Source organism: Acidovorax sp., from assembly GCF_046339755.1.
Taxonomy (GTDB): domain Bacteria; phylum Pseudomonadota; class Gammaproteobacteria; order Burkholderiales; family Burkholderiaceae_C; genus Acidovorax.
Window position 1 is genome coordinate 1 of record NZ_JBKDTZ010000264.1, and the last position, 43,944, is coordinate 43,944.

Annotated in this window: 39 protein-coding genes; 11 read left to right on the top strand and 28 right to left on the bottom strand. The window is 68.7% G+C overall.

The features are described 5' to 3' along the window. From ACK59X_RS22975 to ACK59X_RS23000, 6 genes are all read right to left on the bottom strand, one after another. Positions 1-1,078: trypsin-like peptidase domain-containing protein (locus ACK59X_RS22975; protein ID WP_409960697.1), on the bottom strand; the 1,078-nt coding region annotated here is incomplete at its 3' end. Positions 1,079-1,234: 156 nt separating this feature from the next. Further along, positions 1,235-1,708, bottom strand: a complete 474-nt coding sequence (locus ACK59X_RS22980; protein WP_409960698.1) for an SRPBCC family protein — start codon at positions 1,706-1,708, stop codon at positions 1,235-1,237. A gap of 66 nt (positions 1,709-1,774) precedes the next feature. Beyond that, on the bottom strand, positions 1,775-2,257 hold the full coding sequence (locus ACK59X_RS22985) for a GreA/GreB family elongation factor (RefSeq protein WP_409960699.1): 483 nt from the start codon (positions 2,255-2,257) through the stop codon (positions 1,775-1,777). A 145-nt stretch (positions 2,258-2,402) separates the two neighbouring features. Beyond that, on the bottom strand, positions 2,403-3,512 hold the full coding sequence (locus ACK59X_RS22990) for an aldose epimerase family protein (RefSeq protein WP_409960700.1): 1,110 nt from the start codon (positions 3,510-3,512) through the stop codon (positions 2,403-2,405). A 56-nt stretch (positions 3,513-3,568) separates the two neighbouring features. Continuing rightward, positions 3,569-3,829, bottom strand: a complete 261-nt coding sequence (locus ACK59X_RS22995) for a hypothetical protein (protein ID WP_409960701.1) — start codon at positions 3,827-3,829, stop codon at positions 3,569-3,571. Positions 3,830-3,910: 81 nt separating this feature from the next. Beyond that, positions 3,911-8,137, bottom strand: coding sequence for a DUF4347 domain-containing protein (locus ACK59X_RS23000; protein ID WP_409960702.1), 4,227 nt, complete (start codon positions 8,135-8,137; stop codon positions 3,911-3,913). A gap of 331 nt (positions 8,138-8,468) precedes the next feature. Here ACK59X_RS23000 and ACK59X_RS23005 point away from each other — a divergent pair, with 331 nt between their 5' ends. Beyond that, positions 8,469-9,305, top strand: coding sequence for a hypothetical protein (locus ACK59X_RS23005; protein WP_409960703.1), 837 nt, complete (start codon positions 8,469-8,471; stop codon positions 9,303-9,305). Positions 9,306-9,339: 34 nt separating this feature from the next. Here the strand turns inward: ACK59X_RS23005 and ACK59X_RS23010 are convergent, their stop codons facing one another. From ACK59X_RS23010 to ACK59X_RS23035, 6 genes are all read right to left on the bottom strand, one after another. Next, positions 9,340-10,275, bottom strand: coding sequence for a DMT family transporter (locus ACK59X_RS23010; protein WP_409960704.1), 936 nt, complete (start codon positions 10,273-10,275; stop codon positions 9,340-9,342). Between the two features lie 99 nt (positions 10,276-10,374). Then, the gene (locus ACK59X_RS23015; protein ID WP_007853071.1) at positions 10,375-11,667 is read right to left on the bottom strand and encodes a TRAP transporter large permease; all 1,293 of its coding nucleotides are present in this window, start codon (positions 11,665-11,667) and stop codon (positions 10,375-10,377) included. A gap of 58 nt (positions 11,668-11,725) precedes the next feature. Beyond that, positions 11,726-12,214, bottom strand: a complete 489-nt coding sequence (locus ACK59X_RS23020; protein WP_409960705.1) for a TRAP transporter small permease — start codon at positions 12,212-12,214, stop codon at positions 11,726-11,728. Between the two features lie 85 nt (positions 12,215-12,299). Continuing rightward, positions 12,300-13,277, bottom strand: a complete 978-nt coding sequence (locus tag ACK59X_RS23025; protein ID WP_409960706.1) for a TRAP transporter substrate-binding protein — start codon at positions 13,275-13,277, stop codon at positions 12,300-12,302. Between the two features lie 33 nt (positions 13,278-13,310). Next, positions 13,311-14,216 (bottom strand): SMP-30/gluconolactonase/LRE family protein, encoded by a 906-nt coding sequence (locus tag ACK59X_RS23030; protein ID WP_409960707.1) that lies wholly within the window; start codon positions 14,214-14,216, stop codon positions 13,311-13,313. Continuing rightward, positions 14,213-15,031, bottom strand: coding sequence for an NAD-dependent epimerase/dehydratase family protein (locus ACK59X_RS23035; protein WP_409960708.1), 819 nt, complete (start codon positions 15,029-15,031; stop codon positions 14,213-14,215). The genes ACK59X_RS23030 and ACK59X_RS23035 overlap by 4 nt, the downstream gene beginning before the upstream one ends. A 123-nt stretch (positions 15,032-15,154) precedes the next feature. Here ACK59X_RS23035 and ACK59X_RS23040 point away from each other — a divergent pair, with 123 nt between their 5' ends. The 6 genes from ACK59X_RS23040 (at position 15,155) to ACK59X_RS23065 (ending at position 22,394) form a co-directional block, all read left to right on the top strand. Continuing rightward, positions 15,155-15,880: a FadR/GntR family transcriptional regulator gene (locus tag ACK59X_RS23040; protein WP_409960709.1), complete on the top strand. Its 726-nt coding sequence runs from the start codon at positions 15,155-15,157 to the stop codon at positions 15,878-15,880. Between the two features lie 312 nt (positions 15,881-16,192). Next, positions 16,193-17,632 carry an aldehyde dehydrogenase family protein gene (locus tag ACK59X_RS23045; RefSeq protein WP_409960710.1) on the top strand — a complete coding sequence of 480 codons (1,440 nt, stop codon included), beginning with the start codon at positions 16,193-16,195 and terminating at the stop codon, positions 17,630-17,632. An 82-nt stretch (positions 17,633-17,714) separates the two neighbouring features. After that, on the top strand, positions 17,715-18,074 hold the full coding sequence (locus ACK59X_RS23050; RefSeq protein WP_409960711.1) for a DUF2946 family protein: 360 nt from the start codon (positions 17,715-17,717) through the stop codon (positions 18,072-18,074). A gap of 118 nt (positions 18,075-18,192) precedes the next feature. Further along, positions 18,193-20,397, top strand: a complete 2,205-nt coding sequence (locus ACK59X_RS23055; RefSeq protein ID WP_409960712.1) for a TonB-dependent receptor — start codon at positions 18,193-18,195, stop codon at positions 20,395-20,397. A gap of 16 nt (positions 20,398-20,413) precedes the next feature. Further along, complete coding sequence (locus ACK59X_RS23060; RefSeq protein WP_409960713.1) at positions 20,414-21,946, top strand: PepSY domain-containing protein; 1,533 nt, start codon at positions 20,414-20,416, stop codon at positions 21,944-21,946. Positions 21,947-22,073: 127 nt separating this feature from the next. Further along, the gene (locus tag ACK59X_RS23065) at positions 22,074-22,394 is read left to right on the top strand and encodes a hypothetical protein (protein WP_409960714.1); all 321 of its coding nucleotides are present in this window, start codon (positions 22,074-22,076) and stop codon (positions 22,392-22,394) included. A gap of 68 nt (positions 22,395-22,462) precedes the next feature. On the opposite strand, the gene ACK59X_RS23070 is transcribed toward ACK59X_RS23065, so the two are convergent. The 4 genes from ACK59X_RS23070 to ACK59X_RS23085 all read right to left on the bottom strand — a co-directional run bounded on the left by ACK59X_RS23070 (position 22,463) and on the right by ACK59X_RS23085 (position 28,072). Further along, complete coding sequence (locus ACK59X_RS23070; protein ID WP_409960715.1) at positions 22,463-23,773, bottom strand: uracil-xanthine permease family protein; 1,311 nt, start codon at positions 23,771-23,773, stop codon at positions 22,463-22,465. 183 nt (positions 23,774-23,956) lie between these two features. Next, positions 23,957-25,366, bottom strand: a complete 1,410-nt coding sequence (locus ACK59X_RS23075) for an 8-oxoguanine deaminase (protein ID WP_409960716.1) — start codon at positions 25,364-25,366, stop codon at positions 23,957-23,959. A 119-nt stretch (positions 25,367-25,485) separates the two neighbouring features. Next, a complete protein-coding gene (locus tag ACK59X_RS23080; RefSeq protein ID WP_409960717.1) occupies positions 25,486-26,394 on the bottom strand; it encodes a LysR family transcriptional regulator in 909 nt (302 codons plus the stop codon). Between the two features lie 49 nt (positions 26,395-26,443). Beyond that, positions 26,444-28,072: an ABC transporter permease gene (locus ACK59X_RS23085; RefSeq protein WP_409960718.1), complete on the bottom strand. Its 1,629-nt coding sequence runs from the start codon at positions 28,070-28,072 to the stop codon at positions 26,444-26,446. 119 nt (positions 28,073-28,191) lie between these two features. On the opposite strand from ACK59X_RS23085, the gene ACK59X_RS23090 reads away from it, so the two are divergent. Further along, positions 28,192-29,268, top strand: a complete 1,077-nt coding sequence (locus ACK59X_RS23090) for an ABC transporter ATP-binding protein (protein ID WP_409960719.1) — start codon at positions 28,192-28,194, stop codon at positions 29,266-29,268. Between the two features lie 179 nt (positions 29,269-29,447). Continuing rightward, a complete protein-coding gene (locus tag ACK59X_RS23095) occupies positions 29,448-30,071 on the top strand; it encodes a DUF6272 family protein (RefSeq protein ID WP_409960720.1) in 624 nt (207 codons plus the stop codon). 27 nt (positions 30,072-30,098) lie between these two features. On the opposite strand, the gene ACK59X_RS23100 is transcribed toward ACK59X_RS23095, so the two are convergent. The 4 genes from ACK59X_RS23100 to ACK59X_RS23115 form a co-directional block, all read right to left on the bottom strand. Next, entirely contained in the window at positions 30,099-30,491 is a 393-nt protein-coding gene (locus ACK59X_RS23100) for a thiol-disulfide oxidoreductase DCC family protein (protein ID WP_409960721.1), read from the bottom strand. Then, positions 30,488-31,054 carry a DUF4166 domain-containing protein gene (locus ACK59X_RS23105; RefSeq protein ID WP_409960722.1) on the bottom strand — a complete coding sequence of 189 codons (567 nt, stop codon included), beginning with the start codon at positions 31,052-31,054 and terminating at the stop codon, positions 30,488-30,490. The genes ACK59X_RS23100 and ACK59X_RS23105 overlap by 4 nt, the downstream gene beginning before the upstream one ends. A gap of 109 nt (positions 31,055-31,163) precedes the next feature. After that, complete coding sequence (locus tag ACK59X_RS23110; protein WP_409960723.1) at positions 31,164-32,399, bottom strand: Yip1 family protein; 1,236 nt, start codon at positions 32,397-32,399, stop codon at positions 31,164-31,166. Between the two features lie 246 nt (positions 32,400-32,645). Next, complete coding sequence (locus ACK59X_RS23115; RefSeq protein ID WP_409960724.1) at positions 32,646-32,936, bottom strand: hypothetical protein; 291 nt, start codon at positions 32,934-32,936, stop codon at positions 32,646-32,648. A gap of 412 nt (positions 32,937-33,348) precedes the next feature. Between ACK59X_RS23115 and ACK59X_RS23120 the strand changes: the two genes are divergently transcribed. Further along, positions 33,349-34,740, top strand: coding sequence for a chloride channel protein (locus tag ACK59X_RS23120; protein ID WP_409960725.1), 1,392 nt, complete (start codon positions 33,349-33,351; stop codon positions 34,738-34,740). A gap of 100 nt (positions 34,741-34,840) precedes the next feature. On the opposite strand, the gene ACK59X_RS23125 is transcribed toward ACK59X_RS23120, so the two are convergent. The 6 genes from ACK59X_RS23125 to ACK59X_RS23150 are packed head-to-tail and all read right to left on the bottom strand — an operon-like array spanning position 34,841 to position 39,422. Beyond that, on the bottom strand, positions 34,841-35,578 hold the full coding sequence (locus ACK59X_RS23125; protein WP_409960726.1) for a lysophospholipid acyltransferase family protein: 738 nt from the start codon (positions 35,576-35,578) through the stop codon (positions 34,841-34,843). A gap of 29 nt (positions 35,579-35,607) precedes the next feature. After that, positions 35,608-36,906, bottom strand: a complete 1,299-nt coding sequence (locus ACK59X_RS23130) for a dihydroorotase (RefSeq protein WP_409960727.1) — start codon at positions 36,904-36,906, stop codon at positions 35,608-35,610. After that, entirely contained in the window at positions 36,903-37,865 is a 963-nt protein-coding gene (locus ACK59X_RS23135) for an aspartate carbamoyltransferase catalytic subunit (RefSeq protein ID WP_409960728.1), read from the bottom strand. Before ACK59X_RS23135 ends, ACK59X_RS23130 begins: the two co-directional genes overlap by 4 nt. A gap of 2 nt (positions 37,866-37,867) precedes the next feature. After that, positions 37,868-38,404 (bottom strand): bifunctional pyr operon transcriptional regulator/uracil phosphoribosyltransferase PyrR, encoded by a 537-nt coding sequence (gene pyrR, locus ACK59X_RS23140; protein ID WP_409960729.1) that lies wholly within the window; start codon positions 38,402-38,404, stop codon positions 37,868-37,870. Further along, a complete protein-coding gene (ruvX, locus tag ACK59X_RS23145) occupies positions 38,401-38,826 on the bottom strand; it encodes a Holliday junction resolvase RuvX (protein ID WP_409960730.1) in 426 nt (141 codons plus the stop codon). Before ruvX ends, pyrR begins: the two co-directional genes overlap by 4 nt. Next, on the bottom strand, positions 38,823-39,422 hold the full coding sequence (locus ACK59X_RS23150) for a YqgE/AlgH family protein (protein WP_409960731.1): 600 nt from the start codon (positions 39,420-39,422) through the stop codon (positions 38,823-38,825). Before ACK59X_RS23150 ends, ruvX begins: the two co-directional genes overlap by 4 nt. A 23-nt stretch (positions 39,423-39,445) precedes the next feature. Between ACK59X_RS23150 and ACK59X_RS23155 the strand changes: the two genes are divergently transcribed. Continuing rightward, the gene (locus ACK59X_RS23155) at positions 39,446-40,918 is read left to right on the top strand and encodes a cryptochrome/photolyase family protein (protein WP_409960732.1); all 1,473 of its coding nucleotides are present in this window, start codon (positions 39,446-39,448) and stop codon (positions 40,916-40,918) included. Between the two features lie 24 nt (positions 40,919-40,942). Here ACK59X_RS23155 and ACK59X_RS23160 read toward each other — a convergent pair whose 3' ends face one another. Then, positions 40,943-42,100 (bottom strand): PilT/PilU family type 4a pilus ATPase, encoded by a 1,158-nt coding sequence (locus tag ACK59X_RS23160; RefSeq protein ID WP_409960733.1) that lies wholly within the window; start codon positions 42,098-42,100, stop codon positions 40,943-40,945. Between the two features lie 100 nt (positions 42,101-42,200). Next, positions 42,201-43,944: response regulator (locus tag ACK59X_RS23165; protein ID WP_409960734.1), on the bottom strand; the 1,744-nt coding region annotated here is incomplete at its 5' end.

Genomic DNA, 43,944 nt, shown 5'->3' on the forward strand with positions numbered 1-43,944 from the left:
TGATGATGTCGCCCGCCTCGACGCCCGCCTTGTCCGCCGGCCCGCCAGACTCCACGCTCTGCACCAGCGCGCCGGCCGGCTTGCCCAGGCCGATGGACTCGGCCACTTCCTTGGTGACCGGCGCGATCTGCACGCCGATGCGCCCGCGGATCACGCGGCCATTGCTGCGCAGCTGGTCCGACACCCGCATCGCCTCGTCGATGGGGATGGCGAAGCTGATGCCCATGAAGCCGCCCGAGCGGCTGTAGATCTGCGAGTTGATGCCCACCACCTCGCCGCGCCCGTTGAACAGCGGGCCGCCCGAGTTGCCGGGGTTCACCGCCACGTCGGTCTGGATGAAGGGCACCAGGCTGTCGTCGGGCAGCGAGCGGCCCTTGGCGCTGACCACGCCGGCCGTCACGCTGTTCTCGAAGCCGAAGGGCGAGCCGATGGCCAGCACCCATTCGCCCACCTGCAGGTCCCGCGTGCTGCCCAGGCGCACCGTGGGCAGGTTCTTGGCGTCGATCTTGAGCACGGCCACGTCGGTCTTGGGGTCGGTCCCCAGCACCTTGGCGCGGAACTCGCGCCGGTCGGTCAGCTTGACCATCACCTCGCTCGCGCCCTTGACCACGTGGGCATTGGTCAGCACCAGCCCGTCGGGGCTGACGATGAAGCCCGAGCCCTGGCCGTGCGTGGGCACGCTGGGCTGCACGCCACCACCGGCACCGGGCACGCCGAAGCGGCGGAAGAATTCGTAGAACGGATCATCGGGGTCCAGGCCCGGCGCCTGGCGCTTTTGCTGCTGGCGCGCGGTCGACTGCTCGTCATCGTCGTCCCCGTCCATGGAGGCGCGGGAGCTGCCCGTCACGCTGATGTTGACCACGGCCGGGCCGTTCTGCGCGGTGATCTGCGCAAAGCTGGGCAGCGCCGCGCCGGCGGGCAAGGCGGCCTGCGCCACCACGGGCGCCGGCACGGGTGCCGATGCCCGCGCCGTGTGCCCGCTGATGAGCCCGACGCTCGCGGCGCCCAGGGCCCCTGCGGCCACCAGGGCGGCGATCAGGCGGCGGGGGGTGGATGCGACAAAGCTGGAGGTGTCCATGGTGAGTCTGCCTTTCGTAGCAAGGGATTTGCTGTGATGGAAGGCAGTTTCCGAGCGGACACTTAGGCGAAACTTAGGCGGGCCGGGCCCAACTGGCGCAGCGGTTCTGGCCAGACTTTCGCAATCGGCCAGGATGAAAGCCACAGCCGCAACGGTTCAGGCGGCACCTGCTTGCTCAAGCGTCAGCTGGATGGACTGGAGGCCCGCCTGCACCATGGCTTCGATGCTGGGAGCTATGGAATCGGGCAGCACGTCCACGGACCAAATGAACCGGCAAGACCCCGGACCTTCCGGCACAACCTGGGCAGAGGCGTTGTGGTGTGCAAGGCGCTCGCTGATCGTCGACCAGGAGACGCGCCGGATGGCGACGATTCGTTCGGTGGCGCTGACCCCATTGGCGAATTTGAGGATGCGCTCACTGCCGTCGAACTCGTACTCGACCACAAAGCCCCGCACCAGCCGGGTGTGCAGGTTGCCTACGTCACGAAGTGCATCCCAGGCCTGGTCAGCCCCGACATTGAGCAAAATGGTGTGAGAGAAGTACGCCACGGCTGCCTCCGCTTGGTTGAATGCGCAGGCGAAGAGTCCGCGAAGCCGGCGGTTTGACTGGCCGAATTCGGGCACCTTCATCCACCCTCCGAGGCAGCGCGTGTGCTGCCCATCGCTTGCGCCTGCACGTCTGCAGACCTCGGCGACCTAGTGAACCCACAAGACCTCGAACTGCTGTCGGGTCGGGCCGACCTGCAGCAACACCTCGTCCCCCTCGCATTTGCCCAGCATGGCCCGGGCCAAAGGGGCTTCGCTGCTGATGACCTGCACCGGCTGGCCGCCACTGGCCAACTGCATGCTGCCCCCATCCGGACCCCAAAAGAACAGTTGCTGCCTGTCGTCGGCATCGGCCAGGCAGACCAGCGCGCCGAGCTGTATGCCTTTGCCAGCGTCGTAGGGATGTGGGTGGAACTGACGCCAATGGGCCATTGCCTGGCGGATGGCTTCGGCGCGCCGGGCTTGGCCGGTGGCCAGGTAGGCGGCTTCGAGCCCCAATGTGTCGTACTTGTTTTCGGCGATGTTCTCTTCGTGGGTCGCCGTTTCATGGGCCACGCGCACCGCCTCTTCGGCCTGCAGCAGGTCTTGGGCAAGCCGTTGCAGCACCTGCTGCTGCAGCAAGAATTTGTCCATGGTGGTGAAAGCTAAGGGCAGGTGTTGGTGGGGAAGGGCTGCACGCGCCTGCCCTGTGCGCTTCGGTTGGCCGCCGTTGAACTGCAGCCATGGGCAAAGTCCTGATACTGCCGCAAGCGATGCGGCCGGACGCGATGCCGGTGGATCACAAGAACCGGTACACGATGGCCCCATGCTCCACCTCGCCCGGCGCCAGCCAGTGCATAGGGAAGGCTGGATGGTTGGGCGCGTCGGGGTACTCCATGGGCTCCAGGCAGATGCCATCGCCAGGCTGCCAGAGCCAGCCGCCTGCGCCAGTGCCCCTGCCCAGGTCGCGCGCCGGGTCGGCCTTGAGGCCGTGGCCCGCGTACACCTGCACGCCGGGGGCCGTGCTCCACACCTGCATGCTGCGGCCGCTCACCGGCTCGCGCAGGCGCGCGGCCAGGCGCAGGCCAGGGCTGCTGGCGGGCAATGCAAACGGTGCGCGGGCCGATACCGAACTATCGAGCACCAGGTAATGGTCCAGCCCGCCGGCCAGCGCCAGCTGGTCACTGTGCTGGGCAATGGCCTCGCCCACCGTGCGCAGCTCGCGGAAGTCGAAGGCCGTGCCCTGCACCGTGTCGACCTGGCCCAGCGGGCATACGTCCAGCGCCAGCGGCACATAGCGGCTGGCGGGCACCTGCAGCTGGTGGCGGTGCGTGCTGCCATGGCCCGCGAGGTTGAAGAAGGCATGGCCCGTGATGTTGACGATGGTGGGCGCATCCGCCGCCTCGGCCGTCCAGGCCATCTGCAGCGCGTTGTCGGGCGTGACGGCAATGCGCACCGTGAGCCGCACTGTGCCGGGCACGCCATCGGCCTCGGTGCGGAACACATGGCTCAGCGCGATGGCATCGGCCTGCACCTCGTCCACCGCAAACACCTGGAAACGGCTGCCGCGCGGCCCGCCATGGTGGTGGTGCGGGCCGCTGTTGGTGGGCAGGTGCATCGTCAAGGTACCGCCGGGTAGTGCCAGCAGCCCCTGGCGCAATCGCCCGGCCCAGCGGCCGATGAGTGCGCCCATGGAGAGCTGCCCATCGAGGTAGCCCTGCAGGCTGTCGTAGCCCAGCGCCACATCCACCAGCCCGCCCTGCCCGTCGGGCACTGCTATCTGCACCAGCCGCGCGCCGTAGTTGCTCACGGCCACCTGCATGCCGCTCCCACCCCGCAGGGTGTAGAGGTCGGTGCGCTGGCCGTGCAGGGTGTGCTGGAATGCGTCGCGGTGGAGGGTGTGGGGCATGCGCCGAGTTTATGCGCGGCGACGGGTTGGCGCAGGCAGGATGCAGGTGGCACCTCTCAAGCCCTGCACGCCTGGATGAAGCTGTTCAATTCCGCATCCCGATCATGCTCATGCGGCCCCGCATAGCGCGGCTCGAGGTACACCGCCAGGTTCACCACCACCAGCTGCTCTGCGCGGTGGATATATATGCGCTGGCCCGAGTGCCCCATGACCAGCATGGCGTCGTCGTCGTTGAGCCACCAGCCGTCGCCCGTGATGCCGAGCAAGCGGCGCGTGGGGTGAAAGTCTTTGGGAATGTCAAAGGTGCGAGTGACCATGGCGTCCACCCAGCCGGGGCCGCTGGGGCGGCTGACGCAGCCCTTGCGCGGGGGATCGGCAGGGGCCGGGCGGCCCTGCCCTCACACAAACTCGATGCCCTTGCTGGCCAGCCCCACCAGATCAATGCGCGTGGCATTGAGTTCCAGGTTGGCCGCCATCACGGCCACCTCGTTGTACGAAACGCCGCTGACCATCAGGTCCACCAGGGGCTTGAGCTCGGCCTGCGAGCCCGCGCGGCCGACGATGTTGGTCCACAGCAGTTGTGCCACCTGCGACGGCGTCTGCACGCCCAGCAGTTGCAGGGCAATGCCTGCAACGGTCTGGCTGGAGGCCCCGGCGTCGAGCAGGCGCATCACCTCGCCCACCGCGCCCTTGTTGGTCAGAAAGGCCGGGCCGCCCAGCGCACCGAGCAGCTTGGCCGCCTGGCCGGCGTTGCCGTTCAGGTCCAGGGCCAGCTTGGTGTCGCTGAAGCTGATGCGCTCCACCCGCGTTAAATCGAGCATGGCCCCATCGGTCATGCGCTGCACGGTATAGCTGCCGTTGCCGTTGTGCTGCACGTGGGTCTGCGCGAGCGTGGCCGGCACCACGACCGTATCGGCACCCGCCCCGCCGTCCACATACCGGGCCAGGCCCAGCGTGGGACTGATGGTGTTGTTGCCGGCGTCGCCGGCCACATCTCGGATGGCATCCACGCGCACGGCAACTGCACTGGCCATGCCTTCCAGCAGCTGCGCTGGCGTCCTGCCTGCGCTTTGCTGCGGGAAGAACTGGGCAAACAGGGCGGCCACTTCCAGCGCGGTGGCGCTGGTGAAGGGTTGGATGATGGCGCCCTCGCCGGGCGTGAGCTCGCGCCCCAGCCATTTCTGGAACAGGTAGGCCGCCGCTTCCTCGGCCGCGCTGTGGGCCACGGTGAGGCTGGGGCCGCTGTCGAAGCGCACCCGCTCCACATCGACCAGCCAGTCGGAGACACCGGATGCGGTATGCGTGAGCTTGATGCCATTGGCCTCCAGCACCACCGTGTAGTCCGCGCGCGAGCCCTCCTGCAGCGCCACATCGAAGCCCGTGCCGCCATTGAGCTTGTCGCTGCCCGTGCCGCCCGAGAGCAGGTCGTTGCCGGCACCGCCGAAGACGATGTCGTCGCCTGCATCGCCGTAGACCCCGTCGTCCCCGGACTCGCTGCCCACGGTGTCGTTGCCGTCGCCACCGTGGAGAGTGTCGTTGCCCGGGCCGAGCACGATCCACTGGGCGGCACCATCGCCAACGGCCATGTTCTGGCCGGCACCGCCGATGGTGCGCACGGCGCCTACGATGGCCACGAACTCGACGTTGTCCACCTGGATCACGCTGCCTGCGGGCAGGGCGCGCGCGTCCACCACGATGGCCTGCTTGCCGTCCCCCGCCGCGGCGCTGCCGTTGATCACCAGCGGCACATTGGGGTTGAAGCCGGTGCCGGTGATGGGCTTGATGGTCTGCACCACCAGCGATTCGCTGGCGCCCAAGGTGGCCAGGAAGTCCTGCGCCTGGGGGGCCAGCTCCGAATTGCTGCCCGCAGCGGAGTCGATGCGCCGCAGGAGTTCGGCCTGAGCGGCCGAGCCCGTGGTGCTGGAAGACTGCCCCACGGAAGTGAGGCCCACGCCAGCAGGTACGCTGACGGACACGAGGGCATGGCCATCGGCGGCCTTGACGATGGGGATATCGGCTAGCGGGGTGGCCGAGCCGGGCGTATCGGGCCGGTTGCTGGCAACCACGGGTACCGTGGTGGTGGTGGTGCCATCGGGCGCCGTGGTAACGGTGACGGGCGTGCCATCCACGTTGTTCGAGGGCGGCGGCGTGCCCCCGACCGTGACCGCGTTGCCTGTGCGATCGGCGATCACCACGGCCGCATCGGCACCAGCGTTCCAATCCTCGGCAAAGGCGATGTTGTAGGTGGTTCTGTCGGTAGCGCTGGTGCCGGTCTTGTCCAGCAGCAGGTTCACGGCTGCCTTGTCGCTGGCGCTCAGCGTCAGGGTGAAGCTGGTGGCGCTGGTGATGTCCACGTTGGCGGTGTCGGTCAGCGCATGGGTGCCGCCAGCCTTGCCTGTAAAGGTGAGCTTGTTGGCGACGATGTCGTTGGCAGTGCCGGCCTTGCCCAGCCGGTTGGTGCCGGTAACTACCAGCACCCCGGTGCCCACATCGTAGGTGGCACTGGTGGCGGTGGGTACCGCGACATTGCTCACGGTGATGGCATTGCCCGTGAGGTCGGCCACCACCGAGGCCGCATCGGCGCCAGCGGCCCAGTCCTCGGCAGCAGCCAGGTTGTAGCTCGTGCCGCTGGTGGAACTGGTGCCGTTCTTGTTGACCAACTGGTTCACGGCCGCACGGTCGGCCGCGCTGAGCGTCAGCGTGAAGGCAGTGGCGCTGGTGATCTCCACATTGGCGGTGCCATCCAAGGTGAACTCCGCGTCACCCTCGCCGGTGAAGGTGAACTTGCTGGCGACGATGTCGTTGGCCGCCCCCGTCAGGGCGCTGAAGCCGGTGCCGGTGACCACCAGGGCGCCGCTGGTAGCGTTGTAGGTGGCGCTGGTGATGGTGGGAGCCGGCCCCGGGATGGAGACCGTGATGGCATTGCCCGTGAGGTCGGCGATGTTGCCGCCCGTGACCACGCTGTTCCAGTCATCGGCTGCGGCCAGGTTGTAGGTGGTGCCACCCGTGGAACTGGTTCCCCCCTTGTTGAGCAGCGCCGCCACCGCGGCGATATCGGCGCCCGAGAGGGTCACCTCAAAGCTGGTGGCCGAAGTGACCTCCACGTTGGCCGAGGTGGACAGCACGCGGGTTGCGCCGCCTTCGCCGGTGAGGGTCAGCTTGTTGACCGAGACATCGTTGGTGGCCCCGTCGGTCTTGACCAGGTTGGTGCCCGTGACGGTGAGGACATGGGTGCCGGTGTCGTAGGTGGCGCTGGTGATGGCAGGGGCGGCCACGCCGGAGACGAGCATGGCGTTGCCGGTGGTGTCGGCGGAGGCCCCCGACTGCCAGCCGGCCGCTGCCGCCAGGTTGAAGACGGTGGCGTCCACCGCCGCGAGGCCATTGGTGTTGAGCAGGCCGTTGACGTTGAGCTGGTCCACCGCGTTGAGGGTGACCGAGAAGGCGGTGGCGCTGCTGGCGTTGACGTTGCTGCTGGTCAGCACGTAGCTGGTGCCGCCCTGGCCGGTGAGAGCGAGCTTGCCCACATCGACATTGGCGCCGCTGGCGAGGTTGGTGCCGGTGACGGACAGCACCCCGGTCGATGCGTTGTAGGTGGCGCCGGTGATCGCGGCGATGGATACGACGCCCGGCTCGAAATCCAGGTCATCCAGGGCCAGGGAGAGGTTCGCACCCGCGAAGGTGAAACTGGTGATGTTCTGAAAGTGGGTATTGGCCGTGGTGTTGACGTTCTGCTGCAGGATGGTCGTGCCACTGCTGGCGTAGGTCAGGGCCGAGCCCCCATCGGGGGTGACGGTGATGGTGCCATCGGCCGCTGCACCGAAACTCAGGCCATTGAGCCGGAATGCGCTGCCATCGGCCGCCTCGACCTTGATGCTGGAAATGCCCGAGACATTGGTCCGGTCGAAGCGCAGAAAGTAGTCACCGGCGTCGTTGCCCAGCGCCGACAGGGTGCTGTCGTTGGAGACCCTGTGGGAGTAGGTGCCCGTGCCGGTGACCGTGTACTTGATGCCGTCCAGCGTGAAGGTGGCCGTGGCGAAGTTGGTGATGCCATTGGAGTCGTAGTTTTCGTCGGCGGGCGCAGCCAGCACCGCAGCATAGTCGGCCGGGCCCACCAGCGCCGGGGTGTGGACGCTGCCGTGCTGCCGCCCGAGCACCCAGTCGCCGCCCAGCTGCGGCGAGCCGGTGGCGTTGGTGGACGCCGCCACGTTGGCCCCGAACAGGTCGGACAGCGTGCGCAGCAAGGCGACGCCCTCCCTGCCCGCGCCCGAGTGGCAGCCGTAGAGCAGCACGTCGCCATCGTCGGCGAGCACGCTGCCGATGGCGCGCAGCAGGTCGGCATGCCCGGGGGCGTTGTCGGCATCCAGCACGGTGCTGCCCCAGTGCAGGCGGCCCGGGCTGCCGTGGGAGAGCACATGCAGGGCGCCAATGCCGCTGCGCCCCTGCAGGTGCGCGGCCATCTGCGCCAGGCCGTCGCGCATGCCATCGAGCAGCACAAGCTCGGCCCCCTCGGGGACCGCGGTGGCCAGCGCCGCTGGGTCGTGCAGGTCGCTGAAGAGGAAGACCACCTGCACGGGGCTGCTGTGCGCGTTGGCGGGGTGGGCGAGGTCCAGGGGGTGGTAGGCCATGCTGATTGCATCCTCGTGCTGGCGGCCAGGAAACCAGGTGCCTGTGGCCGCAGATCTCTCGGGGGGACCGGATGCCCACGCGGGCGTTCGGCTCGGAGCGCGGCACCACGGCCTGGGCTGGCTGAGCGCAAGACGGGGTGACAGCGCTTTCTACCAGAAAGCAGCGGCAAGACGAAGTGTTTCTTGCCGGGGCCGCCTATGGGACGACAACCACCCTGCGCCGATCGCCGTAAGATGGACGGCCGTCGCGCTGCGGTCCGAGCGCCCGCCCCCGCGCGCTGTCCCGTCGTCACCACCATCAACAACCTGCAGGTACAGAACCTTGAACACCATGCGCCGTCTCGTTGCAGCAGGCATCGCCGCTACCGTGGGCTGGAGGGGGGCCTGGGGCCAGAAGCCCGAAGGACGCCCGTCCACACCCCCAGTGCCTGAACCACCGTCGGTGCAGCCGCGCCATGTACTGTGCTTCCTCGGAAAAAGCAGCAACCTGGCTCCATTGAAGGCCGCCGTGTCGGCAGCGGTGCGTGATTTCGCGACCGGGTTCAGTGCGGACGAGGACTACTCCCTTTCCGAGCCTGACAAGCGCATGCCACGCTCGTTCGAGGTGAACCGCGACCGGGTGCTCCCCAATGCCTGGACCGCAGCGGACGAACAGGCGGTCGCCAGCCACCGCTCCGTCCTCTACGTGCTGGGGCCGCCCATGGATCGGCAGGACACGGTCAAGGTCTCGATGGCGGCACTGCAGTTGGTCGGGCGGCTGATCGATGCCGGGGCGGTTGCCGCCAAGGGCGAAAGTGCAGGCGTCGCGCACGGGCTTGATCGTTGGCGGGAGCTGGTCCGCCAGGGCGCCCAGGCCCTGCAATCCGGCGACCTGCTGGCACAGCAACGGGTGGGCCGCCTGGCCTTCGCCCGGCGCCCGATATCGGACAAGGGCTACCTGCAAAGCGTGGGCTTTCACCTGGTCGGTTTGCCGGAGGTGTATGTGCCGCAGTCGATGGGATCGGAGCTGCAGGCGGTGGCGCTGATGGATGCCGTGGCGGATGAGATGGCGCAGCGCGGGCTGGCGCAGGTGCTCAAGGAGCGCCGCGGCGCCCACACGCTCGCCTCCTCTTACGAAGAGGACGACTTCAAGTTCAACCCCTATGGGGTTGTCAGGCTGCCCCGTTGACGCCGCAGCGGCGGTGTGCAGACTGGCAGCGCATTCACCTCCCCGCCTGACCCTGCCCCGCATCACGCGTCACCAGCCAGATCCCACCGCACACCAGCACCAGCGCCACCAGGTTCTTCCACTCCCACAGCGCCTCGCCCAGGAAGAGGGCCGACAGGGCGGCGCCGAAAATGGGCACGGTGAAGTTGAACACCGTGACCTGGCTCACGCGGTTGTGCTTGAGCAGCAAGCTCCACAGCGAGAACGCGGCCGAGGACAGCAGGGCCAGGTACACGAGCAACAAGGTGGACGCAGGCGTGAAGCCAGAGAGCGAACCGCCCGTGCCCCAGCCCATGGCGAGCAGGGCCACACCGCCGATGGCCAGTTGCCATCCGGTCATGGCGACCGAATCCATGCGCTGCGACACCTGCTTGCCATAGATGCTGGCGGCGGCCAGCACCAAGGCCGCGAGCACGACAAAACCTTCGCCCAGCAGGGTGAAGTCCATGTCCAGCGTGCCGCGGCCCAGGTTGACCACCATGACGCCCGCAAAGCCCACCACGCAGCCCCAGAGCTTGGCGTGGCTCAGGCGGTCGTTGTGGTAGACCCAGTGCGCCAGCAGCACGCTGAAGAAGGTGCCAGTGGCGTTCATGATGGAGGCCTTGACGCCCGTGGTGTGCGCCACGCCGACGTAGAAGAAGACGTACTGCAGGGCGGTCTGCGCCAGGCCCAGCACCACGAGCTGGCGCGGCGCGCCGGGACCCAGGGCCAGGATCTTGCGGCCGCTGGCCAGGGCCCAGGCCAGCAGTATGAGCCCCGCACCCACGAAGCGCCAGCCCGCGAACACGAGCTGGGTGGGCACGTCGCCCTTGGCGATGGCGAACCAGGCGTAGCCGGTTTTGATGGCGGGGTAGGAGCTGCCCCAGAGCAGGCAGCACAGCAGCGCCACGGCGACAAGGACCTTGCGGTCCGAAAAACGGGAAGCCCCCATCAGGTCCATCTTTCGTTCAAAAGAAGATGAGGCGCCCGCAGGCGCCTCGTTCATATCCAGAAAAAACCGCAGGGGAGCCGCAGGACGCCCCCCTGCGCTTCACCCACCACCCTTGAGGACCAGGTCCGGCAGCCACATGGAGAACTGCGGCACGTAGGTCACCAGCATCAGCGCGACGATGAGCGCGCTGTAGAACGGCCAGATGGTCTTCATCACCTCGCCCACGGAAATGCCGCCGATGGTGCAGCCGATGAACTGCGTGGTGCCCACGGGCGGGGTGTTCAGGCCCAGGGCGCAGTTGATCAGGATGACGATGCCGAACTGCTCGGTGCTCATGCCGAACTGCTGGCAGATGGGCAGGAAGATCGGCGTGCAGATGAGGATTGTGGCCGCCATGTCCAGGAAGGTGCCCAGGATGAACAGGATGATGTTCACGCACAGGAAGATCACCCACGGCGAGGTGCTCATGGACTTGAGCGCATCGCCGGTGAGCTCGGCCACGCCGTACAGGCCGATCAGGTAGCCGAACATGGACGAGATGCCGATGAGCAGCAGCACCGTGCCCGTGGTTTTGACGGCCTTGGAGGCGGCCTTGAGGAACTGCTCGCGCGTGAGCTTCTTGTAGACGAAGACCGAGAGCACCAGCGCCCACAGCACCGCCACCGACGCCGACTCGGTGGCCGTGAAGGCCCCCGACAGAATGCCCGCGATGATGATGACCACCACGGCCAGGCCCGGGACGGAGGCACGGAACGAGATCCACACGATCTCCCAGCCGGGGAAGGTACCAGCAGGGTAGCCGCGCTTGACGGCCACCAGGTAGGCGGCGGCCAGGTTGCAGATGGTGAGCAGCAGGGCCGGCACGATGCCCGCCAGGATCAGCGCGGCAATGCTCACCTTGCCGCCGGCGGCCAGCGTGAAGATGATGAGGTTGTGCGAGGTGGGCATGAGCGCGCCCACCAGCGAGGCATGGGTGGTCACGTTCACCGCGTAGTCGGTGTGGTAGCCCTCTTTCTTCATCTGCGGGATGAGCACGGCGCCCATGGCCGAGACGTCGGCCACGGGCGAGCCCGAGACGCCACCGAACAGCGTGCAGGCGAGCACGTTGCTCATGCCCAGGCCGCCGCGCACATGGCCCGCCACACTCTTGGCGAAGTTGACGATGCGGTCGGCGATGCCGCCGTACATCATGATCTCGCCGGCAAAGATGAAGAACGGGATGGCCAGGAACGAGAACGGGTTCATGCCCGAAATCATCTGCTGGAAGCCCACGGCCAGCGGCAGGCCTTCGTAAAGGATGGTGGCCAGCGAAGACAGGCCGATCGAAAAGGCCACGGGCACGCCCAGCAGCAGCAGGAGCGTGAAGGTCACGCACAGGATGGTCAACGCCATGATGGTGGAATCTTTGTAGGGACGTGAAGGTGCGGAAGAACGGCTCAGAGGCTGAGAGTCAATGCCAGGCCGGCTCGACTTCCACGCCGCGCAGAATGGCGATGATGTGTTCCAGCGAGAACATGGCCACCAGCACGCCGGCCATGGCGGGCGGCACGTACTTGAAGGCTTCGGAGATTCCGAGCGTGGGGATCTTGTAGGGCGCGACCGATTCGGCCAGCACGCCGCAGTTCCAGGCCATGACGACGCCGAACACCAGCACCAGGGCATGGATCAGCAGTTCGAGCTTGGTGCGCAGCCAGTCGGGTGCCAGCACCAGGAAGGATTCGAGGCCGATGTGGCCCGCGTCGCGCACGCCCACGGCCATGCCCAGCATGGTCACATACAGCACCAGCAGCACGGCGCCGCTTTCGGCCCAGGTGGGCGTGTCGTTGAAGACATAGCGGCCGATGACCTGGTAGAGCACGGCGCAGACCAGGAGGACCAGGCCCCCCACGCCGAGCTGTAGGCAGGTGCGCGCGATGAAGGCGCAGAGTCGCGTGTACATAGTGGACATTCAAAAACAACAAGTGGAGAGGCTGGCGGCGGGCCCCTGCCCTGCGCCGCCAGCCTCCAGAGGCTCTGGGTTCTGCTTACTTCACCGCGTCGATGCGCTTGACCATGTCCTGCAGCTTGGGGTCCTTGAGGAACTTGTCGTACACGGGCTTCATGGCGGTCTTGAACGCGACCTTGTCGATCTCCACGATCTGCGCGCCGCCGGCCTTCACGGTGGCCAGGGATTTCTCTTCGCGCTCGTCCCAGATCTTGCGCATGAAGCCCACCGATTCCTTGGCGGCAGCGCGGATGGCCTTTTGCTCATCGGCGCTCAGGGTGTCCCACACGCGCTTGGAAAACAGCAGGATCTCGGGCGCCATGGAGTGCTCGGTCTTGTTGAAGTACTTGGCGACTTCGAAGTGGCGCGAGCTCTCGTAGCTGGGGTAGTTGTTCTCGGCGGCGTCCACCAGGCCGGTCTTGAGCGCGGTGTAGACCTCGCCGAAAGGCATGGGCGTGGCGTTGGCGCCCATGGCTTCGAGCAGCGAGACCCACAGATCGCTCTGCTGCACGCGCACCTTCAGGCCCTTGACGTCGGCCAGGGTCTTGACGGGCTTCTTCACGGTGTAGATCGAGCGCGCGCCGCTGTCGTAGAAGGCCAGGCCCACGAAGCCCTGCGATTCGCAGTCCTTGAGGATCTCGTCGCCGATGGCGCCGTCCAGCACCTTGCGCATGTGCTCCTTGTCGCGGAACAGGAAGGGCATGGTGGGCACCATGGTGGCGGGGCAGATGTTGTTCATGGGCGCGACGTTCACGCGCGTCATGGCGATGGCGCCCAGTTTCGTCTGCTCGATGGTGTCCTTCTCGATACCCAGCGACCCCTTGGCATAGACCTTGATGCTGTGCTTGCCGCCCGTAGCCTTGTTCAGCGTCTCGCCCATGTGGCGCACGGCCAGCACGGTCGGGTAGTCCTCAGGGTGGATGTCCGACGAGCGGAACTCGGTGGCCTGCGCGGCCAGGCTGCCCAGCAGCATGCCGGCGGCCAGTGCCACGCGGCCGATGAGGTGTGGAACGTTCATGGTGGTTTGTCTCCAGGGTTGAATGGGGGGTGGTCAGGCAGCCCGGGCGGGCTGGTACGGGGCTTCTCTGAGCCCCTGTGCGCCGGGGCGGGTCACCAAGACCGCACCGCCGTGCGCGATGTCGTCGCCCTGCGGCTGTCCCGGGCGGATGGACGTGATGAACAGCAGGTCCAGGTCGGGTCCGCCGAAGCTGCACATCGACGGCTTGCTGGTCGGAACGGTGAGCGAGCGGTCGAGCACGCCCGCGGGCGTGAAACGGTGCACCAGGCCCGCGTCGTTGGCGCAGATCCAGTAGCAGCCATCGGTGTCGATGGCCGCGCCATCGGGCCGGCCGGGCAATTCGCGCATGTACACGAACAGGCGGCGCGGGCCCAGGCTGCCGTCGTCATGCAGGTCCAGTGACCAGATCTTCTGCACGCTGGGGTGGCTGTCGCTCAGGTACATGGTGGCGCCGTCGGGGCTGAAGGCCAGGCCATTCTGGGTGACCAGGCCTTCAACCTGGGGCACCGAGAGGCCGCGCGCATCCTGGCGATACAGGCCCCCTGCGGGCTTCGCCAGGGCCATGTCGCGCACCATGGTGCCGGCCCAGAAACGGCCCTGGCGGTCGCAGCGCCCGTCGTTGAAGCGCATGCCGTCCTGCGGGTGCTGCACGGGGGAGATGGGGGTGCAAGCCAGCGTGCCATAGTCGGCCGGGAGCAGGTGAAAGAGGCCCGTGTCCATGCCGGCGATGAGGCCGCCCTCGGCATGCAGGGCAATGCAGGCCAGGCGCTCGGGTGTGGCCCAGCTCGTGAGCTGGCGGTCGGCCCAGCGCAGGCGGCGCAGGGCGCGGCCTTCGATGTCCACCCAGTACAGGGCCTGCTCGGCAGGGCTCCACAGCGGGCTTTCGCCCACCTGGTCGCGGTGGTCGGCAATCAGCAGGTCCACGGTGGTAGCGCTCATTCGAAAGGCCCCGTGCGCACGAAGGGGCCGCCCTGGAATATGACGGCCGGGTCGGCCATGTCGGGCGCCGGGTCGGCGGCCTCCACCTTGGCGCGGAAGGGCTCGGAGCTGTCCTGCGGGCGGTAGCCGATGTGGCGCGCCAGGGTGTTGTCCCACCAGGTCGTCGTGTTGTCGCCCATGCCGTAGATGGTGCTGTGGCCCACCACGGGTGCGGTGAGGCTGGCGACGACCAGGCGCTCCAGGTCGTCGTAGCTCATCCAGGTGGCCAGCATGCGGCGGTTGCGCGGCTCGGGGAAGGAGGAGCCGATGCGCAGGCACACGGTCTCTATGCCGTAGCGGTCGAAATAGAAGCGCGAGAGGTCTTCGCCGAAGGCCTTGGAGACGCCGTACAGGCCGTCCGGCCGTGCCGGGTCCTTGAGGCCCACGACTTCGTCCTGCCGGTAGAAGCCGGTGACGTGGTTGCTGCTGGCAAAGATCACGCGCTTGACGCCTTGCTTGCGCGCGGCCTCGTACAGGTTGTACACGCCCACGATGTTGGCGGGCAGGATGGCGTCCCAGGGTTGTTCGGTGGACACGCCGCCCAGGTGCACCACGGCGTCCACCCCGGCCAGCAGGCCGTGGATCGCAGCGGCGTCCTCCAGCCTGGCGGGGCGCACTTCCTCCCCGGCGGCCTCGGAACCCAGGTCGGCGATGTCGGACAGGCGCAGGGTGGTGCAGTACGCCTTGAGGCGGCTGCGCAGTTCACGGCCCAGCCCGCCTGCGGCGCCGGTGAGCAGCAGGCGGTTGAATCGGATCGGGGTCGGGTGGCAGGGCATGGAAATCGGGAAGGTTCTTGGCTTACAGTTGCGGTATGCGTCGTTGAACGTCATCAGTTGTCGTACAACGAAAGGCAATGTACTCCCATGAGCCCCTTCGATACATAGGGATAACACCAAGAAATGAACACCGCCGTCGCCCTTCGCCGCAAGCCCCGCACCCTGGCCCTGGAGCTGGTGGAGTCCCTGGGTGACCGTATCCGAGACGGGCGCCTGGCGCTGGGCGACAAGCTGCCCACGGAGGCGGCGATCATGGCGGAGTTCGAGGTCAGCCGCACGGTGGTGCGCGAGGCGATTTCCAAGCTGCAGGCCTCGGGCCTGGTGGAAACACGGCACGGCATCGGCACCTTCGTGCTGGGCCTGGGCCAGGCGCCGGGCTTCAAGATCACGCCCGACCAATTCAGTACGCTGCGCGACGTGATCGCCGTGCTGGAACTGCGCATCGGCGTGGAGACCGAGGCCGCCGCGCTGGCCGCGCAGCGCCGCACGGACGCCAACATCGCCGCCATGCGCATCGCACTGGACGCCGTGACGCAGGCGGTGGACGAGGGCCGCGATGCGGTGGCATCGGACTTCCAGTTCCACCTGGAAATTGCGCGCGCCACGCAGAACAGCCATTTCGCCGAGCTGATGGGCACGCTGGGCAGCATGATCATTCCGCGTGCGCGGCTCGATGCCGGCAACAGCGAGAGCGATCTGCGCCAGTACCTGCGGCGCGTGAATGGCGAGCACGAGAGCATCTACGACGCCATCCTGGCCCAGGACCCCGACGGCGCGCGCGCGGCCATGCGCACCCACCTGGCCAACAGCCGCGAACGCCGCCGCCGCGCGCAGGCCGAAGCGGGCTGAGCGCCAGGGGTGGCTCCCGCCCTTGGCGATCAAGGGTGCGCAAATGCACATTTTGTTGTACGATGACATACAACAATTGTCTGCGCGCGATGGCTTGCAGAAACGGGGCCCAGCTGCCAGCAGCATACTGCAGCCCTGCATGACAGGAGACAGCAATGCACGCCCGAGGCTTGCCGAATCTGGCGTCGGCAGGTTATCGTTCAGTGTTCACTACATCAACCGCCAGCCCATCTGCAGTGCGGCGCTGAGCGCTTAGCCTTGCCGCAGCCCTGATTTTCACACCCTCAACCACCACCTCAGCCTACAACCACCATGCATGCAAACCTGATCGGCGGAAACTGGACCGAAGGCGTCCGCAGCTACCGCAACACCAATCCTTCGGACACGCGCGACGTGATCGGCGACTACACCGTGGCCAGCCGCGAGCAGGCGCTGGAGGCAGTCTCGGCTGCCCACGCCGCCTTCCCCGCGTGGAGCCTGTCCACCCCGCAGCAGCGTTTTGACGTGCTGGACGCCGTGGGCAACGAGATCATCGCGCGCAAGGCCGAACTGGGTGACCTGCTGGCCCGCGAAGAGGGCAAGACCCTGCCCGAAGCCATTGGCGAAGTGGGCCGCGCGGCCGCCATCTTCAAGTTCTTCGCCGGCGAGGCGCTGCGCCCCGGCGGCGAGGTGCTGCCTTCGGTGCGCCCCGGCGTGGGCATCGAGATCACGCGCGAGCCCCTGGGCGTGATCGGCATCATCACGCCGTGGAACTTCCCCATCGCCATCCCGGCCTGGAAGATCGCGCCGGCCCTGGCCTATGGCAACTGCGTGGTGTTCAAGCCCGCCGAGGTGGTGCCCGGCTCCGCCTGGGCACTGGCCGACATTCTGCACCGCGCGGGCCTGCCGGCCGGCGTGTTCAACCTGGTGATGGGCCGCGGCTCGGACGTGGGCCAGGTGCTGCTGGAAGACGAGCGCATCGCCGGCGTGAGCTTCACCGGTTCGGTGGGCACGGGCCAGCGCGTGGCGGCAGCCTGCGTGCCGCGCGGCGCCAAGGTGCAGCTGGAGATGGGCGGCAAGAACCCCTTCGTGGTGCTCGATGATGCGGACATCAACGTCGCCGTGGGCGCTGCCATCAACAGCGGCTTCTTCTCCACCGGCCAGCGCTGCACCGCCAGCAGCCGCCTGGTGGTGACAGAAGGCATCCACGACCGCTTCGTGGCCGCCATGGTCGAGAAGATGAAGACTCTGAAGGTGGACGACGCGCGCAAGGCCGGCACCGACATCGGCCCCGTGGTGGACGACCGCCAACTGGCCCAGGATCTGGAGTACATCGGCATCGGCCAGCAGGAAGGCGCCAAGCTCGCCTACGGCGGCGAAGCCCTGGAGAAGAACGCCGACGGCGCCCCCGGTTACTACCTGCGCCCGGCCCTGTTCACCGAGACCACGCCCGGCATGCGCATCAACCGCGAAGAGATCTTCGGCCCCGTGGTGAGCGTGCAGCGCGTGAAGAACTACGAGGAAGCGCTGGCCCTGGCCAACGACACGCCCTTCGGCCTGGCCAGCGGCATCGCCACCACCAGCCTCAAGCACGCCACGCACTTCAAGCGCCACGCCCAGGCCGGCATGGTGATGGTGAACCTGCCCACGGCTGGCGTGGACTACCACGTGCCCTTCGGCGGTCGCAAGAGCAGCAGCTACGGCCCGCGCGAGCAGGGCCGCTATGCGGCGGAGTTCTACACCACGGTGAAGACAGCGTACACGCAAGCCTGATCCATCCTGGCTTGACGCAGATCCATCGGGCGCCTTGTGCGCCCGATTCGTTTCGCGGCACCGGCAGGCATAATTGCGCCCCATGCACGCCCTTCGAACCTTTGCCGCCCTGCGCCTCCTGGTGCTGGCCTGGTTCATGGCGTCCATGGGCGTGGCCATGGCCTCGCCCCTGGTGAACCCGCAGCCCATCGAGGTGATCTGCTCGGGAGCGGGCACCATCAAGCTGCTGGTGCAGACCGATGACGGCACCGTGGAGATGGGCAGCATGGGCATGGACTGCCCGCTGTGTGCCAGCACCGTGGGGGCACCGCCCCCGGTGCCCACGGCCTTCGCCCCCCTGCCCCAGCCGCTGGCGCACGCCGTGCAGCCCGTGGAGGCGGCACGCATCGCCGCCATCACCGCGGCCCCCCTGCCCGCACGCGGGCCCCCGACCGCTCTCTGACCCGACCGCCGCTCGCGCAGGCCCCTGGACGCCAGGGCTGCGCGGCCTTCGTTCCTGTCCGTGTTGCGGATGGCACGCACCTGTCTCCGGGTGCCGCCCTCCGCCAGAGAGTTGTGCCATGTCCCGTTCCCTTTTTCTCGCCGCGCCCGCCGCCCTGTTCCCCCTGTCGCCGCTGCATGCGGCCCTCGTCCTCGCCCTGGTGCCACTGTGTGCAGGCGCCCAGCAGGCCACCCCCACCCTGCAGGCCGTCGAGGTGACCGACGCCGCGCCGCAGCCCAATGGCCGGCTGCAGCTGGATACCCCCGTGGCCACCGGCAGCCGCCTGGGCCTGACGGCACGCGAGACACCCGCCTCGGTCACCCTGGTGGACCGCGCCACCATCGACGCGCGCGGCGCACAGGATACGCAGGAGATCCTGCGTGCCGTGCCCGGCGTCAGCGCGCACAACGCACCCGGCTCCATGGCCGCGAGCTACCGCGGCTTCACGGCCAACTCGGTGGCCCAGCTGTACAACGGCATCAACCCGCAGTACGGCAGCGCCACGCGCGCGGTGGACAGCTGGATCTACGACCGCGTCGAGGCCATCGGCGGAGCGTCGAGCTTCCTCTACGGCTCGGGCGGGGTGGGCGGCTCGATCAACTACATCACCAAGACGGCCGAGCGCGGCAATTTCGCCGAGGGCCAGGTGCGCGCGGGCTCCTACGGGCTCAAGGAAATCTCGGTGGGCCTGAACCGGCAGATCGCAGGCAGTGCGGGCAGCAGCGACAGTTCCGGCCCGGCGCACTTCGCGCGCATCGACCTCAACCACCGCGACGCGGGCAGCTGGACCACGGGCACGAAAACCCAGGCCACGCAGCTGGCCACCTCGCTGCTGTCGGACCTGGGCGGGGGCTTCACCCACACCCTGTCGTACGAGTACCAGAAGGACCATGTGGACCGCCCTTACTGGGGCACGCCGGTGCTCAACCCCGCCGTGGGCGCGCTGCGCATCGATCCGGCCACGCGCTTTGCCAACTACAACAGCGCCGACGGCGTGTACGGGCACCGCGTGCAGTGGCTGCGCTCGGTGGCGCAGTGGCGCGTGTCCGACGCGCTGCAGCTGCGCAACACCTTCTACGCCTATGACGCGCTGCGCGACTACCGCAACGTGGAGATCTACACCTTCAACGCCACCAACACGGCCGTGGCGCGCACCTCGCCCTATCTGCAGCGCCATGACCAGACGCTGCTGGGCAACCGCATCGAAGGCACCTACCAGGGCCAGCTGGCGGGCCGCAAGAGCGACTGGGCCTTCGGCCTGGACGTGAGCGTGAACAAGCAGACGCGCTTCCCGCAAGGCCCCGCCGTCACCGTGAGCACCGTGGACCCCTACCGCTTTGCAACCGAGAACTTCTTCGACATTCCAGGCCTGTCACCGGTCTGGAACGCCGACAAGGACAACAAGGCCACGACCACCGCCCTGTACCTGGAGAACCGCACCGCCGTGGTACCCGGCCTGAACCTCGTCACCGCGCTGCGCCACGAGCGCATAGCCCTGGACCTGGTGAACCGCCGCGCCGTGACGGCCGCCGCGCCCGCCACCTTCAGCCGCGACTACCAGCCCACCACGGGCCGCCTGGGCCTGGTGTGGGACATCGCCCCCGGCGCCAACCTGTACGCCCAGGCCTCGAACGCGGCCGACCCGCCTTCGGGCTCGCTGGCCTCGGCCTCCTTTGCCGACGTGCGCAACAACAGCGAGCTGACCACGGGCCGCCAGGTCGAGGTGGGCAGCAAGTTCGACTTCTGGGACGGCAAGGGCAGCGCCACGGTGGCGGTGTACGAGATCCGGCGCCAGAACATCGCCTCGCAGGACCCGGCCAACCCCAACCTCACGCTGCTGGTAGGCGAGCAGTCCTCGCGCGGCGTGGAGCTGTCGGCCGGCCTGCGCCCCAGCGCCCGGTGGCAGCTGCAGGGCAACCTGGCGCTCACGCGCGCACGGTACGAGAACTTCGTGCAGGGCGGCGTGTCCATGGCGGGCAGGGTGCCGGCCCTGGTGCCGCAGGCGGTGGCCAACCTCTGGGTGTCGTACGCCATCACGCCCACGCTCACGGCCAGCGCGGGGCTGCGCCATGTGGGCAAGGTCTATGGCAATGCGGCCAACACCAAGTACTGGCCCTCGTACACCCTGCTCGACCTGGGCCTGGGCTGGAAGCTCGGCCCCGCCACCACGCTCACCGCGCGCATACGCAACGCCACCGACCGCACCTACGCGGCCGAGGTGCGCGACCAGGTCTACCTGGGCGCACCGCGCACGGCCGATCTGACGCTGCACACCGCGTTCTGAGGCCGGAGGACACCGCATGCAACACGCCAAGCGCTGGCTGTACCTGGTCCACCGCTGGGCCGGGGTGGTGCTGTGCACCTTCTTCGCCATGTGGTTCTACTCGGGCGTGGTGATGATGTATGTGGGCTACCCCAAGCTCACGGCCACCGAGCGCCTGGAACACCTGGCGCCGCTGCGCGGTGCCCCCATCGCGCTGGAGCCTGCCGATGCGCTGCGCGCCGCAGGCATGGACGGCAAGCCCCTGGCCGACCTGCGCCTGGCCGTGGCCAGCGGCGGGCGGGCCGTGTACCTGCTGCAGCCCGAGGGCGCGCCCAAGCGCCAGCCGGCCACGGTGGTGGATGCCGCCACCGGCGAGGTGTTGCGCAGCGTGGACGCGGGCCGGGCCACGGCATCGGCCCAGGCCTTCGCGGGCGCATCGGAAGGCGCCCCGCGCCACCTGGGCACGCTGGACGAAGACGCCTTCACCCACTCGCGCGCGCTCGACGCGCACCGCCCCCTGCACCGACTGGCCCTGGGCGACGCGGCGGGCACCGAGGTCTATGTCTCGGGCACCACGGGCGAGGTGGTGCGCGACGCCACACGCAGCGAGCGCGGCTGGAACTACCTGGGCGCCTGGATCCACTGGCTCTACCCGTTTCGCGGCAATGTGTTCAATGCCTGGTGGGCCGACATCGTGAACTGGCTGTCCATCGCGGGCATCGTGCTCACCCTCACGGGCACGGTGGTGGGCGTGCTGCGCTGGCGCTTCACGCGGCGCTACAAGAACGGCTCGCGCTCGCCCTACCGGGGGTTCATGATGCGCTGGCACCATGTCTTCGGCCTGCTGTTCGCGGCGGTCACGCTGACCTGGATCTTCAGCGGCCTGATGTCCATGAACCCCTGGAAGATCTTCGACAGCGGCGCCCCGGCCCTGCGCCAGCAGGCCATGCACGGCGGCCCACTGGTGGTGCCGGCACAGGCGGCCAGCGTGCAGGCCCTGCTGGCCGCGGCTTCGCCCAACACGCGCGAGCTGCGCTGGGTGCGCCACGCCGGCCACACCCTGGTGCTGGCCGCCAGCCCCACAGGCGCGCCCGCCGTGCTGGACGCCGCCACAGCACAGGCCCAGACCTTCAATGCGCAGTCACTGCAGGACGCCGCGGCCCGCTTGGTGGCCGCCCCAGTGGCCCGCGCCGAGCTGCTGCGCGATTACGACCTGCACTACTACAGCCGTGCCGCCCACACCATGACGGGCGGCGGTGACAAGCCCCTGCCCGTGCTGCGCGTGGTGTTTGCCGACGCCCATGCCACCTGGGTGCACATCGACCCGCACACCGGCGCCGTGCTCGACAAAAGCGACACGCACCGCCGTGCCAGCCGCTGGCTGTTCGCCCTGCTGCACAGTTGGGACTGGGCGCCGCTGCTGGCCAGCCGCCCGCTGTGGGATGTGCTGCTCATCGTGCTGAGCCTGGGCGGCGGGGTGCTGAGCGCCACGGGCGTGGTGGTGGGCTGGCGGCGGCTGGTGCGGCCGTGGCGGGGCACTGAGCAGGCAGCCAAGGTGGGCGCAAAATAGTATTGAAACCTCTTGTTTCACAGAGATACACTACGTAACGCCCAGGTGGCGCACAGCAGCCATGCCGCGTGCACCCGGGCCGCGCTGTCTTCAACACCAAAAACCACCCACTTTGCAAAGGCCCCCCATGCAATCGATCCGTACCGCGCTCACCGGCGCCCTTCTCGTCCTGGCTGCGGGCACATCCGCCCTGGCCGCCACCGACTACAACAAGCCCCCGGCAGGCGACGCACAGTACCGCCAGTGCCTGGGCTATGCCGCCAAGCTGTACGAGGGCGGCGACGAGAAAAGCCCCATCAAGGGCCAGACCAAGGCCCAGGCCTGGTGCACCTGCATGTGGAACGAGACGCCCGACGACTTCAAGGGCAACCTCGTGACCTTTGCCGAAACCCGCAAGGGCAAGGAAACCAACAAGATCTGCGAGAAGCACTCCGACTGGAGCGAATGAGCCGCTCGCCTGGCCGCACGCCAACGCAGCAAGCCGCCTTCGGGCGGCTTTTTCATGCCGGCGTGGGCTCAGGCGGGCTCGTCTTCACCGTGCTCTCGCCCGGGCAGCACCAGGTTCAGGCCCACGGCCACCAGCGCGCCCACGGTGATGCCCGAGCCGAAGACCTCGCGCACGAAGGCCGGCAGGCGCCCCAGCAGCTCGGGCCGCACCGTGACGGCCAGGCCGCAGCCCAGCGAGACGGCGATGATGAGGGTGTTGCGCCGCGAGGGCGCGGTGCTGGCCAGCATGCGGATGCCGGCCGCGACGATCATCGCGAACATCATGAGCCCCGCACCGCCGAGCACGGGCTGCGGAATGGTCACCACCAGCGCGCCGAGCACCGGAAACAGCCCTGCCAGCAGCAGCATGACACCGGTGAGCGTGACCACGTGGCGGCTGGCCACACCGGTGAGCGAGACCACGCCCACGTTCTGCGCGAAGGTGGACAGCGGCGGGCTGGACATCACCGCCGCGAAGGCCGAGCCCACGCCGTCGCACAGGATGCCGCTGGCCAGGCGCTTGCCCGGGATGGGCGTGCGCGTGGCCGCACCCAGGGCCATGAAGGTGCCCGTGGTCTCGACGATGGTGACCAGGAAGGCGATGGACATGGCGAAGATGCCCGAGACCGGAAACGCCATGCCGAAGTGCAGCGGCTGCGGGATGGCGAACACCGGCGCCTCGCGCACCTGGGTGAAGTCGATCAGGCCGAGCGCCAGGCACAGCACATAGCCGCTGGCGATGCCCAGCACCACGGCACTGGCCGAGACCACGCCCTTGCCCCACTGCACGAAGGCGATGACCAGCGCGAGCACGAATCCAGCGATGGCCAGGTGGCCCACGGCGCCATAGTCGCTGGCGCCCACGCCGCCGGCTGCCCAGTCCACCGCCACGGGCGTAAGCGACAGGCCGATCAGGGTCACGACCACACTGGTGACGGTGTGCGGGAAGAAGCGGCGTATCACCGGCATGAAGAAGCTGCCCACGATCATCACCAGCGAGCCCACCAGCGAAGAACCCAGGATGCCGGCCACGCCATGCTCCAGGCCCACGCTGATGCCCGCGCCGACAAAGGCGAAGCTGGTGCCCATGACGCAGGGCAGGCGTATGCCCACCGGCCCGACCCCCTTGCACTGGATGATGGTGACGATGCCCGAGCCCAGCAGCGCGGCATTCACCAGCGCCACGATCTGGTCGGCCGGTAGCTTGAGCGCGCCACCCACCACCAGGGGCACGGCGATGATGCCGCCGAGCGCGGCCAGCAGGTGCTGCAGCGACAGCAGCACCGTGGTGGCGATCATCGGTGGACGGTCTTCCACCTGGTAAAGCAGTTGTTGTTCCATTGTCTTGTCTCCTTGTTCGTTGGCCCTTTTGCAGGGCACTTGTCGTCATGTGAGGAATGCGGTCACTGGTGGGGCGCGTTGCCGGGGCTCCTTGCGTGCGATGGCGGGCGGCATGCGCCCAGGAGGAACCGGGCCCGCCCGCAAAGGGGAGCCTGGTGGTGGGTGGATCGGTGGATAAAGCGATCAGTGGCCGGCCGAGGCCCGCTCGAACAGCGTTTGCGCCAGCACGTTGTGGCGCCCCAGTACCACGGGCAGATCGGCCGTGAGCAGGCGGCCGCGCTCGACCACCACACGGCCGTTGATGACGCTGGTGTCCACGTGGGACGGCGTGCAGAACACCAGGGCCGCCACCGGGTCGTGGCCTGCGCCGGCATAGCCGACGGCCGACATGTCGAAGGCCACGAAGTCAGCCGACATGCCGGGCGCCAGCGCGCCGATGTCGTCGCGGTTGAGCACGCGCGCACCGCCTAGGGTGGCGATCTCCAGCGCCTCGCGCGCGCCCATGGCGGCCGGGCCATGGCCCACGCGCTGCAGCAGCAGGGCCTGGCGCGCCTCGCCGAGCATATGGGCACCATCGTTGGAGGCACTGCCGTCCACCCCCAGGCCCACGGGCACGCCGGCATCGCGCATGGCGCGCACGGGCGCGATGCCCGAGGCCAGGCGCATGTTGGAGCAGGGGCAGTGGGCCACGCCCGTGCCGGTGCGCGCGAACAGGGCAATGCCCTCGGGGTCGAGCTTGACGCAGTGCGCATGCCAGACGTCGCGGCCGACCCAGCCCAGGCTCTCGGCGTACTGCGCGGGGGTCATGTCGAACTTCTCGCGCGAAAAGGCCACGTCGTTCTCGTTCTCGGCCAGGTGGGTGTGCAGCGACACGCCGTGGGCGCGCGCCAGCAGGGCCGACTCGCGCATCAGCTCGCGCGTCACCGAGAACGGCGAGCACGGCGCCAGCACCACGCGCAGCATGGCGTGGCGCGAGGCGTCGTGGTACTGCTGGATGAGGCGCAGGCTGTCGCGCAGAATGGCCTCTTCCTCCTCCACCACCGCATCGGGCGGCAGGCCGCCCTTGCTGCGCCCCAGGCTCATGGAGCCGCGCGCGGCGTGAAAGCGCATGCCCATCTGCTGCGCGGCGGCAATGGCGTCGTCCAGGCGCGCGCCGTTGGGGTAGAGGTACAGGTGGTCGCTGGTGGTGGTGCAGCCCGAGAGCATGAGCTCGGCCATGGCCGTCTGGGTGGAGACATGCACCATCTCGGGGGTGAGGTGCGACCACAGCATGTAGAGGTTGGTGAGCCAGGAAAACAGCTCCGCATCCTGCGCCGCGGGCACGGCGCGCGTGAGGCTCTGGTACATGTGGTGGTGGGTGTTGACCAGGCCGGGCAGCAGCACGCGGCCGCGCATGTCCAGCACCCGGGCCCGGCCTTCGTCGGCCATGCGGCGGTATTCCAGCGGCAGCTCGGCCGTGGGGCCCACCCATTGCACGGCGGGGCCGTGGGCCACCAGGGCGCCATCCCGGATCTCGCGGCGCTGCGCGTCCATGGTGACGAGGACATCGGCGTTCAGGGCGATCAGGGGGGTCGGCGTGGTCTGTGTGCTCATGGGGGGCGGCTTCGCTTGTTGTGCAGATGCGGTGCCGCCAGTCTAGGAAGGCCGATGCCCGCGCGATAGCGCCGAATTGCGCTCGGGGTGTCCACAAAATGTGGACAGTCGCAGCCCGCTCAGCGCGCGCCGGCGTACAGCCGCGCCAGGGCATCGCCGATGTTGGCGGCCATCAACTCGGCCGCGGGGCTGAGCTGCCCCTTGGCACGCGCCGCCAGCACCAGGGTCTGGCGCGCCAGGTGGGCGTCGCGCAGCGGCACGAAGACCAGGGCGTTGCGCGCGCGCTCTTCCATCACGTCCAGCGGATTGAGCAGGGCAATGCCCTCGCCCAGCACCACCAGGCGCAGGATCAGCGCCACCGAGGTCGACTCGGCCACGGGCGTCACCGTGATGGCATTGCGCGCAAAGGCCTCATCGAGCAGCGTGCGGATGGTCAGCTGCGGCGCCGGCAGGATGAGCGCATGGCCGATGCAGTCGCTGAGAAGCACCGAGGACTGGCGCGCCAGCGCATGCCTGGGCGGCACCACGGCGCCGATGGGCCATTCGCTGGCCGACAGCGTGCGCAGCGCGGGCTTGAGCGACAGGTCGTAGCCCAGGCCCAGCTCGGCCTCGCCGCGCTCCACGGCGGCAGGGATCTCGGTGATCGGCAGGTCGATGGTGCGCACCGCGATGCCCGGGTAGCGCTGGCGGAACGCATGCACCAGCGAGGGCAGCAGCGAGCCCGCCAGGCCTGCCGTGGTGGCCACGGTGATCTCGCCGCGGCGCTCGTCCTTGAACTCGGCGATGCGCTCGCGCAGCGCGGCATGCTCGCGCAGCGTGCTGCGCACATGGGCCAGAACCATCTCGCCCAGCGGCGTCAGGCGCAGGCGGTTGTGGATGCGGTCGAACAGCGGCGCGCCCAGCTCCGCCTCCAGGTCCAGGATCTGCCGATTGACCGCCGTGGGCGCCACGTGCAGGTGCTCGGCCGCCTTGCGGATGGAACCGCGGCGCACCACTTCGTCGAGGTAGCGGAGAACTCGGGCGTGCATGGCGCGCAGATTACCCGGTTTGCCGCCAAGTGCTGCAACCAGCGGACTGCTAGCGCTTGCCCGACCTCAGCGTGCGGCTGAGCAATATCACCGGCACCAGCCCCACGGCCACCAGCGCCAGCGAGGGCAGCGCGGCCTCGCCCAGGCGCTCGTCGCGGGCCAGCTGGTAGGCCACCACGGCCAGGGTGTCGCTGTTGAAGGGGCGCAGCACCATGGTGGCGGGCAGCTCCTTCATCACGTCCACAAAGACCAGCAGCGCCGCCGCTGCGGTGGAGCGCTTGAGCAGCGGCCAGTGCACGCGCGCCAACAGGCCCGCGCCGCCCGTGCCCAGCATGCGGGCCGAGTCGTCCAGGCTTTGCGGGATGCGCGCATAGCCGCTCTGCATGGACTGCAGCGCCACCGCGCAAAAGCGCACCAAGTAGGCCCAGACGATGCCCGTGGCAGTGGCGGTGACCAAGGCGCCCAGGCCCCACTGGGGCGCGGCGGCCTGCAGCCAGCCCACGGGCAGCAGCAGGCCCACCACGATGACGGCGCCGGGCACGGCGTAGCCCAGGCTCACCAGCTGCACCACGCCGCGCGTCACGGCGTCGGCGCTGAGGCGCACGGCAAAGGCCAGGGCCAGCGCCACGATGACGGCCAGCACGGCGGTGATGGCGCCCAGGCGCACGCTGTTGCCGGCCCATTCGATGAAGCGCGCCCAGGGCAGTACCGACCAGTCGGCCGCCAGCGGGCGCAGCATGAACACCACGGGCGCGACAAAGCCCATCAGCACCGGCAGGCCGCACACGGCCCAGGCCAGCAGGCGGCGCCCACCGCGCAGCGCCATGGGCTGCGCCTCGGCCGAGCCCGCGCGGCCCAGGCCGGCGGCAAAGCGCATGCGCTTTTGCGCCCGGTGTTCCAGGTGCAGCAAGGCCATCACCACCACCAGCAGGATGGTGGCGAGCTGCGCGGCGGCGAGCCGGTTGTCCATGGACAGCCAAGCCTTGTTGATGCCGGTGGTGAAGGTCTGGATGCCGAAGTAGCTGGCCACGCCGAAGTCGGCCAGGGTCTCCATGAGCACCAGGGCCACGCCGGCGGCCACGGCCGGGCGCGCCAGCGGCAGCGCCACGGCGCGGATGCGGCGCGGCAGCGGTGCGCCGAGCAGGCGCGCGGCCTCCATCAGGTGCGCGGCGCGCTCGCCCAGCGCGGTGCGCGCCAGCAGGTACACATAGGGGTAGAGCGAGAAGATGAACACCCAGACCGCACCGCCCAGGCTGCGCACCTCGGGTAGCAGCCGGCCTTCGAGCCCGAAGGTGGCGCGCAACCCCACCTGCAGCGGGCCGCTGAACTGCAGGAAGTCGGTGTACGCATAGGCCGTGACATAGGCCGGCATGGCCAGGGGCAGCACCAGCAGCCATTCGAAGGCGCGCCGGCCCGGGACGTCGAACAGCGTGACCGCCGCGGCCGCGGCCGTGCCCACCGTGGCCGCGCCCAGCGCCACCAGCACGCTCAGCCACAGCGTGGTCCACACATAGCCGGGCAGCACGGTGGAGGCCATCTCGCGAAGGATGGGGCCGGCCAGCGCGTCGGCCTGCCCGATCGGCAGCCACGAGGCCAGCACCGCCAGGACGGGGAGCACCAGGATGCCGGCGAGCAGGACCAGGGGAATGGTGTGGAGGCGAAAAGGTGTGCGGCGCAAGGCGAAAGGGCTCGGCAAAGGGGTCAGGGCATGCCGGCCCCGCGCCCGGGGCGGCAGGGGAGTTCGGAAATGCAAATGCGAATTTTAAGCATTTGGCCCAGGCAACCTAAAATGGGACCATGTTCCTAGAGGTCTCCCAACTTGAAGTGCGCTATGCCGGCCGCCCCCGCGCGGCGGTGCAGAACGTGTCCCTGGGCCTGCGCGCGGGCGATATCGGCGTGCTCATCGGCCCCTCGGGCTGCGGCAAGACGACCTTGCTGCGCGCCGTGGCCGGGCTCGAACCCGTGTCGGGCGGGCAGATCAGCCTGACGCAGAAGGTGGTCAGCAGCGCCAGCGTGAGCGTTGCGCCCGAGCAGCGGCGCATCGGCATGGTGTTCCAGGACTATGCGCTGTTTCCGCACCTGTCGGTGGGGCGCAATGTGGCCTTCGGCATCCACCACCTGCAGCGCGCCGAGCAGGCGGCGCGCGTGGCCGAGGTGCTGGCGCTGGTGGGCCTGGCGGGCAGCGAGCAGCGCTTTCCGCACGAGCTTTCGGGCGGGCAGCAGCAGCGCGTGGCGCTGGCGCGCGCGCTGGCACCGCGCCCGCAGCTCATGCTGCTGGACGAGCCGTTTTCGAACCTCGACGTGGACCTGCGCGAGCGCCTGGCGCACGAGGTGCGCGGCATCCTCAAGGCCGCGGGCGCCACGGCCCTGTTCGTCACGCACGACCAGCTGGAGGCCTTTGCCATCGGCGACGTGATCGGCGTGATGCACGAGGGCCAGCTGCACCAGTGGGACGATGCCTACACCCTGTACCACCGCCCGGCCACGCGCTTCGTGGCGGATTTTATTGGCCACGGCGTGTTCGCGCCCGCCACGCTGGTGCAGCGCGGCAGCAACGTGGTGGCGCAGACGCCCGTGGGCGAGCTGACCGACCTGGCCGAGTGTCCCCTGCCCGCGAGCTACCCGGGCGGCGAATGCGATGTGCTGCTGCGCGCCGACGACATCGTGCACGACGATGCGTCGCCGGTGCAGGCGCAGATCGTGCGCAAGTCGTTCCGCGGCTCGGAGTTCTTGTACACCCTGCGCCTGGCCAACGGCCAGACCGTGCTGGCCCACGTGCCCAGCCACCACGACCATGCGCTGGGCGAGTGGATCGGCATACGCGCAGAGGCCAACCATGTGGTGACATTCCCGCGCGAAGCGCAGCCCGCCTGAGCGGCCGGGCCGCGCTTCACCGAAACGTCACGGCGCCGTCACGCAAGACGGCAAGAATCGGTTGCAATTCGTAGTATCACCGGTTCCTGCATGTCTTCTCTTGCCAGTCGCCCGGCCGCTGGAGCCTCCGTCCAGGCGGTACCGCCGTCCTCTCTTCCCGCCCAATGGGGGGCCAGCGCATGAACGGCCCCGATTTCGAACGCTTCCAGGCCAACGCGCAGGACTGCGGCGTGCTGTTCTACTACGCAGGCGAGTTCACCCCGGCCGTGGTGGCCGCGGCGGCCGACTCGCTCAAGCAGCGCCTGGCCACCGAGGACGCCTCGGGTCCGGCCAAGCGCAAGCTGTTCTCCACCTTCGTGGAGATGGCGCACAACATCCTGCACTATGCCGTGCCGCCCGAAGACGGCGCAGCGCCGGCCGCTGATGGTGCGGCCACTGCGGCCCCCGGCCCCAAGGGCGCCATTGGCGTGGGCAAGGACCTGCCCGGCGATGGCCAGGAGGCCGAGGCGGCCCCCGCGCAATACTGGATCGTATGCAGCAACGCGGTGGACATCGCCCATGTGCCGCGCCTGACCGACAAGCTCGACACCCTGCGGGCCATGAGCCTCGAAGAGATCAAGCAAAGCTACCGCGAGCAGCTGCGCAACCCCGACCACAATGCCAATGACACGTTGAGCAAAGGCGCCGGCCTGGGCCTGTTGACGATTGCACGCGATGCCAGTGCACCGCTGGAATACAGCTTTGCCTCCACGCCGGAGACCGAGGGCCGCACGGCACAGTTCCACGTCAAAGCGCGGATTTGAACAGGTGCGTCCGCAGGGGGCGCCAGTTCAATCGAGAAAGCGCCCAGCATGCTCAGGGGCCGGCACCATGCACACCTCCGACCGCCCCCAGATGCGGTAGCGGTTGCGCGCCACCCAGCGGTACAGCGCATCGCGCAGCGGCGCCGGCACCAACCAGCCCACCCAGGCCAACCGCCAGGGCCAGCCCAGACGGTGCAGCACGCGCAGGATGGCGGACGTGCGCTGCCAGCTCTTGCCGCCCTCCATCACCAACAGGGTCTGCAGGCCCTCACTAGCCGACAGGCCCGCCTCGCGCAGCAGGCGCACGCCCTCCTGCCCCTGCATGGACGCAAAGCGGATGCGCCCCTGCCGGTCATGGCGCAGCAGGAACTGCACCCATCCGTTGCACAGCAGGCACTTGCCGTCGAAGACGACGATCATGGCATGGGAGGCACCCGCAGGTGCCCCTGGTAAGCCACCACACGGCCGATCCAGGGCACGCTGGCCTGCACGTCGAAGTGCAGCTCGTCATCGCCCTGCCCCGTCTCGCGCGCCACGATGGCCGGCTGCAGCCAGCGCGGGCATGGTATGCCCAGGAAACGCATGCGCACCAGGCGCATCTCCAGCCGGCCGCCCTCCACCGCCGACAGGCCGAAGCGCAAGCGCGCCGCGCCCATGTGCTCCTCGACAAAGCCCGGTGCCTCGCGCAGCGTGGAGCGCATGGTGCGCATGGGGAAGATGCGGGTCCAGACCTCGGCGGCGGGCGTGGCATCCAGCTCGAAACGGATCGCCCCATGCCCTGCCTGCTGCGGCGCCCCCAGCCCCCAGGCCAGCACACGGCCCAGCAGCGATGCAGGGGCCTGCACCTGCACCTGGCCGTGCAGCACCTGTGGTCCAGCCAGGCGGTGAAAACGCGCCACGGGAGAAGCCAGCCGATCAAAGTCACCGCCCATGACGCGCTGGTACAGCGTGGCGGGTGCGGTGGAGGCAATGGAGTCGTTCATGGGTCCGGAGGATCAAGGACAAGAGACTGCGTGCATCCAGTCTACCTGCCCTGCAACGCAGGCAAAAAAATGCGGGCCGGCGCCCGCTCATGCCGCCAGGGTGCCTGCATCAACCTTTGGGCTTGCGCTGGAGCGCTTCCAGTGCGTTCAGGTCCACCTGCGACAGCATGCCGCGCAGGTCCTGCACGCCCACACGGTCGCCTTCGATGCCGACCACCACGCCGTTCTTGAGCACCGTCTTGAACTCGGCGCGGCTGCCGTCCTTGCGGTAGCTTTGGTGCAGCGTGCGGCCATTCTCCTGCCAGGTCTTCTCGGCGCTGTTCTGGTCTTCCTTCTCGCCCTGGCCCATGCCCATGGCCAGGGCCGCCATCTGGCCCAGGCCGCCGATGTCGATGATCTCGATGCGCACGCGCTTGTCACCGCTGCCATAGGAGGCGCTGGCCTGGCTGGTGGGCAGGCCCAGGGCCGCGCCGTCCTGCACGTCAAAGCCCGTGCGCGGCAGGTCGGCCAGCTTCTCGGGCAGCGCGGCCTTGAGCGACTGGGCCGCCACGGCCTGGCCGCCACCCATCATGCCGGCCGCAGCAGCCACGGCACCGCTGTTGGCGGCGGCAATGGCGGCAGGGTCCTGGCTCTTCTGGGCCTTTTCCATCTGGCGCGCGGCCTCTTCCATCTTCTTGCTGGCGGCTTCCAGGCCGGCGGTGTCGATGGTGACCTTGCCACCGGGGGTGTTCATGGTGATGGCCGGCGCGTCCGAGGAGCCGCTGAACATGGCGGCGCCGCGCGGCGCGAACAGCGTGCTCACCGCGCCGATGACGATGCCGACCACGACCCCGGCCACGATCACCACCGCCGTGTAGGCGATCGACTTTTCGGGATTGTTCTTCATCAGCACCGGCAGACCCAGGTACACCAGGTAGATGGAGTACAGCGCCGTCAGCAGGCCCAGTATCGACAACAGGGGCAACAGGGTGAAGATGCCGCCCAGCAGCGCCGCCGTGCTGCCGTAGACCGCGACCTTGAGCGCCTGGATCTGGTTCTTCTGGCCACCGAAGGTGGGGGCCAGCGCATCGATGATGAGGCCGAGCACGAACACCCCCACCAGGCTCAGCACGTACGAGACCACCATGTTGGTCAGGCCCCAGAGAATGGGCACCCGCATGGTAAAGCCGAAGCCCCCCACACCGATCAGCGACATGCCGATGAAACCGCAGACCGCGGGGATCACCGCCAGGATCATCAGGTACTGGGTGTACAGGCCTGCCACGTCGGCAGGCTCGGACTCGATGGTGGCCCAGGTCTCCTGGGGCTTGAGAAGAATGCTCTTGACGCGTTCAATCAGGTTCATGGGTGGCCTCCCCGGCGCAGTGAATGGACGACGCCTGCACTTCACCATGAACGCAGGCCTGTCGACTGGTGCGGACGATAAGGCAATCAGGCTGCGTTTGAGCCGCCCACCTCTGCGCCCTGCCGTTGCAAACGTGGAATATGCACGGTTTCGGACAGGCAGGCTACTCCGGCTGTCCGAACTGGCCGCAACGGAAGAACGGCAAGGTGCGCCCCGGCGCAGGGCCTGCGCCAGAGGCTGCGGGTATCAGCCCTGCACAGGTGGAGCAGCCACCGGCTCGCGCGGCGTCTCGGAGGGCGATTGGGAGGGTGGCGGCTCCGGCGTCTGGGCCGGGGTCTGGCTGGGCGGGGCCGCAGGGGTCTGCTGCGGCGTTGTGCTGGTGCTTGGCATCGGAGGCTGGTAGGGCGACGATGCGGGCGGAACGGCAGGCCGCAGCCCCGGCACGATGGCAGGCGTGTTGACGCCCTGGGCGTTTGCAATGGCGGCACCGGCCACAAAGGCCCAGAAAGCCGCTTGCCGGAAGATTGCTCGCATCATGGTGGATCACGCTCCGTAGGCCGGGAAGGATGGAACCACTATGGGGCAAACCACCGGGCCCGGTCTGTCGGACAACATCGCCAAGCCGGGCGCCTGCAGGGTACGAAGGTTCCGCCCGGCCGGTCGGCCTCAGAAAGCGTGGCGCACGCCCACGGCCACGCCGCTTTGCAAGCCGCCTGCGGCGGGCGCCCCTGCGCAAAGGCGGGGTGGACATCGCCCTGGGCCCATGCCCCCGGATTGCCGCCCGGCGAATTCGTGGTGGAGACCCTCATGCCCATCACCACCACCGAGACCCCCAAATGCAGGATGAAATGCCATTGCAGGGGAACCCAGGCGCCCGCCCGTGCATCGACCCTTGTGACTGCCACCCAGCCCCGCCCCCTGCGGCACGGCAATTGCAAGCGCCCCGCCCATGCACCACCACCAGGAACCCGATTTCTTCCACAACGTCCGCGACGAACTCAAGGACGGCCGGCGCTGGCTGGACCGCTCCATCGTGCTGGCCTATGCCTGCGCGGCCGGGCTGTGCGTGGTGGCGTTCACACTGCTGGCCGATGCAGCCTTCGAGCTGTTCATGCACATCTACCGCTGGCAGGGCGGCTGGGCCGTGCTGCTGTGGATGCCGGCCGTCACGGCGGCCGTGGTGTGGGCCACGCGGCGCTGGGCGCCAGGGGCGGCGGGCTCGGGCATCCCCCAGGTCATGAGCGCGCTGGACCCGGCGCTGCAGCCGGGCTGGCGCGGGCGCTTCGTTTCGCTGTGGCTGTCGTTCGCCAAGATCGTGCTGGCCAGCGCGGGCTTCCTGGCGGGCCTGTCCATCGGGCGCGAGGGGCCGTCGGTGCAGGTGGCTGCGGGCGTCATGCACCATGCGCGGCGCTGGTTCGACCCGCGCTCGGGCATCACCGCGCATGCGCTGCTGGTGGCCGGCGGCGCGGCCGGCATCGCGGCGGCCTTCAACGCGCCGCTGGCCGGCGTGGTGTTCGCCATCGAGGAGCTGTCGCGCAAGCTGGAGTCGCGCAGCAGCGGCGTCATCATCGCCGCCATCGTGCTGGCGGGCTTGATGGGCGTGTCGGCCTTCGGCAACCTGAGTTACTTCGGCCGCATCCAGGTGCCGCGGCTGGACTGGGACGCCCTGCTCCCCGGCCTGGCCGTCACGCTGGCCTGCGGCGTGCTGGGCGGGCTGTTCGCCAAGCTGCTGGCGGCCTCGCTCACCGGCACCGGCGAGCGCGCCTGCCGGCTGCGCGCGCGCTTTCCGATCCGCTTCGCGGCGCTGGGTGCGCTGGTGGTGGCCGTGATCGGCCTGGTCACGGGCGGGGCCACTTTCGGCGCAGGCTCCGAAGCGGTCAAGCACATGCTGGCAGGCCAGGCCGACATGCCGGCGTTCTATGTCACGCTCAAGTTCATCGCCACCTGGCTATCGGCCTGGCTGGGCGTGCCCGGCGGCATCTTCGCGCCCTCGCTGTCCATCGGCGCGGGCGTGGGGCACAACGTGTCGCTGCTGCTGGGCAGCGACATCGCTCCCGCCCTCATCGCCATGGGCATGGCCGCCTTCCTCGCGGCCGTCACGCAGGCACCGCTCACGGCCTTCATCATCGTGATGGAAATGGTGGACGGCCACGCCATGGTGCTCAGCCTCATGGCCGCCGCCATGCTGGCCAGCCTGGTCTCGCGCATGCTGGCGCGGCCGCTGTACGAGACGTTGGCGCAGGCCATGGTGCAGTCGGTGGCGGTGCCGCCACCATCCGAGTCCACAGGCCCCGCGCCCGTGCCGCCCACCTCGCCTGGCGCCACGGCTGCGCACCGATGACACTGGGCGACAGCAGCGCCCCACGGATCTGCACCACACCACGCGCCTGCGCCCGAACGCATACCCCGCCAGATGCGAGGGCAGCTCGGGCTTCTCGCTCTCAGCTGCGCCGCAACCGGTCCACAGCCCCCTGCAGATCCTGCGTGAACACGCGCCGATCCCGCCCCGCGGGCAGCTGCGGCTCGCCATAGTGCACCACGGCCTCGATGGCCGGGGCGCTCAGGGTGCGCCAGAGGGAGCCGACCAGGGTTTCGTCGCCGATGTAGCTGGGGGCGAAGCTCAACTCGCCCGTGGTGCGGTCGACGAAGCGCAGGCCCACAGGTTGCACGGGGGCGTTGGCGGCCACGGCGGCCTGGATCAGGTTGGCGTGGAAGGGCAGGATCTCGCGGCCATCGCCGGTGGTGCCTTCGGGGAACACGCCGAGCACCTCGCCGCGCTCCAGCGACTCCTGCATGGTGCGCACCATGCGCAGGGCGTCGCGGCGCGAGGCGCGCTCGATGTACAGGGTGCCGGCGGCAGTCGCCAGGCCGCCGATCAGGGGCCAGGCCTTGACGTCGGACTTGGAAACAAAGCGGCAGTGGCGCGCCGCGTGCATCACCGGGATGTCGAGCCAGGAGATGTGGTTGGCCACCAGCATGACCGGGCCGGTGACCGGGGGCTGGCCCAGCAGGCGCAGCGAGATGCCGGCCTTGGCCAAGAGCTCCATGGACCAGGCCTGCACGCGGGCGAGCTGCTGGTCGGGCGAGAGCGCAGGAAAGCGCAGCGCCACGATGGCCATGCCCTTGAGGATGTGGCCCAGCATGCGCACGAGGCGCCATATGGCGCGCAGGGCCCTCATGGCAGCACCGTCATTCGCATGGAGCCGGCTCAGCCGCCGCGGTCGAAGGCGACCTGCCCGCCGACCAGGGTGGTGCGCACGCGGCCGGGCAGCTCGTAGCCCAGGAAGGGCGTGTGCTTGCCCTGGCTGCGCAGGGCCTCGCCCTGCACCGTCCAGGCGGCAGCGGGGTCGAAGATGCACAGGTCGCCCACGCCGCCTTCGACGATCTTGCCCACGCTGGCCTGCAGGGTGCCCAATGCGCCGCCCAGCACGCGTGCAGGCTCGCTGGTGACGACGGCGAGCGCACGCTTGAGCGGCACGCCGCTGTCCTGCGACCACTTGAGGGCCAAGCTGAGCAGCAGTTCCAGCCCGGTGGCGCCGGGCTCGGCCTCGGCGAACGGCAGGGTCTTGGCGTCTTCGTCCACGGGGGTGTGGTCGCTCACCAGCACGTCGATGGTGCCGTCGGCCAAGGCGGCATTGAGCGCATCGCGGTCGCGCTGCTGGCGCAGTGGGGGCGACAGGCGGGCGCGGCTGTCGAAGAAGCCGATGTCCACGTCGGTCAGGTGCAGGGAGTTGATGCTCACGTCGGCCGTGACCTTGAGGCCCTCGGCCTTGGCGCGCCGGATCAGCTCCACGCCCGCGGCGCTGCTGATGCGGCACAGGTGCACATGGGCGCCGGTGCTGCGCTGCAGCTCGAAAATGGTATGCAGGGCAATGGTCTCGGCCGCCACGGGCACGCCCGAGAGGCCCAGGCGCGTGGCCAGCGGGCCGCTGGCAGCCACGCCCTTGCCCAGGTGCAGGTCCTGCGGGCGCAGCCATACGGTGTAGCCGAAGGTGGCGGCGTATTGCAGCGCGCGCTGGGTGACCTGGGTGCTGGCCAGCGGTACCTCGGCCTGGCTGAAGCCGACGCAGCCGGACTCGGTGAGTTCGGCCATCTCGGTGAGCACCTCGCCGGCCAGGTTGCGCGTGAGCGCGCCCAGCGGGAACAGGCGGCTCTGGTGCAGCTTCTCGGCGCGGAACTTGAGCATCTCCACCAGGCCGGGCTCGTCGAGCACGGGGTCGGTGTCGGGCGGGCAGACCAGGCTGGTCACGCCACCGGCCACGGCCGCGGCCATTTCGGATTCGAGCATGCCTTCGTGCTCGTGGCCGGGCTCGCGCAGGCGCGCGGCCAGGTCCACCAGGCCGGGCAGCACGTAGCAGCCGGCGGCGTCGATCACGCGGTTGGGGGCAAAGTCGGGCGGCACGCGGTTGATGCCGACGATGCGGCCCGCGGCCAAGGCGATGCTGCAGGTCTGGTCAAGGCCGGAAGCGGGGTCGATCACCCGGCCGTTCTGGATGAGTATCTTCATGCTTCATTTCCTGCAACGATGGACATGACGGCCATGCGCACTGCGATGCCGAAAGTGACCTGCGGCAGGATCACGCTCTGCTTGCCGTCGACCACGGCGGAGTCGATCTCCACGCCGCGGTTGATGGGGCCGGGGTGCATGACGATGGCGTCGGGCTTGGCCAGCCGAAGCTTTTCCTGCGTGAGGCCGAAGCTCTTGAAATACTCCTGGCTCGACGGCAGCAGCGCGCCGCTCATGCGCTCGTTCTGCAGGCGCAGCATGATGACGACGTCAGCATCCTTGATGCCCTCTTCGAGCGTATGGCACACGCGCACGCCCATCTGCGACATGTCGGACGGCACCAGGGTGCGCGGACCCACCACGCGCACCTCGGCGCAGCCCAGCGTGGTCAGGCCGTGGATGTCCGAGCGCGCCACGCGCGAATGCAGCACGTCGCCCACGATGGCCACGGTGAGGTTGCTGAAGTCCTTTTTGTAATGGCGGATGGTGTACATGTCCAGCAGCCCCTGGGTGGGGTGGGCATGCCGGCCGTCGCCCGCATTGATGACGTGCACGTGGGGGGCCACGGGTTGGGCGATGAGGTAGGGTGCGCCCGATTCGCTGTGCCGCACCACGAACAGGTCGGCCGCCATGGCCGACAGGTTGGCGATGGTGTCGAGCAGCGATTCGCCCTTGCTGGCCGAGCTGCGCGCGATGTCGAGGTTGATGACGTCGGCCGACAGGCGCTTGGCCGCGATCTCGAAGGTGGTGCGGGTGCGCGTGCTGTTCTCGAAGAACAGGTTGAACACGCTCTTGCCACGCAAGAGGGGCACCTTCTTGACCTCGCGGTCGCTGACGCTCACGAAGTTGGCGGCGGTATCAAGGATGTGCGTGACGATGTCGCGCGGCAGGCCTTCGATGGACAGCAGGTGGACCAGCTCGCCATTGCGGTTGAGTTGGGGGTTGCGCTTGTGCAGCACGATCAGGCCTCCCGGGCTTGGTGGACTTGGAACTGGAACCCGCCCTGGGCGTCGCGCGCCAGGGCCAGCGATTGCGTGGCCGGCAGCGCCACGCGCGCGGCGGCGAATTCGGCGTGCACGGGCAGCTCGCGCCCGCCGCGGTCCACCAGCACGGCCAGGCGCACGCTGGCGGGGCGGCCGTAGTCGAACAGCTCGTTGAGCACCGCGCGGATGGTGCGGCCGGTGTACAGCACGTCGTCGAGCACGATGATGTCGGCACCGTTCACATCGAAGGGCAGCGCGGTCTGCGCGCCGGCCGCGAGGCCACGCTGGGCAAAATCGTCGCGGTGCATCACCGACGAGAGCACGCCGGGAGCGCCCGCGAGGCCCAGGTCCTTCTGCAGGCGCTCGGCCAGCCAGGCGCCGCCAGAGGCGATTCCCGCCAACTGGGTGCTGCCCGGGTTCACCATGCTGCGCACGCCGCGCAGCAGCTCGCGGTACAGGGCCTCGGCGTCGAGCACCAGGCTGCCGGACGGTGAAGGTGAATTGGGCGTCGTCATGGTGGAAGATTCCTCAAAAACTGTTCCAGGATGATGCAGGCCGAGGCGGCATCGGCATCCTTGGCACCGCCGGCGATGGCTTCGGTGGTGCTGTAGCGTTCATCGACCTCGAACACCTGCAAACCAAAGCGGCCGCGCAGCTGGCGCCCGAACTTCAGGGCGCGCTCGGTGTTTTCGTGGCTCGCGCCGTCGGGGTGGTAGGGCACGCCGATCACCAGGGCATCGGGCTGCCATTCCTTGATGCGCAGGGCCACCTGCGCAAAGCGCGCGTCGGCGCCCTCGGCCTTGATGGTCTCCTGCGGGCTGGCCGTGCGCAGCATGCGGTTGCCTGAGGCCACCCCCGTGCGCTTGGCGCCGAAATCGAAGGCAAGAAAGGTCTGGAAATGCGCAGGAACGGCAGGCTGAACGGGCAAGCCGGTCATGCGTGCCCCGCCTCGGGCGAGAGCATCCAGGCCTGCAGGCCCAGAAGGCCCAGCGCACGGTCGTAACGCTCGGTCACAGGGGTGTCGAAAATCACCGACAGATCGGCGCCCACGGTGAGCCAGGCATTTTCGGCCAGTTCGGACTCGAGCTGGCCCTCGCCCCAGGACGAATAGCCCAGGGTGATGAGCACGCGGCGCGGACCGGCACCGGTGGACAGGGCTTCGAGCACGTCCTTGGAGGTGGTCATCTCCAGGCCGCCGGGGATGGTCATGGTGGAGGCGTAGACCGACTCGTCGTTTTCGGCCCGGTCCATGAGCATGGGCTCGTGCAGCACGAAGCCGCGCTCGGTCTGCACCGGGCCGCCCTGGAACACGGGTTCGGCGCGCAGGTCCTCGCGGCGCAGGGACAGGTCGACCTTGTCGAACAGGCCCTTGAGCGTGATGTCGCTGGGCTTGTTGATGATGAGCCCCAGGGCGCCACGCTCGCTGTGCTCGCACAGGTAGACCACACTGCGCGCGAAAGACGCATCCTCCAGACCGGGCATGGCGATCAGGAAATGGTGCGTCAGGTTGATGGGCGCAGAATCGATAGACATATTGGCCAATTTTAACGGTGAACATGGAGCCCTCTTATTCCACCGGTCTCGTCTGGTTCCGGCGCGACCTGCGCGCCAGCGACCACGCGGCCCTCTACCACGCGCTGACCGAATGCCGTGCCGTGCACTGCGCCTTCGTGTTCGACACGGAAATCCTCGATCCGCTGCCCAGAAAGGACCGGCGCGTGGAGTTCATCCGCGAGTCGCTGGTCGAACTCGACGAGCGGCTGCGCAGCCTATCGGGCCATGCCATGGGCGGGCTGATCGTGCTGCACGCAGTGGCCAGCGACGCCATTCCCGCTCTCGCGAAGGAGCTCGCGGTCGATGCGGTCTACACCAACCACGACGACGAACCGCAGGCCCTGGCCCGCGACAGCCGGGTGCGCACGCGGCTGGCGGCGGCCGGGCGGGCGTTTCACACCTCCAAGGACCACACGGTCTTCGAGCGCGACGAGGTGCTGACCCAGACAGGCAAGCCCTATAGCGTGTTCACGCCGTACAAGAACGCCTGGCTCAAGAAGGTGGATGCCTTCTACCTCAAGAGTTACCCGGTGGAGCGCCATGCCAAAGCCCTGGCAGCCCGGCCCAAGGCGCATGCCCATGCAGTGCCTACATTGGAAGCGCTGGGGTTCGAGCCCTCGGACCTGAACCGGCAGGCCCTGCCCACGGGCGCCAGCGGGGCGGACAAGCTGTTCGAGGACTTTCGCCAGCGCATTGCGCGCTATGGAGAGGCGCGGGATTTTCCGGCCGTGAAGGGGCCCAGCTACCTGAGCGTGCACCTGCGCTTTGGCACCATCTCGCCGCGCCTGCTGGCGCGCACTGCCCACGGGCTGATGGTGCAAGGCAATGCAGGGGCGGCCACCTGGCTGAGCGAGCTGATCTGGCGCGATTTCTACCACCAGATCCTGGCCCACCACCCGCATGTGGTGGGGCACAGCTTCAAGCCGGCCTACGACGCCATCGAATGGGAGCAAGGGCCCCATGCGAAGGAGCTGTTCGCAGCCTGGTGCGAGGGCCGCACGGGCTACCCGCTGGTGGACGCCGCCATGGCGCAGATCAACCAGACGGGCTACATGCACAACCGCCTGCGCATGGTGGTGGCCAGCTTTCTGGTGAAGGACCTGGGCATCGACTGGCGCTGGGGCGAGGCGTACTTCGCCACCCACCTCAACGACTTCGACCTGGCGGCCAACAACGGCGGCTGGCAGTGGGCCAGCTCCAGCGGCTGCGATGCACAGCCCTACTTCCGCATCTTCAATCCCGTGAGCCAGAGCGAGAAGTTCGACGCCCGGGGCCAGTTCATCCGCAAGTACCTGCCGCAGCTGGCCTACCTGCCCGATGCGGCCCTGCACGCACCATGGAAGGCCACGCCGCTGGAGCTGCAGGCGGCCGACGTGGTGCTGGGAGAAAACTACCCGCACCCCATCGTGGCGCACGACGAGGCGCGTGAGCGCACGCTGCAGCGCTATGCGGTGGTGAAGACGGCAGCAGACTGAAAGCGCACCCGCGTGCGCGGCAGGTCAGAAGCGCGAGATGGGGTCGCGCGGCTTTTCGGCCATTTGCATGCCGCCGTCATCAATGGCCAGACCGTTGCCGGCCGCCAGGCGCAGGCGCAGGGTCACATCGGTGCGGTTGTCGGCATTGGCCACGGCCTCGGCCGGGGTGATGGTGCCGGCTTCCACCAGGGCCAGCAGCGATTGGTCGAAGCTGCCCATGCCCTGCTCGCTGCCGCGGATGATGGCGGTCTTGAGCTCGTCGACCTGGCCCTTCTGGATCAGATCGGCCACGAAGGGGGTGAGCAGCATGACCTCTGTGGCAGGCACCAGGGTGCCCTTGACGCTCTTGATCAGGCGCTGCGCAATGACGGCCTTGAGGCTCAGCGACAGGTCCATCAGCAGTTGCTGGTGGGCCGTCTCCGGGAAGAAGTTCAGGATGCGCTGCACCGACTGGCTGGCGTTGTGCGCGTGCAGGGTGGACACGCACAGGTGGCCCGACTGCGCATAGTGCAGCGCATGCTGCATGGTGGCGCGGTCGCGGATTTCGCCGATCAGGATCACGCTGGGCGCCTCGCGCATGGCGCGGCGCAGGGCTTCGTCGTAGGACAGGGTATCGAGGCCCACCTCGCGCTGGGTCACCAGCGACTTCTTGTGGTTGTGCAGGTACTCGATCGGGTCCTCGATGGTGAGGATGTGGCCGTTGGCGTGCTCGTTGCGGTGGTCCAGCATGGCCGCGAGCGTGGTCGTCTTGCCCGAGCCGGCGGCCCCCACGGTGAGGATCAGCCCGCCGTTCAGGAAGGACAGTTGCTTGAGCACCGGCGGCAGGCCGAGCTGGTCGAGCTGCGGAATGTGCGAGACCACATGCCGCACCACGATGCCGACCTGCCCGCGCTGCATGTGGATGTTGAAGCGAAAGCGCTCACCATCGGGCGTGGTGTACGACAGATCGCACTCCATGGTGGCCTCGAACTCCTCGCGCTGCGCCTTGCGCATCACCGAGTAGGCCATCACGCGGATGTCTTCGGCGCCCATGACCTGGCGCGAGATGGGCACGTACAGGCCCTGGCGCTTGACCGTGGGCGAAGCGCCCGCCAACAGGAACAGGTCGGACGCGCCCTCGCGCGCGACCAAGGCCAGGCAGGCAAGCAGGCGGCTGTCGCCACCGGGTGAAGTCGACTCCATCGGGTTCTCTGGTTAGGCAGTGGGACACGAAAAAGCCGCTTCGCCCATCCCACAAAAAACAACGCCTGCACCGCTGAGGGTGCAGGCGTTGCTTGGTGGGTCAGGCCTCTGCGGCAGCGGCGATGCGGGCGTAGTGCTGGATCAGGCTGAGCAGCTCTTCGTCCGAGTACGGTTTGCCCAGGTAGTGGTTCACCCCGAGCTCCATGGCATGCTCGCGGTGCTTCTCGGCGATCCGCGAGGTGATCATGATGATGGGCAGGTCGCGCAGGGCCCCGTCGGCGCGGATGTTGCGCGCCAGGTCGAAGCCGTCCATGCGCGGCATTTCGATGTCCGACAGCACCACGGTCGGACGCTCTTCCTGCAGCCGCTCCAGCGCTTGCAGGCCGTCGGCCGCCAGGGCCACGCGGTAGCCTTCGCGCTGCAGCAGGCGCTGCGTGACGCGGCGCACGGTGATGGAGTCGTCCACCACCAGGATCAGCGGCACCTGGTTGACACCGGAGGACAGCGGCGTACCAGCGGGCGCGCCGGCTTCCACCTTGTCGGTGACCATCGGCAGGTTCTCGCTGGCGGCACGCACCTGGTCGCCATACCCGGTGGACAGGGCCACCGGGTTGTAGATCAGCACCACGGCACCCGAGGCCAGCACGGACATGCCGGCCAGGCCGGGCAGGCGCGACAGCTGCGGCCCGAGGTTCTTCACCACCACTTCCTGGTTGCCCAGCACTTCGTCCACGTGCATGGCGATGCGCTGCGAAGCGCTTCGGAAAATCACCACCGGGCGGGTCTTGCCGACGGTTTCATGGCTGCGGGTCGAGGCCTGCAGCAGGGCGCCGGCCCAGAAGAAGGGCAGTTGCTCCAGCCCGTCGTCGAAGTGGCCGGCCTTGTAGGCTTCCTGCAGATCGGCCACCGAGGTGCGGCGCACGATCTCCACCAGGTTGGCGGGCACGCCGATGGACAGGTCGCCGGCACGCAGCATCACCACCTGCGTCACGGCCGTGGTCAGCGGCAGCACCATGCGGAAGGCCGTGCCCTGACCGGTCTGGCTGGTGGTCTCGATGCGGCCACCCAGGGCGTTGATCTCGGAGCGCACCACGTCCATGCCGATGCCGCGGCCGGCCAGGCCGGTGACTTCGCTGGCGGTACTGAAACCGGGCGTGAAGATCAGGTTGGCGGCGTCGGCATCGCTGAGTTCCAGGCCGCGCTCGATCAGGCCCTGGGCAATGGCCTTCTCGCGGATGCGCGGCAGGTTCAGGCCGGCGCCGTCGTCGCGGAACTCGACCGACACGTCGTTGCCTTCGTGGTGCAGGTCCACAGTGATGGTGCCCGAGGCCGGCTTGCCGGCGGCCACACGGGCTTCGGGGTTCTCGATGCCGTGGGCCACGCAGTTGCGCAGCAAGTGCTCGAAGGCCGGGGTCATGCGGTCCAGCACGCCGCGGTCCATTTCAATGGAGCCGCCGGTGATGTCGAGCTTGATCTGCTTGCCGGTCTCCTTGGAGGCCTGGCGCACCACGGCGTACAGGCGCTCGGCAATGCCTTCGAACTCCACCATGCGGGTGCGCAGCAGGTCGCGCTGCAGTTCGCGCGCCTGGCGGCCCTGGGCGATCAGGTCGTCTTCGGCGCCTTCCATGGTGCGCTGCAGGTTGCGCTGCACGGTGGCCACGTCGTTGACCGACTCGGCCATCATGCGCGTGAGTTCCTGCACACGGGTGAAGCGGTCGAACTCCAGCGGGTCGAAGCCGGCCGCCGAATCCTTGGACAGGGCCAGGCGCGACTGCATCTGCGATTCTGCCTGCACTTCGATGTCGCGCAGCTGCAGGCGCAGGCGGTCCAGGTTGCCCGACAGG

What these genes read in the sequence shown, in the direction of transcription:
- ACK59X_RS22980 (WP_409960698.1), bottom strand. Translation starts at nt 1,708, where the DNA reads ATGAAGGTGCCCGAATTCGGCCAGTCAAACCGCCGGCTTCGCGGACTC.
- ACK59X_RS22985 (WP_409960699.1), bottom strand. Translation starts at nt 2,257, where the DNA reads ATGGACAAATTCTTGCTGCAGCAGCAGGTGCTGCAACGGCTTGCCCAA.
- ACK59X_RS22990 (WP_409960700.1), bottom strand. Translation starts at nt 3,512, where the DNA reads ATGCCCCACACCCTCCACCGCGACGCATTCCAGCACACCCTGCACGGC.
- ACK59X_RS22995 (WP_409960701.1), bottom strand. Translation starts at nt 3,829, where the DNA reads ATGGTCACTCGCACCTTTGACATTCCCAAAGACTTTCACCCCACGCGC.
- ACK59X_RS23000 (WP_409960702.1), bottom strand. Translation starts at nt 8,137, where the DNA reads ATGGCCTACCACCCCCTGGACCTCGCCCACCCCGCCAACGCGCACAGC.
- ACK59X_RS23005 (WP_409960703.1), top strand. Translation starts at nt 8,469, where the DNA reads ATGCGCCGTCTCGTTGCAGCAGGCATCGCCGCTACCGTGGGCTGGAGG.
- ACK59X_RS23010 (WP_409960704.1), bottom strand. Translation starts at nt 10,275, where the DNA reads ATGGGGGCTTCCCGTTTTTCGGACCGCAAGGTCCTTGTCGCCGTGGCG.
- ACK59X_RS23015 (WP_007853071.1), bottom strand. Translation starts at nt 11,667, where the DNA reads ATGGCGTTGACCATCCTGTGCGTGACCTTCACGCTCCTGCTGCTGCTG.
- ACK59X_RS23020 (WP_409960705.1), bottom strand. Translation starts at nt 12,214, where the DNA reads ATGTACACGCGACTCTGCGCCTTCATCGCGCGCACCTGCCTACAGCTC.
- ACK59X_RS23025 (WP_409960706.1), bottom strand. Translation starts at nt 13,277, where the DNA reads ATGAACGTTCCACACCTCATCGGCCGCGTGGCACTGGCCGCCGGCATG.
- ACK59X_RS23030 (WP_409960707.1), bottom strand. Translation starts at nt 14,216, where the DNA reads ATGAGCGCTACCACCGTGGACCTGCTGATTGCCGACCACCGCGACCAG.
- ACK59X_RS23035 (WP_409960708.1), bottom strand. Translation starts at nt 15,031, where the DNA reads ATGCCCTGCCACCCGACCCCGATCCGATTCAACCGCCTGCTGCTCACC.
- ACK59X_RS23040 (WP_409960709.1), top strand. Translation starts at nt 15,155, where the DNA reads ATGAACACCGCCGTCGCCCTTCGCCGCAAGCCCCGCACCCTGGCCCTG.
- ACK59X_RS23045 (WP_409960710.1), top strand. Translation starts at nt 16,193, where the DNA reads ATGCATGCAAACCTGATCGGCGGAAACTGGACCGAAGGCGTCCGCAGC.
- ACK59X_RS23050 (WP_409960711.1), top strand. Translation starts at nt 17,715, where the DNA reads ATGCACGCCCTTCGAACCTTTGCCGCCCTGCGCCTCCTGGTGCTGGCC.
- ACK59X_RS23055 (WP_409960712.1), top strand. Translation starts at nt 18,193, where the DNA reads ATGTCCCGTTCCCTTTTTCTCGCCGCGCCCGCCGCCCTGTTCCCCCTG.
- ACK59X_RS23060 (WP_409960713.1), top strand. Translation starts at nt 20,414, where the DNA reads ATGCAACACGCCAAGCGCTGGCTGTACCTGGTCCACCGCTGGGCCGGG.
- ACK59X_RS23065 (WP_409960714.1), top strand. Translation starts at nt 22,074, where the DNA reads ATGCAATCGATCCGTACCGCGCTCACCGGCGCCCTTCTCGTCCTGGCT.
- ACK59X_RS23070 (WP_409960715.1), bottom strand. Translation starts at nt 23,773, where the DNA reads ATGGAACAACAACTGCTTTACCAGGTGGAAGACCGTCCACCGATGATC.
- ACK59X_RS23075 (WP_409960716.1), bottom strand. Translation starts at nt 25,366, where the DNA reads ATGAGCACACAGACCACGCCGACCCCCCTGATCGCCCTGAACGCCGAT.
- ACK59X_RS23080 (WP_409960717.1), bottom strand. Translation starts at nt 26,394, where the DNA reads ATGCACGCCCGAGTTCTCCGCTACCTCGACGAAGTGGTGCGCCGCGGT.
- ACK59X_RS23090 (WP_409960719.1), top strand. Translation starts at nt 28,192, where the DNA reads ATGTTCCTAGAGGTCTCCCAACTTGAAGTGCGCTATGCCGGCCGCCCC.
- ACK59X_RS23095 (WP_409960720.1), top strand. Translation starts at nt 29,448, where the DNA reads ATGAACGGCCCCGATTTCGAACGCTTCCAGGCCAACGCGCAGGACTGC.
- ACK59X_RS23100 (WP_409960721.1), bottom strand. Translation starts at nt 30,491, where the DNA reads ATGATCGTCGTCTTCGACGGCAAGTGCCTGCTGTGCAACGGATGGGTG.
- ACK59X_RS23105 (WP_409960722.1), bottom strand. Translation starts at nt 31,054, where the DNA reads ATGAACGACTCCATTGCCTCCACCGCACCCGCCACGCTGTACCAGCGC.
- ACK59X_RS23110 (WP_409960723.1), bottom strand. Translation starts at nt 32,399, where the DNA reads ATGAACCTGATTGAACGCGTCAAGAGCATTCTTCTCAAGCCCCAGGAG.
- ACK59X_RS23115 (WP_409960724.1), bottom strand. Translation starts at nt 32,936, where the DNA reads ATGATGCGAGCAATCTTCCGGCAAGCGGCTTTCTGGGCCTTTGTGGCC.
- ACK59X_RS23120 (WP_409960725.1), top strand. Translation starts at nt 33,349, where the DNA reads ATGCACCACCACCAGGAACCCGATTTCTTCCACAACGTCCGCGACGAA.
- ACK59X_RS23125 (WP_409960726.1), bottom strand. Translation starts at nt 35,578, where the DNA reads ATGAGGGCCCTGCGCGCCATATGGCGCCTCGTGCGCATGCTGGGCCAC.
- ACK59X_RS23130 (WP_409960727.1), bottom strand. Translation starts at nt 36,906, where the DNA reads ATGAAGATACTCATCCAGAACGGCCGGGTGATCGACCCCGCTTCCGGC.
- pyrR (WP_409960729.1), bottom strand. Translation starts at nt 38,404, where the DNA reads ATGACGACGCCCAATTCACCTTCACCGTCCGGCAGCCTGGTGCTCGAC.
- ruvX (WP_409960730.1), bottom strand. Translation starts at nt 38,826, where the DNA reads ATGACCGGCTTGCCCGTTCAGCCTGCCGTTCCTGCGCATTTCCAGACC.
- ACK59X_RS23150 (WP_409960731.1), bottom strand. Translation starts at nt 39,422, where the DNA reads ATGTCTATCGATTCTGCGCCCATCAACCTGACGCACCATTTCCTGATC.
- ACK59X_RS23155 (WP_409960732.1), top strand. Translation starts at nt 39,446, where the DNA reads ATGGAGCCCTCTTATTCCACCGGTCTCGTCTGGTTCCGGCGCGACCTG.
- ACK59X_RS23160 (WP_409960733.1), bottom strand. Translation starts at nt 42,100, where the DNA reads ATGGAGTCGACTTCACCCGGTGGCGACAGCCGCCTGCTTGCCTGCCTG.